Raw genomic sequence first — 57671 nt, 5'->3', positions numbered from 1 at the left:
AGAAGAACGGGATATCCTGTACTTCAGCCAGCACTTAATGCTACAGGTGATAATAATGGACAGATTCCGTTAAGATACGTGTATACAAGTACTGAATCCAATGCTAATCCGAATGTACCGGGTATCATCAGAACGAATACGAAAGTATGGTGGGGCAAATAAATTAAATTTAATCCATAAAAATAATTAGACATGAAAAAATTTAATATAAGTATATATGTACTTTTGATCACGATCGTAACTTTCGGGTTATCTTCATGTAAAAAAGATAATATTACACTAGAGAATAATCTTCCTGAAATTCCGGTTACAGTAGCAAATCAGTATGCACTTTTCACAGCTCCTACAGTTTCTACTTCGCTGAGTGGGGGAGGAAATGTTGTTGTTGAATTGGAAATTCCGGCATCAAGCGGTAGAACAATAAAAGAAATCACTAAAGTGGCCGTTGGAACAGCTTATTCAGCTATTCAGGCTACTACAGGATTGTATAGATCTACTCCGATTGCAGGGAATGGTACTAAGGTCACTTTCACGACTACACTTGCAGAATATGCTACTTTTACGAAGTTAACATTGCCTACAGCTGCTCAGGCAGGAACGACTTCTGCTGTTGCTCTTTTGGCGCGTAACTTTTATTTCTTAATCACTTTGGACAATGGACAAACAATTGTTCCTCAGTATGTAAGAGTATACGTAGATAAATAGTCACGATTTTTCCAAATTACTCAAAGGCTGTCCGAACGGACAGCCTTTTTTTGTAAATAAATTTTAAAAGCTGATAATGTATAAAGAATATTTGACCCAATGTTAACTAAAAAATAGTTTACAAAAGCTTAACATGAAAATATGAGTCGTCTTGTAATAAGTATTATATTTTTTGTTTAACTTACTTTGAAATTAAGTAAAGTTTGGATATGAAGGCATTAAAGTATTTTTCAGTTGCACTGTGCACTTTGTTTATATTAAACAGTTGTTCTACGACCTATTTAACAACCATTGACAGTCAATCTCTTTCTAAGGATGCGAAATCAGGAAAATTTGTGTTTGAGAATGACACTATTAAAATAGAATATGGATTTAATGGCAGTAATACCAGTGTACATACCCGTATTACTAATAAATTGGGTGTACCTATCGCTGTGGACCTTGGCAGTTCTGCCTTAGTGGTAAACGGTCAGGCGATTAGCTATTCAGGAAATGAAGTTAAACTCAATGCACGCGTTAACGCTGGTTCCTGGACAAGCGGCTATGATCTTGGTAATGGCAACAGCGTCGGTTATTCTTCATTAAGCGGTAATGTCAATGGAAGTGCCACATTACCTAAAAGTATGCTGTTTGTTCCTCCCCATTCCTATATTGAAAATAACTTCCTGTCTTTAAAGCGTCAGTTTGGATCACTCTATCACAAACCCTTGTCTCAAAAAGTCAATATTACCACTATAGACGGCAATCTGATGCCAGCACGTTTTGATTCCTTCTCAGTAGATGCTACACCAATGAATATGGAGAGTTACCTCACATTTGCGGTAGTTGATAAGGTAAATAATAAGGTGGAAACAAAAACTACAACTCAAAAATTCTATGTTTCCCGGTTAATGACAATCAAGGGCGTAAGTCAGTTGAATATTCCTGAAATATTCAGCCAGCGAAATGATGTTGCAACCAGTGGGGATAAGAGTGGACAAAATCAGTCTGTTTTGGGAGGGACTGCATCAAACGAGAAACAGTCTGCTACTCCGGCTGTAACCTCCTCATTTGAATAATATTCTGAAGATAGAATCAGGGATCTATTTTAATAGACTCATTTTCTTTTCGAAAGCGGTAATGTAAGCTATGTAGACCTGATTTTCAGTAATAAATTCCTGAGGCTTGGCGTCAAAGTGTGCGTATGCATAGAATTCAAACATTTTGATCAGAGAGGTGAAGTTAATAAAACGGGATTCCACATTTTTATTCTCATAATTATCGGAATCCATAAATACCTTTATCTGGCTGTGGTTGAAGCCCAGATAAGGAATGCTGTTGCTTTTGTCTGTTTTATAGTAGAAAAGAGGAGTGTCTACCTCATTTACAAATAAGCCAATACCTAACTTCGTTTCCGTAGAATAGAATGACCTGATAGAGACAGTATACTTGCCAATAGCTCTTTGATATACATCATATATGATATTGATTCTTTCCATAGAATTTTCAGCAACTAAAACAGGAGAGTCGGATGTATACTAAAGTTAACAAAATATTTTATTATCACCAAACCAGCCATATTAATAAAAGCACATGTGTCTGGTGATAATAAGATAGGTAAATATCGTTACGCATTAAGCGCGCTTAATGTCTGGCCAGTTCAATCGATAACTGCTGTGCAGTACGTCCTGCAATATCCAGGAAGGCCGTACTTACTGGGTCATCTTTATCCAGTAATATAGGAAATCCATTATCACCGGCATCCGAAATTCCCTTTACCAAAGGAATTTCTCCAAGAAAAGGAACATTATTTTCCTGCGCTAATCTCTTCCCTCCATCTTTTCCGAAGATATAGTATTTGTTATTCGGTAATTCAGCAGGCGTAAAGTAAGCCATGTTTTCTACTATTCCCAATATAGGAATATTAATCCCTTCCATCATAAACATCCCTATCCCTTTTATGGTATCAGCTAAGGCTACCTGCTGAGGAGTCGTTACGATGACAGCTCCGGATATAGGATAAGTCTGAGCAACAGTAATATGAATATCGCCTGTTCCGGGAGGCATATCTACCACGAGGTAATCCAGTTCTCCCCAGTCTGCGTCATTGAATAATTGTTTGATCGCTGATGTGGCCATAGGACCTCTCCAGGGAATAGGTTGATTTGGATCTGTGAAAAAACCGATGGATAATAACTTAAGATCAAATTTCTCAATCGGTAAAATTTTTGTTTTACCATCCGCCGTTTGGACAGATTGAGGTTTGGCTCCTTCCAGTCCAAACATAATCGGAACCGAAGGACCATAGATGTCTGCATCCAAAAGCCCCGTTTTTGCACCTTTTTCAGCAAGTGCAAGTGCGAGATTTGCAGCGACTGTAGATTTACCCACTCCACCTTTTCCGGATGCAACGAGAATAATATTTTTGATACCCGAAAGCTGATTGCCCTCCCGGCTCGTCACATTGGAGGTCATATTGATATCTACAGTTAGATTTTTGTCTATAAACAAGGCTATCGCATTTCGGCAGGCATGCTCGATATGCCCTTTAAGCGGGCAGGCCGGCGTAGTTAATACAACATCAAATTTTATCTTATCCGGAAATATTTCGATATGCTGAATCATATTAAGTGTTACGAGATCCTTTTTTAGATCCGGTTCTTCTACATGACTCAGGGCATTTAATATCTGTTCTTTTGTGATCATATCTATGGTATCAAACTACAAAACTAACTATTGCAAAACATAATCCTGTCATTTGGATGTTTTTAAAGTGCAATTTTGATCTTATCCCATTCTTTTGAGCTGTGATAATATAGATAAAGGTCGAACGGAGCAATATCTCGGAGCTCTGAAATACATTCCAAATCAAAGAAACTAGTTTATTTTCCTGCTCCAAGAATGCTGTAATTTGCCTATACTTGTATTGTATAACAGATAAGAAAACAGGCTTTTTTTCGTTCATTTATTATGCTCAAAAAGTTTTTTAATAAAATTACTCCTACACAGAAGCGGTGGATCATCGGGATACTGTCCGGCATTATATTGTTGATGATTGTCGGCGTTTCCTATGGGTTGAGTAAGCGGGATGCTATTTTGCAAAGAGCAATAGCTTCTGCCAAAGAGAAAATGGATAAAAAATATGGGGTTGATCTGAAAATTCAATATTACGGATTTAAGGGATTAGCAACAGTTGTTTTCAAAAATGTATACGTTACACCTAAAGGAAAAGATCAGCTTGCACATATAGATGATTTCGCAGTGTCGGTGCGTATATGGCCTTTGTTGTTCGGAGATGTAAAAATCGGACAGATCGAAATGAATAAGGCCAATTTTACACTGATCAAAAAGGATAGCATAAGCAATTATGATTTCCTGTTTAGAAAGAAAAATAAAGATTCTGTTGATACGCCCAAAGCCGAAAAAAATCTGGCAGCTTTAGCCGATGGAATTCTGAAACAGGTTTTCTTCAAAATTCCCAGAAATATGGATGTTCAGGATTTTGAAGTGTCTTTCAGAGATGACAGTACTTATCAGCGCTTACGGATACCCCGTGCCGAGATTAGCGGAGGTGATATAGATGCTGCCCTGTTTCTGAATGATAATGATGCACAATGGAATGTGGCAGGATATGTAAATCCTGACCGGCAGGAACTGAATCTCAAACTGTCATCTGAACAGAAAGATACAGAGTTTCCTTTTCTGAAGAGTAAATTCGGAGTGCGATTAAGCTTTGATGAAATCGAATTTGATTTAAATAAAGTAGACCGAAAGGGGAAAGAGATGTTAACCCTTGGCGGGGACTGGCATTTTAAAAACCTGAAGTTGCATCATTGGAGATTGTCTGATCAGGATATTAATCTGCCGGAAGCCACTTTAGAGGGAGGAGTAAATATTGGTGCGCAATCTATAGAGCTTCAAGAAGGGAGCAAAGTCAGGGTCAGAGATTTTGAATTCAGCCCGAAGGCAAAGTATATTCATAAACCTCAGCAGATCGTTGCGTTAGCTGTACATACCGGTAAATTTGAAGCACAGAAATTTTTTGATGCTATTCCAAACGGACTTTTTGAATCTGTAGAGGGCATACAGGTTTCAGGACAGATTCAGTATGATCTGGACTTTGAGGTCAATCTCAAAAAACCGGATCAGCTTAACTTTTCTTCCCGTATGGATGATAAGGAACTCAAGATTGTAAAATGGGGAAAAGCGGATATCAGTAAACTCAACTCTCCGTTTGTATATACGGCGTATGAAGATGAAAAAGTTATGCGCGAAATTCTGGTTGGTCCTCAAAACCCCAAATTTGCTCCGTATGAAAGTATTTCCAGGTATATGCGTACCACATTACTGAATACCGAGGATCCTTTCTTTTTTAAACATAACGGATTTCAGGAAGAGGCTTTCAAGCTTTCTATTGTTACCAACATAAAAGAAAGAAAATTTAAACGTGGAGCAAGTACCATCTCCATGCAGTTAGTGAAAAATGTTTTTCTGAACAGAAATAAGACACTGGTTCGTAAGCTGGAAGAGATTGTACTCGTCTGGCTGATGGAATCTTCCCATCAGGTGAGCAAAGAACGATTGTATGAGGTCTATCTGAATGTAATCGAATGGGGAAATAATGTGTACGGTATCACAGAGGCAGCAAATTATTATTTTGGTAAAAAGCCTTCTGAAATCACGCTGGGAGAAAGCTTATTTTTATCAAGCATTGTTCCCCGTCCCAAAAAAGGACTGTACGCCTTTGATTATACAGGACATCTGAAACCACAGATGTCGCGGTATTTTAATACCTATGGAAATATCATGGTCAAGACTGGTCAACTGGCCAGAGATACCACTGTGGCCAATTACGGATTCTATACTGTTGTTCTTCAACCGCACCTCAGACCGTCAAGACCTGCCGGACTGGTTGTAGATTCCTTGCAGAATATGGATGATGAACAGGAAGAAATGATCAAGGAACTGGAAAATGAAGAAAAGGAAAAAAGAAGCCTCTTTGATAAAATATTAGGAAGAAAAAAAACAGACGAAGAGGAGAATAAATAATATGAAATACCTTACAGTAGATAATCTGGAATTTGAGATTATGATTGATCATGATCAGATACAAAAACGTATACGTTTGATAGGGATTGATCTGAATATGCGCTTTGAAAATAAGCACCCTGTATTTATCGGTGTGTTAAACGGCTGTTTTATGTTTATGTCAGATCTGATGAAACAGGTTGTTATTCCTTCGGAGCTTTCCTTTGTTAAACTAGCCTCATACAAAGGAGTGGAGAAAGAAGATATTGCAGAACTGATAGGCGTAGGGATGGATCTCACAGGCAGGGATGTCATTATTGTCGAAGATATTATTGACTCCGGCCACTCATTGAAATATACAATGGATGCTTTGGAAAAATTAGGAGTAGCCAGTATTTCAGTTTGTGCATTGTTAATGAAACCGGCCAATCTTCAGGTGCAGTTTGATAACATCATGTATATAGGTTTTGAAATAGAGAAAGAGTTCGTTATCGGATACGGGCTCGATTATAACGGACAATGCCGTAATCTTCCGGATATCTATCAACACATTCCTTCGAGATCTTAACGATCTCTGAAGGAACATGTAACAATGTGATCATTCACCATACCTACCGCCTGCATGTAAGCATAGCAGATCGTTGTACCAAAAAATTTCACCCCTCTTTTCTTTAAATCTTTTGCAATCGCATCTGACTCTGGTGTGCTGACGGGTACATCGCTCATGGATTTTACTTCATTGATGATTGGGGAATTATCCGGCAGGAAGGAATACAGGTAATTGTAAAAACTGCCAAATTCCTGCTGTACCTTCATAAAGATCTTCGCATTCTCGATCGTACTCTTTATTTTCAATCGGTTACGGATAATACCCGCATCCTGCATTAATTCCTCCACATCCTTTTCTGTAAACTCAGCCACTTTCTTATATTCAAAGTCGGCAAAGAGACGGCGATAATTCTCTCTTTTTCTCAGGATGGTAATCCAGCTCAAACCCGCCTGTGCAGATTCCAGCACCAAAAACTCAAATAGTGTCTTTTCATCCTTTACCTGTTTACCCCATTCCTTGTCATGGTATTGACTGTATAGTTCGTCTGTTCCACACCAGGAACACCTTATAACTGATTTTGGCATATTGATTATGTTTAAGTGGTCTTCTGATTTTTTATTTTAACTTTACATCTTAAAAAAAAGAGCTATGTCTATGTCTGCGAAGCAATTCGTTATTTTATTTTTGATAGTCGGAATGGGCTTTTTGTTGCCACATCGTTCGGTAGCAAATATAAGTATACAAACTGACTCCTTGTACGTAGATAGTGCCTCTTCTCTTCAAAAGATGTACCCGCTTATTATGCCGGATCCTGATCGTGGAATTAGCATTCCACAGGAAATAAAGGATAAGGTAATTGTTACAAACGGAGATTTTATCAAATGGATGAAGTTCGCGGATACATTAAAGAAAGATCAGCCGGATGCATTCAGGTCCGGGGATGCGAGGGAAAATCGTCCGGTATGGATTGTAAGCATTATTATGATACTCGTATTCGCAGTAGCGTTGGTGCGCATGTTTTTCCCATTGGATTTCAATGTTATTATTGAAGCGTATTTTAAGGACCGGCTGTTACAACAGGTCAGTAAAGAAGATAACATGGCAACCTCCTGGTCTTACATCTTTCTTTATATTATCTTCAGTTTCACACTAGGCTTGTTTTTACTGATGTACGACGCCTATATGTCAGGTAACGGCTATTCGTTGACATTAAATAATTTTCTCAAAATTTCGCTTATCGTTGGAGTCCTGTTTATTCTCAAAATTCTGTTTATAAGATTTATTTCTTTTGTATTCGAATTGGATAAATTGGTACGGGAATACATTGCGGTTCTATATTTAGTTTATTTTAACAGTATGTTAATTCTGATGCCAACAGTCTTGGTTTTGAGTTTATTGCCGTCTGCTTATTTTACATTCGTAATATCATTTTCAATAATTTTAGTTTTTATTTTGTTTATTTACAGGTATTTACGCACTGCTTTTCATTTGTTTGGTAATCTTAGGTTCTCTCTTTTTTATTTAATTTTGTACCTTTGCTGCCTAGAAATCGCACCGATATTGATATTAGTGAGAACGTTGAGCAAATAAATGAACAATATGCAAACTTCTGATGTAGAAAGAGCCAAGAAAGTAAAGAGTATTCTAGTTACTATTCCAAAACCAGATAATGATAAGTCTCCTTATTTTAATTTAGCTGAAAAATATAACTTAAAGTTAGACTTCAGAGGCTTTATTCATGTGGAGGGAGTGCCTGCAAAAGATGTAAGAAAGGACAAAGTCAACCTTTCAGAGCATACTGCAGTAATCTTTACCAGTAAAAACGCTGTCGATCATTTTTTCCGTGTTTGCGAAGAGATGAGATTTGAGGTTTCGGCAGAAATGAAGTATTTCTGTATTACAGAAGCAATTGCACTTTACCTTCAAAAATACATTCAATATCGCAAGCGTAAGATTTTCTTCGGAAAGCAGACCGCAAAAGATCTGGAAGATGTTTTGAAGAAGCACAGTAAAGAGAAATTCCTGTTCCCATGTTCGGATGTAGCCAATGAAGAGACACAAAACTGGCTGCAGGTTAACGGATACAATTTTACACCGGCAGTTTTGTTCCGAACTGTCATCAGTGATCTTTCGGATCTGAAAGATGTATTTTACGATATCATTGTTTTCTTTAGTCCTTCCAGTGTGCAGTCACTTTATGAAAACTTCCCTGATTTCAAGCAAAACAACACCCGTATTGCTGCTTTTGGAACAACGACCCAACAAGCGTTATTGGATCACGGATTGATTCTGGATATTCCGGCACCTACTCCTGCGGCTCCGAGTATGACAATGGCTGTAGAACAATACATAAAGTTGGTAAATAAATAGAATAAAAAAAATCTTAATAGGAAAGAGCGTCTATAATGACGCCTTTTTTGTTTTCTGAGAAGAACAGAAAGTCAAATTCTATGTTAATTATGTAGGGGTATACTGACAATAAAAAAAAAATTAAAGAGGAAAACGCTGAATATTGATTAAACGTTGTATTTTTACACATTGACCGTCGATAAAATGTTGTTAAAGAGGGTCCTGAATTTTGATCTGCTTATTTGTTCAATTGCATAATTAACAATGAATTATAATTTATTTAAAGTTCTTACTCTTGCTGTTATGGGCTCGCTGCTTATCAGTAGCTGCAAAGGCCCGGGTAATAACGGAGAGTTACTGGGGGTGAGATTAGATAAACTGAAAGCCAATAAAACACCTTATGGAATGGTTCTTATTCCCGGAGGTACTTTTATTATGGGACAGTCCGATGAAGATATTACCTTTTCACAAGTATCTCAAAACAGACAGGTGACTATTGCGCCTTTCTATATGGATGATACGGAGATCTCTAACAGCGAGTACCGCCAATTTGTGAACTGGGTACGTGACTCTATCCTTATCACCAATTTTCTTGGTGATGATTCTTATTTTATTCAGAATCAAGGAACAGCTCCTACTTCCGGAGAACGCCACATTGACTGGAATAAAGTACAGAGCAAATCTCCATGGAAAACAAAAGATCAGACCCAACGTGAACGTGTCAACAGCATGTACTATCAGGGAGAGGATCGTATCTTCGGGAAAAATGAAATCGACGTAAGATTGCTTAAGTACCATTACGAGTGGTACGATCTCCGCAGAGCAATTGCAGCGAAAAATGATCCTTCCCGCAGCAGATCAGAATTTATAATGCGAGATACAATCCTGGTATATCCGGATACAACGGTTTGGGTAAGTGATTTTAGCTATGCACAGAACGAGCCTATGGTAGAAGGATATTTTTCCCATCCTTCATTTGATGAATATCCTGTCGTTGGTGTTACATGGAAACAGGCGCAGGCCTTCAATACCTGGAGAACCCGTCTGTTTAATAATGCAGCAGCTAAAAACAGAGAAGTAGAACGCATGCCTTATCAGCTTCCTTCCGAAGCGGAATGGGAATATGCTGCAAGAGCCGGAAAGAACGGTATGCAATACCCATGGGGAGGACCTTCAGCCAGAAATGCAAGAGGTTGTCTGATGGCGAATTTCAAACCAGGAAGAGGTAATTATATCGATGATGGCGCAGCGTATACTGCTCCGGTATATTCCTACTGGCCAAATGATTTCGGCTTATATAATATGGCTGGAAATGTTGCAGAATGGACACAATCGAGCTATGACGAATCGGCCTATTCTTTCGTTCATGATATGAATCCCACTTACGCTCACAGCGCTAAGGCGAGCGATCAAAATGCTATGAAACGTAAAGTTGTACGTGGAGGATCATGGAAAGATATTGGTTATTTCCTGCAAAACTCTACACGTCAGTATGAATATCAGGACACTGCAAAATCATATATCGGATTCAGATCTGTGACACGATATACAGGCGTGACCAAATAACAGCGAACTACTAATTTTAAGAAAGACATAAATTATTTTTAAGAAAATGGCAACAAAACGTAAGTTTAAATTTGGTATCAACACCTTGATCAACTGGGGTGCTACTGTCGTAATCATTGGATTAATGTTTAAAATTCTCCATTTTAAAGGTGGTGAGTGGATGATAGGTATTGGATTGGCTGTTGAAGCTCTTTTGTTCTTCATAATGGGTTTTTTAGCGAGCGAATCAGAAGTAGACTGGACAAGGGTATATCCTGAGTTGGACGAAGATTATAACGGTGAGTTGCCAAAAGCTGGTGCACGCCCTGCAGTTGCAGCAGTTCCTGCAGCAACAGGTAATACAGCAGCATTAGACAAATTATTGCAGGATGCTAAAATAGATGAAAACCTCATTGGTAATTTAGGAGACGGACTACGTACATTCAGTGACAAAGTCGCTTCTATATCTAAAGTCGCAGATACCGCTACTGCAACAAATCTGTTTGCAGATAAATTAAATGCGGCATCGGCAGGTGCAGCAAACCTGAGTTCTGCATTTGACCGTGCAGCTGCGGATTTGAAAACATTTAATGAATCCTCTACTGATATGCAACAATTTAAAGAGCAGGTGAGTACGTTCAATAAAAACTTAGCTTCTCTAAATGCGATCTATGGAAATATGCTTTCTGCTATGAATCCAAACAAATCATAAGTAATCTTTTAATAATCGAAGTTTATTAATTAAAAAATTACATTATGGCAGGTCGTAGAGAAACACCCAGACAGAAGATGATTGGGATCCTATATTTGGTCCTACTAGGATTAGTAGCCCTGAATGTTAGTGATTCCATTTTAGATGCGTTCAAAAATTTAGCAAACAGCTTAAGTACATCAACCCAGAATACGCAAGCAGGGATTGATAATATGTTTTTGTCTTTTCGGGAGACAAAAATGAAAGAAAACCCGGAGCGTGCCAAACCTATTCTTGAAAAGGCAGAGAAGGCACAGCAGTTGACAGCAAAATTGACAGCTTATGTTGATGAGTTGAAAACACTTTTGGCACAGGAAGGTGGCGGAGAGGATAGTGAAACAGGAGATCTGATCAAAAGAAACAATACAGATATCGCTTACCGCCTGATGATCACTGAAAAACGTGGAAAGCAATTGCGGGATATGATTAATTCAACAAAAGATGAATTAGAAAAACTGACCAATAAAGAAGTCAGTTTCAGTTTGTTTGCTCAGGATCCGGCACCACGTGCGGGTATTAAAAAGAGTTGGGAAGATTCTAACTTCGGTGATGGTATTCCATTGACTGCAGCGATCACCGCATTAGAAAAAATCAAAGCAGATGCTAAGAATACAGAATCAGCCGTTGTAAAACATATTTTCGGTAAAATGGATCAGGCTGTTGTGAATCTGGATAGATTCTCTGCTGTAGCAGTTGCCCCTACTTCATATTTAATCCAGGGACAGCCTTATACTGCTAAAGTATTTCTGACTGCTTATGATTCCAAATCCAATCCTAGTATTTCAGTAAACGGTGGTGCGCTGAATGTGAAGGATGGTCAGGGACTTTATTCGGTCAACACCTCTTCCGTAGGAGAGTTTAAATGGCAAGGTAAAATTCTTGTGAAACAGACAGACGGAACAATGAAAGAATATCTGACAGAGCCTATGACTTATCAGGTAGCAAAACCATCTGCAGTAGTATCTCCGGATGCTATGAACGTATTGTATATTGGAGTTTCAAATCCAATTTCGGTATCTGCTCCCGGTATTCCGATGAGTAGTATTCAGGTGGCAGGAAACGGAGTGACAATCTCCGGATCAGGCGGTAAATATGCTGCTAAAGTGACTACTCCTGGAAAGGCAACAGTAAGTGTTTCTGCTAAGATTGACGGTAAGGTACAGCAACTGGGAACAACAGAGTTTCGTGTAAAACGTATACCGAAACCTGCGGCAAGAGTTGCAGGAAAAACCGGTGGTGCTATTTCGGCAGCACAACTTAGAGGTCAGAATGTAGTTTCAGCAGCATTAGATAATTTTGAGTTTGATGCTAAATTCAGCATTACTAAATTTAATATGTATATCCTGAAACCAAGAGTTGATCCTATTGGTCCTTACCAATCTTCTGGTTCGAGCTTCTCGGCACAGATGAAAACAGGATTAGGAGCAATTACTCCTGGTACGTTAGTTGCGATTTACAATATTGTGGGTGTTGGTCCTGACGGAGTAGCACAAAATCTGGATCCTATTTCATTCCAGGTTACAAATTAAATACAGGGATAGGACACTATTAAGATTTTTTAAAATCCACAAGGAATCTCAAATCTGATAGTGTTTTAGCCGTTTAAAAATAAAAAATATACGGATGAAAAAGTTAGGTGTTTTATTGCTGTTGGCTTCTGCTTACACACCATTTGTGTTTGCACAACAGGAGAACCTCTCGAATAGTACAAAACCTATTCAGGTAGAAGAGCCTCCTGTTGATGGATATGCCGTGAAATCCGATATCGCAGAAAGAAAAGTAATCCCCTATGCGAATGTCAGACAGACTGATATTGCTTATAGCAAAAGGGTATGGAGAGAAATCGATCTGCGCGAGAAGATGAATAAAGCATTTGCATCTCCTAAGTCCAGATTGATCGATATTATCGTAGATGCTGTGATGAAAGGTGAGTTAACAGCATATGATCCTACTCCTACAGAAAATGATCCAAACGGTGACAGCTTCAAAAATGTACTTCCTGTGGATCAGGTAATGTCCCGCTTTGGGGGAGACAGTACTTTGGTAGAAGAGTACAATGAGAATAATGAGGTTGTCAAATCACATTATGAAGCAAGAAAATTCAGTGGTGAGAATGTTGTCAAATTCAGAATAAAAGAAGACTGGATATTTGATAAGCAACGTTCTGTATTTGAGCCCCGTATTGTGGGTATTGCACCATTGATCACTCCAAACATAGAGGGTCTGGCGACTACACCAGTTCTGCCCGGTAACTCAACTGCAGCAACAGGAGGAAATCCTTTTGATCCGTTTGCAGTACAACCGGAAACACCTGCAGCAGAGACACCTGCAGCAGCTTTGCCAACTCAGGAGAATACGTTCACCCCTCAGGTAGATGCTACTCCTGCTTTTTGGATCTATTTCCCGGAAGCAAGACATGTGTTTGTAAACAAAGAAGTGGTAAACAGACATAATGATGCTACAGGGCTTAGTTATGATGATGTATTTATCAAGAGAATGTTCTCCAGCTATATTGTAAAGCAGTCTAATCCGGAAGATCTGAGGATAAAAGATTATATGGCGGACGGTGTAGACAGACTATATGAGTCTGAGCGAATTAAGAAAACATTAATGGACTATGAGCAGGATTTGTGGTCATATTAAGATAAAAATGTGACCTCTGTCACCCTTATTTAGAAATATTCTTATTAACTTGTCTCCTCAGTTAGTGGTCTTAATAAAAGGAAATATTATATCACTACTCAGAGCACTTAATAGGAATATTTTTTTTTAAGTTTGTATTTAGAAGATAAATTATACAGTCAATCTTGTGAAATTAAAACCAGTCAATAGTATCTCAGGAATAGCTCCAAGTGATTTTATCAGAGATTACTTGAAAAAGGGTCAACCTGTCATTATAAAGGACTTCATAAGTCCTGAAAGTACATGTTGGAAGAAATGGAGCTATGACTATTTCAAGGAAATAGCCGGAGACGAAATGATTTCTGTATATGGAAAGGAAGAAGAGTCCAGGGATCGTGCGGCGAGCGCACCGGTAGGTAAAATGACCTTTGGTGATTATTTAAACCTGATTACAAAAGAGCCTACAGAATTACGTTTATTTCTGTTTGATTTGTTAAAACTCAGACCGGAACTGAAAAAAGATGTCATCTATAATGACGTAACCGGAGGCAAAGTATTACAGTGGCTGCCGTATATGTTCTTCGGAGGAGAGGGATCATCTACACGTAATCACTTTGATATAGATATGTCGCATGTCTTTATATCCCAGTTTCAGGGTGTGAAGAAAATATGGTTGTTTCCGAATAGCCAGTCCGATCTGATGTATAAGTTGCCTTACAATTTTCATAGTATTGCTAATCCGAAGTTCAGCAGTCTGGAAGAGTATCCGGCGCTTAGGTTATTAAACGGTTATGAAGCTGAAATCCATCCCGGAGATACACTATATATGCCGGCAGGTTGGTGGCATTATATTCAGTATGCTACGGAAGGTTATTCTATCTCAGTAAGAGCATTGCCTTCTTCATTTAGTGAGAAGCTTAAGGGTGCCCGAAATCTGTTTATTACGCGTTATTTTGATGATACAATGCGTAAAATATTTAAAGACAAGTGGTTTGATTACAAAATCCAGACAGCTAAAGTCCGGGCAAACCGCGCAATGAAAAAATATAAATAAGAAGCATTTGCATGCTTCTTATAGTAAAAGGCTTGATCATGTTATGTATATGATCAAGCTTTTCACTTTATACCCACTTTATGTCGTCATTAACGACTTATATGGGGAGAATATGTAATTTTCGCTGTGCTGACTTACTCTGAATGGCACCTGCGGATCAAACAATTCCTGAAGTTTATTAGCCAGCAAATTAGCGAAACGTTCTTTTTCTTCCGCCAGAAAATCTCCGGAGAGATCCTGATCTGCCTTTTTTATCTTATTTTTATCATCTGTAAATTCTACTTTCGTCTGAAATAGCGTTCCTCCATTCTTCATTTTCCTTACTACATAGAGATTCGGTTCTACATTTCGGATGTTTTTCGCTTTTTCAAATACATACGTGTAGAATAATGTCTGTACCAGAGCCTTATTCAACTTTTTGCCATCTGTGTTGAATGCCTCTTCCAGACTTTTATAATCCAGTTCGTCACTTCCGGTTTTATAATCTACTATACGGGTTACTCCGTCCTGTCCGATATCCACACGGTCGATAATTCCTTTCATGTGAATGACCTGTTGTCGCCCATTGATATCGTTAAATTCAAAAGGAACTATCATCTCCTCTTCCATCTGAAGAATAGTAAAAGGTGCAGAACGCTCATCATGATCCAGGATAATATGAATATACTCTTTTACAATAGCCATGATGACCCTTTGTATACCTGTAAAGTTTACCTTTTTGTTATGTTCGGGATAGAATTCTTTAATAAAATTTAGCTCAATCAGTTTAGTGAGTTCTTTTCGCTTTTGCGCTATACGTTCAGGACTGATAAAATTATTCTCGGCCTTCAGCTGATTATAAAAATCTTCCATTGTTCCATGTAATATGGTTCCGAGATTATTAGCTTCTACGACTTCATTGACTTCTTCAGGTTCACTGATTTCTGCAACATACTTGTAAAAGAAGTCAATAGGATTAGCAATATATGTAGTGAGTGCAGACGCAGATAATGTTCGTTTGCCGGATAAGTATAACCCTAATTTATCCATTATTGCTGCTGTCTTGGGAATCACCAATTCCTGCTGATCTTCTACTTTGATTTGTAAATGTTGATCCTGATAACGGAATTCAAAATTGCTTTCAAACTCTAACTGTTTCAAAAACCTGCTGGGCTCTCCTGTATTACTTTCGTCTGTCAGGCTGTTGTATACAAAACTTAATTTTTTCGCACGTTGTACCAGTCTGTAAAAGATATAGGCCGATATCGCATCCTGATTTTCGAGCACTGGCAAGCCGTAGGCACGCCTTAAGCTATCGGGTATAAAACTGTTTCCGACACTGTTTTGCGGGATTATACCATCATTAAGACCTAAGATTACCACATGATCAAAATTAAGATTACGTGTTTCCAGAAGTCCCATTACCTGCAGGCCGCTCAGGGGGTCGCCACTTAGCGGAACAGATATAGCTTCCAATGCTTTCCGGATCAATGCTGCTGCAAATTTGGGTGCAAATTTGTTTCCGGAGGTTTGTATGTGCTGGGCCAGCGTGTCGTGCATTCTGTTTAACTCCTGAATCGTTTTGACAAACAACTCTGCATCCAGCTGTCGTAAATTTTGCTGTTCCAAATGACGTTTGGCAAGATATTCCAGCAGAGATTTTAACTCTCTGGTCAGACTTAATGCATCTGGGACTTTTTGGAAAAAGAATTGGAATATGCCTTTTTGCTGAACTAACCGTTCTAGCGGAATGACCACCAATTGCTCTTTTACAAAGGCAGCCAGTACCTGGGTGCGTTTTTTCTCATCGACAGCAATAAGCGGATGTGTCAAAAACTTCTCTACAGTTCTGTATGGAACGTTCAGTTCTTCAGCAGAGCGGGTGTTCATCATATCAACCTGATGAGATAACCACAAATCTGCCAGTCCGAATAAGGAGGAAGAGGTATACCCCAGTCCCATGGTTACATTCAGATTGACCTGTATGCTTTGTTCATCAGAAGGGATAGTCTGCAGTGTCGGTAGTAATAAGCTTTCATCAGCCAGTACAATCACTGTCTGGCCATAAGAAGGATCTTGTTTTAATTGCTCGTAATCTTCAGCTAGAACCTGGTTGAGAATTTTAGCCTGTGTTGTCTGTCCCTGTACTTTATATACAGTTGTCGGTGTAGTCAGCTCAGTGATCAAACTCCGTTGATTGTTCAGCTCATTTTTTAAGCCGTACAGATCGATATTCTTCCTCAAAAATAAACCTGCTTCATGGAGCGGATCATTTAGATAGTAGCTGTCAGTATCAAAATAGAAGAGTGTTTTTCCCTGATCCTGCCATCTTTTGAAAACAATAGCTTCCGTCTGGCTTAGGGCATTGAACCCGACTAAAATGACTTTGCCCTGGTTAAAATTGTTGACAAACTGTGAGTTAGAGCATGTTTGATGAGCCAGTTGTCTGTAGATCTGCCCCATAGTGGTCAGACCTTTCGCTTTAAGTGCATCATGAAATAAGCGATATAAAAGAGGCATTCTGCGCCACATGCGAATGAAATTCTCTTGCTGTCTTTTGTGTTTACCTTCTGTATAAGAAGTCCAGAATCTGGAAAGAAACTGATGCTGCTCTTCGGTCAGGAAGTCAAATTGTTGATTAATAACCGCAATATCCTCCAGCTCCTTAAACAAACGGTCAGCCTCCACATTGTCCATATCAATCTGGCCAAAATCACTAAGAATTGTTTTGGCAACAGGAAAGAACTTGTCCATCTCGATCTGTTTCCCGGATTCTTTTATTAACAATTCATTATACAGATTGAAAAGAGTAAAGAATTGGGTGTAGAAATCGGCAACGTTCAGATGGGTAGATTGTGCAAAGAATTCCTGTATAGTGAATACGGAAGGACTCCAGAAGGGCCTTTGGTATATTTCTGATAAATATTGATTGAGATAGGTTGCAGGTCTTTTGTTATTAAAAATAATGACACAGTCCTGAAGGCGATCTCCAAATTTGGCTACTAAATCTTCTGCAACTTCTTTTAAAAATGGTTTCATACTGCGCAATTAAATAACAGGTTTAAGTGTATTAGTGGTAGCATAGAATAAATATCCTTCCACATCTTTATAGCCCATCTGACTTAAAAGATCCATATAGATACGAACCTGATCCAAATGTTCCGAATGCTCCTGAAATGTAAATTTATAATCGATGACGGCTACAAAATTGTCCTGAATCAGTATTTTGTCCGGACGATAGACATGTCCGTCCGCACTGACAATAGATCTTTCCGAAAAATGCTGCTCTGCTTTAGTCAATAACTCATTTAACTGTTCGTGTTGTAATACTCGTGTTGCTTCTTGCAGAAACAGGAGCTTTTCCTCTTCCATAATTGTTCCTTCTAACAGGAGACTATCCAGATAGGATGGGAGCTCGGCTAAAGATTTTATATCGGCAAGTATGGTATGAAGTATACTTCCCTGTCTTCCTGCCTGTCCAATATGAAGAACGTGAGCAGCATTTTTTTCCTCCCGGGGAATATATATATCAGATAATCTGTCGGAAGTAGGATAGGTATGCATGCCTATCGTTTGAGGAGCATCTTGTTTTCGATCTGTCTGAACCGGTTTTTCAATATTATACACGTCTTCAGATTCAAAATTCTCTGCTAAAACAAGTTGAAAAAGATCGCCTGTATTGCTTATCTTTTTCAAATCTTTCTTTTCCTTGATCCCTATATACAGATAATCTTTTGCCCGTGTGGTCGCCACATAGATCATGTTAAGCGCATCGATGTGGCTGTACAAGTTCTCTTCAAAGTAATAGTTTGCCACACTGGATTTCGCTAATTCATCCTTGTATTTCAAAGGTATACTTTTCAGGGCCTCATAGGGCGTATTAACTGCAGGGACCCAGAATATTCCATTTGTCTTTCCGCCCAGATCCAGGTTACAGAATGGAATAAATACGGCGCGGAAAGCCAGACCTTTGGATTTATGAATGGTCATGACCTGTACTGCATTAGCAGCATCAGGAGAAGGCAGTGTTTTTCGTACGCCGTCTTCTTCCCACCAGTTCAGAAAACTTAATATCCCTTTTTCTCCTTGTTTTGTTGCATTTGCGGTAATATCCCGGAATGAAAGGAGGTAGGCGAGATATTCCTGTTTCTGGTCCAGACCATATGCATGGATGATACGTTCCACCAGTTCCGGCAGAGGCAGTTGCATCCAGTTATTGGCTTCTTCGCATAAGGCAGGAGGGAGTATTCCTGAAAGTTGTGATAAGCTCTTTCCTTTGATCGTCAGGAATATATCAGGATCAATGGCAATGTCCCGGATCTTATGATAAAGAGAAATACAATTGGCCTTATACAAAGATGTATTTTCATCATATCCTACCAGAATATACAGGGTGTTGATGATCAGCTTTATAGCTGAGCTGTTTGCAATCATCAGCGCATCTCCGGACACAACAGGAATACCTGCAGCCATCAGTTCGTTTACAACGGACTCTGCCTCTCCATTGGTCCTCACCAGTACACACATCTCACTGTAGATATAATGGAAATCCTGCTGTATACGCCGGATTTCTTCAATGGTATCCTGCAGTGCGTATTCTCTAAATACGGAATCGCTGAATATTCGCTCCTCTTCTTCCTGTTTACTGAATTTGCTGATCTTGATAATTCCCCCTTCCGGAGTTCTTGGAGTTGTATTCTGCCGGGCATTTTCAAAAATAGAATTGATAATATCGTGATAGCCTTTGGCAACCCACCAGTCCAGAAGTTCTGTCTTTTCGGTTTCTGCTACTAATAAATTGAGTTTATCCTGCAGTAGACTGGGAAAGGAAGCGTATAAAAAGTTATTAAATTCAATAATAGCCGAACTGCTTCTGTGGTTATCTTCCAGATTGTCATCCACAATATGATGGCTACCCAAATCTGCTTTGGCTCCGCTTTCTAATATGCTCCAGTCGCCATTACGCCAGCGATATATAGACTGTTTTGTATCGCCTACGATAAGATGGTCAATAAATTCTTCGCTGGGCGCGGAGATTGCATTCTGCACTAAGGATCTGAAGCTTTTCCATTGGGAAACGGAAGTATCCTGAAACTCATCAAACAGAAAATTTCGATACCGGTTGCCTATTTTTTCCCATATAAAAGAAGGATTATCTCCTGCATCTTCAGTGATTCCGGTTAATAAATGCTGTGCATCGCTGATTAACAGATTTCCGCTCTCCTCACGGTATGCCCGCAGTAAGAGAGCAAGTTCCTGCATAAGACGGAGGTAATACACATTGTTCTGGAATTGAGTGGCCAGAATATAAGATGCTTCTTCATTCTGAAAATAAGTACACAGGTCTTTTAATAACGGATTGATGGAATAGAAAGGGCTGGTATCGGTATTCTTCTGAAACCACTCTTCCGGTGCGTCAATCAGTTTGTGCAGGGAGAAAATCTGGCCAAAGTCTTTCTCTGTGATCTTGGTCAGTTTCAACAGAGGATTACGCGATTTACCCTTGAGATCGTCTGTTGAGAGATTGCTGTCCCGGAATGCCTGTAACACAGACTGCGCTTTTGATACCAAAGATTCTTCTACAGACCTGATGTGCTGTTTGGTCAATTGTACATATTTCGAAAATTCCTTTTCTATATTCGAATAACCAACTTCATTAAGTCCCGTCTCAAAATCAGCAAAACGTTCTTTAAATATTTCGCGGGTAAGGCTCAGGAGTTCTCCTTTATAATTCCAGCTTTTATCATTATCGATACGTTCTTTTGCGAGATCGACAATCCATTCTACCAGCTCCGGTTTATCATCTAATTCCAGATCCAGTCTGTCGACCAACTGATCCTGTACTTTGTCGAGATTCATTTCAAGGCTATATGCGGCATCAAGCCCTAGTTCAAAAGCAAATCCCCGAATTACCTTTTGTACGAAGCCATCAATAGTGCTGACGGAAAAATGGCTGTAGTCATGCAGGATGCGACGGTATATTTTCTGTGCCCGTTCCTGTAATTCGATATTGGAATACTGCGGATAGGCTTTTAAAAGGAGTTGTCTGTAGTTGTCTGTTCCGGGAGATGGATCATTGTTTGCCAGTCCTTTTAATACATCCAGAATCCTGGTTTTCATCTCCTCCGTGGCTTTGTTTGTAAAAGTCACAGCTAATATTTCCCGATATTTATATTCGTGATGAAATAACAGCGTCAGATAATGCACTGCAAGGCTAAATGTTTTACCTGATCCTGCTGAAGCTTTAAGTATTTTTAGAGGTAAGATCCCTGACATAAATGAATACATATGTTTTACAAAGGATGAAGTTACATATTATTTGGCAAGAGCTCTTCTCCTAATCAAAAAGTTAGCCCGCAATTCGTTTATGAAGATTCTATAGGCTGAAGACAGATGAATTTAATCCCTTGATTAGATAAGAGTTGACAATCCGGAATAATCTTTTTATCTTTGCGTCCCCTCTTACATACAGTACGGGGGATATGTTGAATACATAAAAACAAAATTAAAACATGGCAACTAAAATCAGATTGCAAAGACATGGTAAAAAAGGAAAACCTTTTTACCACGTAGTAGTAGCAGATTCACGTGCACCACGTGATGGTAAATTTATCGAACGTCTTGGTTCTTACAACCCTAACACAAATCCTGCAACTATCGTTTTGGATTTCGAAAAAGCGTTAGATTGGATGAACAAAGGTGCTCAGCCTACTGATACTGCTCGCGCTATCCTTTCTTACAAAGGTGTATTGTACAAAAAACACTTAGAAGGTGGTGTGAAAAAAGGTGCTTTCGATGCAGCAAAAGCTGAAGAACTATTCGCAGAATGGTCTAAAGAAAAAACTGCTAAAATCGATGGTAAAAAAGATAGCCTGACTTCTTCTAAAGAAGAAGCTAAGAAAGCTGCATTAGCTGCTGAAGCTAAGAAAAAAGCTGACAAAGCAGCTGCTATCGCTGCAAAAAACACTCCTGCAGTAGAAGAATCTGCTGAAGAAGTAGAAGCACCAGAAGCTACTGAAGGCGCTGAAAACACTGAAGAAACTGAAGGATAATCACATATCACGAAGTAAAAAATTAAGCCGCCCCGAAAACCGGGACGGCTTTTTTGTAAAAGATGGAATCTGATAGTCCGTCTGAATCTTTATTTTTATATTTTACGTTACATCATGACCATAGATCAGAGTTTTTATATTGGATACATCAGCAAGACAAGAGGACTGAAGGGAGAACTGCAGCTGTTTTTTGAATTTGAAGATTATCAGGATCTGGATATTGATGTACTTTTTGTGGAGATCAATAAGAAGCTTGTACCTTACTTTGTAGAAAATATCAAGTTACAATCCAATAGTACGGCCTACCTCAATCTCGAAGATGTAGATCATATTGATAAAGCACAGCCATTGGTACACAAGAAAATGTACCTTCCTAATGATAAGATGCCGGAGCGTGATCCTGATGATTTCAGACTGACTGATCTCAAAGGCTTTCTGGTTATTGATGAAGTACATGGTGAATTGGGGGAAATCATAGAAGTTCAGGAGTTGCCTCAGCAATTTATCGCAAGGGTTGATTTTAAGGGAAAGGAGCTGATGTTTCCGTTGAATGATGATCTGATACTGGGTATTGATCCTGAAGAAGAGATTATTGAAGTAGACCTGCCGGAAGGTTTGGTAGAATTATATAGCGAATAACAAAAAGCTGCTCTTTTCTGAGTAGCTTTTTCTATTTATATTCGGAAACCAAAACTGAATTGTTGCAATCCTGTATTATGAAATATATTCTTTTATTCCTCTTGCCTTTCTTCATCGGATCGTGTACCGAAACAATCCAGCTTCAACCGGGGAATTATCAAATGACATGCGGATATAAAGAGTCTGTTTATAAGGCTATGAAAAAGACAGACAGGGGAAGTGTAGGCTGTAACGTTACCTGTGAACATGAGATTTATCACCGTTCTTTTCTAGCATTGAATAAGGATAATACTTTCGTACTGGCCATCGAGGATGTCCTAATGCACGGGAATTATGAATTGGTAAAGAATGAAGTTAAGTTGAAGGACAAGGATGGTTCTGAATTAATTTTGGAGATCAAGGAACAGCGACCGGATTGTATTCAGCTTTTGGGTGTTTTTGATGAGGTCAGCAGCCGTGCAATATCAGCAAATGAACGTCTGTATTTTAATTTTACTTTAGATAGTACCAAGTCTGTTGAGACGGATAGTAAATTTACATACGAAGTCAATACATGGAGAATTGCTCCGCTGGACAGCGAATCGGATGCCGAAATCAAGACAAGATTATTGAATAATCTGGATTACGTCTGTGCATATGTTCAGCATGTACTCCATTCAGGGGTCTATCACGGATACAAAATGGACGGAATTCCTACTCCGCTGCGATATCTTGAAAATGGTATCGTACTCCGGGAATGGGATGATGTACCGCAGAGCTGGAAAGATATCTTTTATGATGAGACCGACGCATACCGAGCGTATGAGATGTTGTACGAAACATTTAAGAATACAGATGCCATCCGATATAAAAGATCGGGTCTTCTGGTTGTTTTCTATTACCTGAAAGATCTCCGGCATGCCCTCAGTGACAAACAATAAATAGAGATAAGTGACAGGTTTTACTTTTTTAATTTTGACTTTTCACTTTGAATATCGATATTAGTTACGCTTATAGTGAAAGGCAGAGGGACTAGACCCGATGAAGCCTTGGCAACCTGTCTTGGAGACAAGGTGCTACATTCTACCCCAACTAAAAAAGGGAAAGATAAGCGGAAACACCGAATACCTGGTGTCTTTCTCTACGAGCCTTCATACATTATTTTATTATTGAAATTAAAAAGTGTCAACATGAATGAACATGTTGAAGTTTGGCCGGCTAAATGAAAATTATTGACCATATTCAAAACGCTAAAGGTAAAACCTTGTTTTCCTTTGAGTTATTGCCTCCAGCGAAAGGACAGAGCATACAGAGTATATATAAAACCATGGACGAAATGATGGAGTTCAAACCTCCGTTTATAGATGTTACGTATCATCGCGAAGATTACCTGTATAAAGAACATGCAAACGGACTTTTGGAAAGAATATCCTATCGTAAACGTCCGGGAACAGTAGCAATCTGCGCTGCAATAATGAACAAATATAAGGTAGATGCTGTTCCTCACCTTATTTGTGGTGGATTTACGAAAGAGGAAACTGAAAATGCATTGATTGATCTCAACTTCCTGGGCATTGATAATGTGCTGGTGCTAAGAGGAGATGCACGCAGAGGAGATGCAGACTTTATCCCGACAGAAGGAGGACATTCTTTCGCGACAGATCTGCTGCAACAGGTGTCAAATATGAATCAAGGCAGATATCTGCATGAGGATGTCGAAACTTCAGAAAAAACCAACTTCTGTATAGGTGTTGCCGGATATCCGGAGAAGCACTTTGAAAGCCCTAACTTTAATACGGATTTCAAATTTCTAAAGAAGAAGATAGAAATGGGAGCAGAGTTTATTGTAACTCAGATGTTTTTTAATGTTCAGAAATATAAAGACTTTGTAACCAAATGCCGGGAGCATGATATTAATGTACCTATTATTCCGGGATTGAAGCCAATTACTTCCAAAAAGCAATTGGTGACATTGCCTCGTGTCTTTCACCTGGATATTCCGGAAGAGCTTAGTGAGGCCATTGCTGATTGTCATAGTAATGCCGATGTAAGACAGGTAGGACATGAATGGCTGGTACAGCAGTGTAAGGAACTGATAGATTTTGGCGCTCCGGTGCTTCACTTCTATACCATGAGTAATCCGGGACCCACCAAAAAAATTGTGGAACAGTTGTTCTAAATTCGTTTTAAATCAACAAATCACAAGACCTGCATATTACCTATACAGGCCTTGCTTGTTAAATAGGGTGCTGGGGGTTAAAAGATATATTTGAGTCCGAATTTGACTCCGTTTTGAAATCCGGAATTTACACCGATATTAAAATCATTTGCTGTTTCTCCATCCTTAGGTTTCACTGCAGACCAGCCAACCAGTCCGAAAGATGCTTCTATTGAAAAATGACTGCTCAGGAAATAATCTATTCCCGGAGATAGCTGTACACCATATCCGGTGAATTTGCTGTCAGCTTTTACCCCATTTGCATCAATGGTATTTTTGCCAAAAGTCAAAGGAACTGCTGCCTGACCAAAAATCAAAAAGTTGTCCGTGATGCTCCAATATTTCCGGGCCAATGGCTGTACGATAAATGCTTCTTCTTTGCCGATAACATCAGGAACCGTTTTATCTTTCTGACCTAAATATCCTACGCCAATACCAACTGCGGTCGTTGGGGCAACGAATGTACCCACAACAGGAAGGACACTGTAATGCTGAATATTTCCGTCCGATTGAGTAGAATAACCTGCCTCACCCATGATAAACCATTTTCCTTTGAATCCCTGAGCCTGAACAGCTGCTGTACCGATAAGTAACATTGCAATAATTGAGAATAATAACTTTTTCATAGCATATAATATTTGTTTAACTACTTCAAATCTAAGTAGCATAGGAGCTTAAAAATATGATCGGAATCAGGAATTAAAATAAGTGCAGAGACAATTTTATATTTCAGAACAGGGAAGAAAAATAATGAAGACAGGTAGCATGAAAAAGTCCTGTTCTTCTTTCGCAGAACAGGACTTTTTTAATGGTGGAGATATGCTTATCCTTTTTTGACTTCTTTTGCCCAGGAGTCTTTAAGGGTGACAGTACGGTTAAATACCAGGTGATCCTTAGCGGAACGGGTATCTAATGTATAATATCCCAGTCGGATAAACTGATAGCCTCTGCCTAATTCTGCATTGGCCATATCAGGCTCTAAATAAGCTTTAGGAATAATTTTAAGACTGTCTGCATTGATGGTAGATTTGAAGTCTTCTTCTGCAGCAGGATTTTCTACGTTAAACAGACGGTCATAGAGTCTTACCTCAGCTTCTTGTGCATGTGGCACAGATACCCAATGAATCGTTCCTTTTACTTTAAGGCCACTTGTATCTTCTCCGGATTTTGAATTTGGAATATAGTTACAGTGAATTTCTGTGATATTACCATTTTCATCCTTCACAAAATCATGGCATTCTACGATATAAGCATGTTTAAGACGTACAGATAAACCAGGCCCTAAACGGAAGAATTTCTTTGGAGCATTCTCCATAAAGTCTTCACGTTCTATCCATACTTCCTTGCTGAACGGAATTTTACGTGAGCCTTCCCCGCCTTCTACTTCCGGATTATTTTCTCCTTCCAGTTCTTCTACCTGTCCATCCGGATAGTTGGTAATGATCATTTTGACAGGATCTAACACTGCCATTCTGCGCCATGCTGTCTTATTCAGATCTTCACGGATACAGAATTCCAGCAGACTTACATCGATAATATTTTCGCGTTTAGCAATACCAATACGCTCACAGAAGTCTACGATACTGGCAGGTGTATAGCCGCGACGACGCAAACCGCTGATCGTAGGCATACGCGGATCGTCCCATCCTTCAACATGTTTTTCATTTACCAGTTGCAGCAATTTACGCTTACTCATAACCGTATAATTCAGGTTCAGTCGCGCAAATTCATACTGTTTTGAAGGGTAAATCTCCAATTTATCTATGCACCAGTCATACAGCGGACGGTGAGGAATAAATTCCAGTGTACACAAGGAGTGAGTGATCTTTTCAATCGCATCACTTTGTCCGTGTGCAAAGTCATACATCGGATAGATAGGCCATGTATTGCCTGTACGGTGATGATCAGCAAATTTGATCCGATACAAAAGCGGATCACGCAGATGCATATTCGGATTAGCAAGATCAATCTTTGCACGTAAAACTTTTTCACCTTCTTTATATTTTCCGGCTCTCATCTCTTCAAAAAGTGTGATGTTTTCCTCTACCGTACGATCCCGGTAAGGTGTAGGTATTCCGGGCTCAGTAGGTGTGCCTTTTGCTGCAGCTATTTCTTCAGCAGTGCTGTCATCTACGTAAGCTAATCCTTTTCTGATGAGTTCGAGTGCGAAATCATAAAGTTGCTGGAAGTAATCGGATGTATATAATTCCTGGTTCCATTGAAAACCAAGCCATTGAATGTCTTTTTTAATGCTTTCTACATACTCTGTGTCCTCAGTCACAGGGTTAGTATCGTCAAAGCGAAGGTTTGTTTTTCCATTATACTTCTTTGCTAATCCGAAATTCAGACAGATGGATTTAGCATGTCCGATATGAAGGTAACCATTCGGCTCAGGAGGGAATCGGGTCAACACACGACCATCGTGCTTGCCTGTCCGAAGATCCTCCTCAACGATCTCTTCAATAAAATTTAATGATTTTACTTCATTTTCCATGTTACAAAGTTAGCTATTAAGCATGATATTTTTATATGCTAATCACCGTACATAAGACGCGTATTTCAAAGGTTTTCCTATCTTTAATTCCTTAATTGACAAGTATTCATTATGATCAGATTTACAGGCATTTTGCTCGCATTGTTTCTTCCCTTTTTATCTTTTGCTCAAAAAAACAAAAAACCGGCATTATTAGTTTATGGGAATGACATTGAAGCTTTTTCTGCAGCCTTGCAAAGTGCAAAGTCAGGAGTGGCTACTTTGTGGATCGTCGATCAGCAGACGTTAGTCCCTTCTCTCACAGAAAAAAGTATTACATTGTCTGGTCAGCACAATCTGGATGCCGGATTATGGAGATCGCTGCTGTTTGCTACAAATCCCGCTCTTCCGAAAAATGATTCATCAGCCCGGTTATTAAGAACCGATACGAATCCTCAGCTTTTTAAGAATGGCATGGAACGAATGGTTAGCGGCGAACCTAATCTCCGGATGATTAAAAATCAAAAAATTACCTCCTTAAAACGAACGGGTAAACGGTGGGATGTTGTATTAGCTGATAAAGCTAAATATGAAGTGTTGTCTGTTGTAGATCTTTCTGCAAGAAATGAGCTGGCGGCATTGGCCGGATTATCTCTCACGAATACGATAGAATTGCAGGAGCCGGATGCATATACTCTTCAGGATCAACGGACGATTCTGGCTAGCGGACGTCTGGCTGAAAAGACATTGTCTATTCCTTTAAACGTATTTTTGCAAAGTCAGAGGGATAATTACTTCCAAAATCCGTTAGGCAACAAACTTAAGTCTGCATCTGCAGATGATATCCCGTTCAGAAGTGCTGTCGGACAGACGTTGGGCGCCATGGCAGCATATTGTGCATTTTTCAAAACAGATGCTGACCAGATTGATATCCGTAAGTTTCAGGATGAATTACTACAGTATGATGCAAAGATTATCCCTTATGAGGATATTCCGGTAGACGATATGCATGCCACAGGTTTACAAAAATTCGGTCTTGCCGGAATGTTGAAAGGTGAATTCAGAGAAGGAAGATATCTGTTCAACGGGGAGGACAGCGTACGGTTTGATGAAATCAAACCCGTGTTTAATCAGTTGTATTCCCGAAGTCAGATCTGGTTTTTAGATAATGGAGGAGATATTATAAAGTGGAAAGACCTGTTGAGTTTGATTAAATATGTTAGTCAGCGGGGAGATGAGCTGGATAAACAGATCATGCAGGACTGGCATAAAAAATTAAAATTTGAAGGGGAATATGATAGTACTAAAACGGTAAGCAAATATCAGTTTGCTGTTATTGTCGATAAATACTGTAAACCTTTTGTGGTACGGACAGACCAGTCAGGTAAAATAATCAGGTAGTAAAAAAGGAGATCCGATTCGGATCTCCTTTGATTTAGTTAAGAGTAGGCAAACACTTTTCCTAAAGATTCATTATTTGTGAATGTGGTGTCAAGATCGATCAGCTCTCCGGATCCAATATTGATTACCATACCGTGTACGGCTAAGTCATCACGTTCTTTCCATGCATTCTGTACAATAGATGTCGTACAAAGATTGAATACCTGTTCTACAACATTTAATTCAACCAGACGATTTGTTTTTTGTTCAGGATCTTCGATTGCATCAATTTCAGCAGCATGTAAACGATATACATCCTTGATATGACATAACCAGTTATCTATTACACCAAATTGTTTACGGCTTAAAGATGCTGCAACACCACCACATCCATAGTGACCCGCAACGATTACATGTTTTACTTTAAGAACATTGACAGCATAGTCTAATACGCTCAGCATATTCATGTCAGAGTGTACACATACATTGGCAATGTTACGGTGTACGAATACCTCACCAGGCTTTGTGCCGGTAAGTTCATTTGCCGGAACACGGCTGTCTGCACAGCCTATCCATAAAATTTCCGGATTTTGTCCTTTTGCAAGTTGTTGAAAACGGCCGGAGGTGTCATTTTTAACAAAGTCCATCCATTCCTTGTTGCCATCTAAAATTTTGTCGAATCCTAACTTTAAATCTTTATTTTCCATTGTTAATATTTGAAATTACTTCGTGAAAATTTACCGCTTTGATATATACAAATCTCGGTAATTAAATGTTTTATTTTTTATAAACTATATCTGTTAATTGAATATCCCGCCCTTTACTAATCGCATTTTGCTGGAAGTCTTTAATGACCTCAATGACGTCTTTATCAATGAATTTACTTTGTGACCCATTAATTTCGATTTTATCAATGTTCTTGGGTAAGCTGTATAATTTTTGCTGAATCGGCACTTTATTCAGAAAAGTAACTTCTTCGGCAAGTGTAATTACAGCCTTCTCATTATCATCCTGTTTGATAATATCAAATTTGAATGCATTTTTCATATTTGCTTTAAGGATATAGAACGTTGCAACTACTATACCTACACCAACTCCTGTCAACAAATCTGTAAATACTACTACAGCGATTGTCATGAAGAAAGGAATAAACTGATCCCAACCCTTAACATACATCTCTTTGAAGAGAGCAGGCTTTGCTAACTTATAACCGGTATGCAATAGAATAGCGGCAAGACAAGATAGTGGAATCATATTTAATACAGTAGGTATCGCTAGCAAGGCTATAAATAACCATAAACCGTGTAACATCGCAGACTGACGTGTTCGTCCACCTGCATTTACATTGGCAGAAGAACGTACGATTACCGAAGTCATAGGAAGACCGCCCAGCATACCGCTGGCCATATTACCTACACCTTGCGCAATCAGCTCTCTGTTAGTTGGTGTATTACGTTTGAACGGATCTATTTTATCTACAGCCTCTATGCTAAGAAGTGTCTCCAGACTGGCAATGATAGCAATTGTAAAAGCTACTATCCATACTTCTTTATTTAAGATCTGAGAGAAATCCGGTAGCGTAAATAGGCCTGTAAATTCTGAAAACGATCCTACCACAGGTACAGTCACAAGTTGTGCCTGACTTAACTGAAAGGAAGTGCCCTGAAATGCCATAGCTAAACCAAGTCCCACTGCTACAACTAATAGAGGCGCCGGAATTTTGTTTACTTTCGGAAGTTTAGGCCAGTAGATCAGAATCGCTAATGAAAGCAAACAGATGATCAATGCACCATAACTAATTGAATCCAACAATGTATCTGCAAAAGCAGCAACACCTCCGCCGTTATCCATTTCAAAAGCATGTTTTTCCGTTAGTCCCATCGCTAATGGAATTTGCTTGAGGATAATAGTGATACCAATTGCAGCAAGCATACCGATAATGACAGAGGAAGGGAAATAATTTCCGATCATACCTGCCTTTACGATACCCAGAATCAATTGTATAATTCCGGCAATTACTACAGCTAATAAAAAGGTCTCATAAGCGCCCAGTTGCTGGATCGCACCAAGTACGATCACCGTCAGACCTGCGGCCGGACCACTGACACTAAGAGGTGATTTACTGATAGAGGCTACTACAATACCTCCGATTATTCCCGTCAAGATGCCTGCAAAAAGAGGTGCTCCCGATGCCATGGCAATACCAAGACATAATGGCAAAGCCACTAAAAATACGACAATACTTGAAGGGAAATCATATTTTAAGTCTCTTTTCGATAGTTTTAGAAAAGCAGACATACGTGTACCAAACATAAAAATGGTGTTTTACTGTTAAAAAATCTAATGATAATAGTCTGAGACCCGGATACAGGTGCTCAGCTCAACTAATGCGATAGTTGATTAACAGTTAGGCGGAGGGGTGGGTACAGACGGATGAAAGGCACAGATGTGTTTTTCATCCCACAAGTGGAATTCATTATTCTTGACGACTGTCTCCGGACAGGAGAATGTAGTAATGTCGGCAGTTCCACTGAAATACTTAGAACCACTATCCTGATGATCTTCAGCCTGAGATGGCGCTTTTGCGTTATTCTCAATCTCAATCTGTAGTACGACTTGCAGGATGTGATCCTTGTCTACAGAAGAAGAAAAGATAGGTGTAGCAGAAATCATCATCTTCGTGAAGAAGATGAAAAAGCAAATTAATGCTGATACTTTTCTGTGCTTTCTGCTAAACATTCTGGTTCGTGTTACTTTATACTAACAACACAAAAATAGGCGAAAAAAATAAAAAACAAAATTAAAGACTAAATAAATGACTTTTTATAACATAAATTTTGCAAAAGATGACTTTTCAGATACAAAATTCTATTCAAAGCTTTTTGCACGATCTTTGATATAGTCCGTAAACTATCTTATCTTCACATTATATCCGAAGATAGTATTATAGAACTTTATGGCAACAAAGGAACAGTTTATTGAAAAGATTACAGCCTCTTATCAACCTAAGGGTGCTTTTATTTTCTTGGGTGCAGGAATTTTCAATGGAGAGATCGTCGCAGAAGCAAAAGTAAACCTTGCACTGAAGATGATGAACAGACATGGTCTGATTGCCGGTGCTACTGGTACCGGTAAGACGAGGACTTTGCAACTTATTGCAGAACAACTTTCCAATGAGCAGGTTCCCGTATTTATGTTGGATGTGAAAGGTGATTTATCCGGCTTTGCGCAGGAAGGAAAATCGAATCCGGCACTGGAGGAAAGAGGGCAGGCTATTGCATACCCTTTTCAACCTCAGAATTTTCCTGTAGAGCTCTATTCGCTGAGTGGCAATAAGGGGATTCCAATGCGGATCACTATAGAGGACTTCGGGCCGGTACTTTTGTCCCGTATTCTGGATTTGAATGAAACACAGTCAGGTGTATTAGCGGCGATATTCAAATATGCCGGTGATAAGCAAATGCCTTTAGTAGACCTTGTTGATTTAAAGAAACTGCTTTCCTATCTTTCAGATGGGCCAGGAGCGGCAGAAATCAGTAATGATTACGGCCGCATCAGTTCAGCTACCTCCGGGACAATTCTGAGAAAAATAGTAGCCATCGAACAGCAGGGGCTGGCACATATTTTCGGAGAGAAAGAATTTGAAATTCAGGATCTGTTCCAGAAAATAGACGGTAAGGGTGTTATCAGCCTTTTAAATATTTCGGATGTACAGGACCAGCCTTTATTGTTTTCTACATTTTTATTAAGTCTGCTTGCACAGCTTTTCAAAAATCTTCCGGAAGTAGGTGATCTGGACAGACCAAAACTTGTGTTTTTCTTTGACGAGGCTCATTTGTTGTTTAACGGTGCTTCGAAAGCATTTCTCTCTCAGGTAGAGCAGATCATACGCTTGATCCGGTCAAAAGGAGTTGGAGTGTTCTTTTGTACGCAGGCTGCAACGGATGTACCCGAAACAGTTCTTGGCCAATTGGGCAACCGTGTTCAGCATGCGCTGCGGGCATTTACGCCCAACGATGCCGAAGCACTGAGGAAGACTGTAAAGACATATCCGCATTCTGAATTTTATGAGATAGATAAGATTCTTACTTCTTTAGGTACAGGGCAAGCCATGATCACCGTATTGAATGATAAAGGTATTCCTACCGAAGTAGTCGCTACACATATGATAGGGCCGCGCTCTGTAATGGGGCCTGTAGATCCGCAAACGTACACGGACATTATCAATAATTCGCCTTTACTGCAGAAATATAAAGAGTCTGTCAATAACCGGAGTGCAGAAGAAATTATTGAAGAAAAAATGGAAGAAGCACAACGGGCTAAGGCTCAGCAGGAGGCTGCCAAAGCGCAGTCAGCATCAGGCCGTCCCGCTTCCAGAAGACAAACACCAATGGAAGCTGCACAGAAAACAGCCACCACTACATTGGCCAGAGAAGGCGTGAAGTTACTAAGTAAGCTGGCTAACGGACTTTTAACAGCTTTTCTAAAGAAAAAATAATAGAAATTGTATCTTTGCAACTTTCAGTAACACTGTTATTTTCAACTTGTAAACTATAATAAAAAATATGGGTAAACCAACTTTATTGATATTAGCTGCGGGAATGGCTAGTCGCTATGGTTCTTTAAAACAAATTGATAGTTTTGGTCCTCACGGCGAGACTATTATTGACTATTCTATCTATGATGCGATTAATGCCGGGTTCGGAAAGGTCGTATTTATTATCCGAGAAGAATTTGTCGATAAAATGAGAGAAGTCTTTGACGCTAAGTTGAGCGGTAAGATTGAAGTTGATTATGCCTTTCAGGATTTCGATTTGAAAAAATTTGGAATAGACAGAGAGATAGAGCGTTCTAAACCATGGGGCACGGCACACGCTGTACTAAGTGCGAAAAATCAGATCAATGAGCCCTTTTGTGTAATAAATGCAGATGATTTTTACGGAACGGATTCTTTTGTGAAGATGGCGGAATTTCTGACAACAGAAGTGACAGATAAGCAAATGGCTCTCATGGGATTTCGTGTAGATAATACTTTGTCAGATCACGGATATGTATCCAGAGGTGTCTGCGAAGTCTCAGACTCTGGTCATATGAAAAGTGTGACTGAACGTACAAAGATCTATTATAAAGAGATCGATGGGGAGAAGAAAATCGTTTTTGAGGAAAACGGAGTAGAGACTGAGCTGGATCCGAATAGCCGTGTTTCTATGAACTTCTGGGGTTTTACACCATTGGTATTTGAACAGGCAGAAAAAATGTTCCACACATTTGTGGAAGAAAATGCGGATGATCCTAAATCTGAATTCTTTATTCCTTCTGTAGCGGACGCACTGGTTCAAACAGGACAGACAGACTTTAAAGTAATCCCGACTTCATCCAAATGGTTTGGAGTAACTTATAAAGAAGATAAAGAGATCGTTCAGGAGAGCATTTCCAAGCTTGTAGCGGACGGAGCTTATCCGGAAAAATTATTTTAAGCGATAGATACGATTAATAGAAATCCCGTGACAATATGTTACGGGATTTTTTTATGTTTGATAATAAGTTAACAATCTCTAACACGATAAGCCTGTGCTCAGAAAAATGTTTAAAATCCTGATGATAATTTTCGGTTCTATCATCGCCATTGTATTAGTTTACTGGTTAGCAGAACGTATTCTATCCCGGATACCCGCTCGTGTGACCACATCAGACGCTCCAAAGACCATCACGGTATACATTATGTCTAATGGCGTACATACAGATCTTGTACTTCCTGTAAAGCAGGACAATATGGACTGGACAACTGTCTTCCCTTACAGTAATAATATAAGTAAAGATACAGTCTATAATTATGTGAGTATAGGCTGGGGCGATAAGGGATTTTATCTGAATACACCGGAATGGAAAGATCTTAAAGCTTCTACAGCATTTGTGGCAGCAACAGGTCTGGGAGAAACAGCATTACATGTAACTTACTATAAGCGTATCGTGGAAGATGAATTGTGTTATAAATGGATGATCGATACAGCTCAATATCATGCGCTTATAGATCATGTTGAGGAAGCATTGGATTATGATAGTCAGGGAAATCCAATTGTGATACAGACAAACGCACAGTATACAAATTCGGACGCTTTCTATGAGGCTAAAGGTGCTTATAGTATGTTTTATTCCTGTAATACCTGGACCAATCAGGGATTGAAAAGAGCAAATATGCCTGCCGGTATGTGGGCAACACTCGATAAAGGAATATTAAGCCATTATAAAAAGTAAAGTTTATTTGTCATAATGTAAAGTTTGTTTTACATTTGTTTTATTAACAAATGTAAACCTATAAATCATTATGAAAAAAATCCCTTTATTACCCCGATATTTCCGTTGGATAGGCGTGGTTTTATTTACACTGACCCTTGTTCTTTATGTAATTGATAGCATAGAAAGAGGAGGAGAAGGCATCTACACTAAATCTTTTGTTCTTATCAATGATACTTTTATGAGTGAAAAAGGATTTCTGAAGTTTATGGAGGTGGAAATTACATTGACTTTGTTTCTTAGTTTAACTCTTTTTGGTCTGGCTGCTATAGCTTTTTCAAGGAATAAGGTTGAGGATGAGATGATTAATTCAGTCCGGTTGTTTTCGTGGTCCTGGGCTATTATCTACGCCTTGATTTTTTGTTTTATAGCTACTGTTTTTGTTTATGGTACTACGTTCGTGAGGATCATATCCTTATTTCCTCAGGAACTGCTGTTATTTTATATCATCATCTTTCATATTAGTATTTTCAGATTAAATAAGAAGAGTGTAGGTGAAGAATAATATTAGAATAAACAGGGTTATAAAGGGGTATTCTCAGGAGCAATTAGCCATTTTGGTAAATGTGAGCAGGCAAACCATTAATGCCTTAGAAGCAGGTAAGTATGTTCCTTCGACCGTACTTTCTTTAAAAATATCACAGGCTTTGGAAAAGTCTGTTGAAGAATTATTTGAGCTGGAAGAGGAAGATTAGAGCTTAAAAACAAAAGCCCGAAGGTATTACCTTCGGGCTTTGTTATGTAAAAAGGAGGTTGTTATTTTACCTCTTCGTAATCTACGTCAGTTACATCATCTGCTCCGCCCTGATTTCCACCTGGCTGGCCTTGTCCGGCATCACCCTGAGGTTGTGCACCATTGTTAGATGCTGCATACATTTCTTCAGAAGCAGCATTCCATGCAGCTTGTAATTCTGCTGAGGCAGTATCGATATCTGCAAAGTTTTTAGCAGCATAAGCAGTTTTTAATTTCTCTAAACCAGCTTCGATTGTTGCTTTTTTGTCCGCAGAGATCTTATCTCCGTATTCTTTTAGTTGTTTTTCAGTAGAAAATACTAAAGCATCTGCAGCATTGATTTTATCTGCTTCTTCTTTGATTTTCTTATCCGCATCCGCATTTGCTTCAGCTTCTTGTTTCATTTTTTGGATTTCTTCATCAGATAAACCTGAAGATGCTTCAATACGGATATTTTGCTCTTTTCCGGTTGCTTTATCTTTTGCCGAAACCTTGATGATACCGTTGGCATCAATATCAAATGTTACTTCGATCTGAGGCACTCCTCGAGGAGCTGAAGGAATATCATTCAGGTGGAAACGACCGATTGTACGGTTTTGAGCTGCCATTGGGCGCTCACCCTGAAGGATATGAATTTCTACAGAAGGCTGGTTGTCAGATGCTGTAGAGAATGTTTCAGATTTTTTCGTAGGAATAGTTGTATTCGCTTCGATCAATTTGGTCATTACACCACCCATTGTTTCGATACCCAATGAAAGAGGTGTAACATCTAATAACAATACATCTTTTACTTCACCTGTCAATACACCACCCTGAATTGCAGCACCTAATGCTACTACTTCATCCGGGTTAACACCTTTTGAAGGCTCTTTTCCAAAGAAGTTTTTAACAGCATCAACGATTGCAGGGATACGAGTTGAACCACCTACAAGGATAATTTCATCGATGTCAGATTTGCTGTATCCGGCATTTTTCAATGCAGATTCACAAGGTTTGATAGTACGTTGGATCAGATCTGCAGCAAGAGATTCGAATTTAGCACGTGATAATGTACGTACCAGGTGTTTCGGACCTGTAGCATCAGCTGTAATATATGGCAGATTGATTTCTGTAGAAGTTGTGCTTGACAATTCAATTTTTGCTTTTTCAGCAGCTTCTTTCAGACGTTGCAATGCCATAGGATCTTTTTTCAGATCAAATCCATTGTTTTCATTTTTGAATTCGTCGTTCAGCCAGTTGATGATTACATTATCAAAGTCGTCACCACCTAAGTGTGTATCACCGTCAGTAGATTTTACTTCAAATACACCATCACCTAATTCCAGAACTGAAACGTCATGTGTACCACCACCACAGTCAAAGACAACGATTTTCATGTCTTTATGCGCTTTATCCAGACCATATGCCAACGCAGCAGCAGTAGGTTCATTGATAATACGTTTTACTGTCAGACCTGCGATCTCTCCTGCTTCTTTTGTAGCCTGACGCTGTGCATCATTAAAGTATGCAGGTACAGTGATAACGGCTTCTGTAACTTCCTGACCTAAGAAATCTTCAGCAGTTTTCTTCATTTTCTGAAGAATCATAGCTGAAATCTCCTGAGGAGTATACTTGCGGTCGTCGATTTCTACACGAGGTGTATTATTGTCACCTTTTACGACATTATATGGTACATGTTCTGCTTCTTTAACAGATTCATCGTAAGATGTACCCATAAAACGTTTGATAGAATAAACCGTTTTGTGGGGATTTGTAATTGCTTGACGTTTTGCAGGATCACCTACCTTGCGCTCTCCTCCATCAACAAATGCAACGATAGAAGGTGTAGTACGTTTACCTTCGTTGTTGGCTATAACTACTGGCTCGTTACCTTCCATTACAGCAACGCATGAGTTCGTAGTACCTAAGTCAATTCCTATAATTTTAGACATATCTTGTATTTTATTTATTTTTAATGTTTCGCAATACTATTATCAACCCTTATGCCAATTGGCAGCTTTGGCTCAAAATCGCACAAATAAGGTTTTAAACTACATTTTGAGTGACAAACTGTCATATCATTGTTTTAATGCTCTGTCTTTATTGCTTTGGTATATTTATTTTGTCACATTTGCACTCTCAAAAAACATTATTAGAAGGCAGATCATGAAATTTGAAGCATACTTAGCGTATTTCGAAGATATTCTTAATAATCCTGCGGCACACGAGGCGTATCAGGATGAAGAATATTTTCACTATACCAAAATGAACTGGAGCAGGATGAGCCGTTGGTTAAAAAAGTTTGAACCTTCAGCAGAAGCAAAAGCTTTTTTCGCAACTATCACAACAAAACAACATTGGATTCTGATTACCGAACCCTGGTGCGGAGATGCTGCACATTCGGTTCCGATGATTTATAAGATGGTTAAAGACAATCCGAATATTGAATTGGATATCCAGTTGAGGGATACAGCTCCTTTTTTAATTGAGCAATATCTGACCAACGGTGGAAAGTCTATTCCTAAATTGATTATTCGGGATGAAGAAGGGAAAGATCTGGCCGTATGGGGTCCAAGACCTGATGGATGCACAGCTGTTTTTGTGGAGATGAAAGCAAAAGGAGCTGAGTTTGAAGAAATAAAAGAAGAAATCCAAAAATGGTATAATCAGGATAAAGGTGAAGAAATTCAGCGTGAACTGATCAGTTTGTTAAGCTGATATCTTTAATAATACTTATTATAAAAACATAAACGTCCGGCAATTTTGCCGGACGTTTATGTTTTTCAATGAGGTAGGGATGATTTTTTTTGAGTTTATCGCTTGCCTGCATTCTCCAGAACCTGAGCAATAGCGGTATATCCTCTGGCTTTTGCATGTTCCAGAGCTGTTATATTATCCTTGTCCGGAATGTTGATGTCACAGCCTGCTTTTACCAATGTATTCACGATTTCGACATAAACTTCACTGCCATTTCCGAGGACTACGGCTTCCATTAAAGCTGTCCATCCAAGTCTGTTAATATGATTAATAGGGAATTTCGGAGTTCCGGACAGTAATTTTACAACATCCAGATGTCCTCTTTCGCATGCAGGAATCAAAGCCGTGCCATGGTAACGGTTGTAAACATCGAAGCGGGCTCCGTGTTCAAGAAAGAGCTTTACTAATTCCGTGTGTCCTGCTGCTCCGGCATACAGAAACGGACTGTCGAAAATATCATCCTGCAGATTGACATCGGCTCCGTTGTTGATCAACAATTTCGCCATCTCGATGTATCGTGACTGGGTCGCAATTAACAACAATGATTTTGCATTTTTATCTTTTGAATTGACATTGGCTCCGTTTTTAAGAAGGGATTCTACTTCTGCCAGTTTATTTGATTTAACAGCTTCTACTATAGAAGTCTGAAGTTGTGACGACATTTCGGTTTTCATATCTGACTCGCAGGCATTGAGAAAAATGATGGAAAAGAACAAGAAAAATTGATTCATCATAAGATTAATAAATAATGTTACCCTGATGAATTAATGATTTGACAGGTGATATCCGTGCTACAGCTTCTGCGGAGCAGCTTGCATCTACGAGAATAACATCTGCCTGATCGTTGATCTGAGGCCACTGTCTGTTGCCTTGGTCATCGAGCGGAAGAATATTGTAAGTCGCAATCTTTAAACATCTGGATAGCTCAAATTCTGTTGAATATCCATATAACTGAGCCATCAGGTTGGACTTCTGAAGAATGCTTCCGGATCCGAATGTATTCCAATGATCGATGATACTGTCATTACCTGTACGTACATCTACTCCATATTTATAAAGAGTAGGGATAGGCATGATAATGCCTCCAAACGGAACAGTAGATATGATGCCTACATGAGCATTTGATAGTTTTTCGGCAGTCTCCTGAAGTTTCTGATTTTCTATTTTCGCCAGAACAAAACAATGACTCAAAAATGTTTTATGCTGTAAAGCGGGATTTTCCATTACCTTTTGAATAAGGTATTCTACCGTTTTGAGTCCGGATTCCCCTCCTTCATGAAGATGTATATCTATTCCTTTATTATTGTCCAAGGCCAGTTGGACGATGAAGTCAATACTTTTCTCAATGCTTCCATCTATGGAGAAAGGATCTAGTCCGCCGATAAAATCTATATCCATGGTGGCGACATCTTTCATTAGTTGCTCTGAGTGAGAGTAGAATATTCCATGCTGCGGAAAGGCTACCAATTCTGTACCAAACGAATCTTTTTTGTTCTCAATGGCAACCTGTAGATTTTTTAACGAATCAAGTTTAGAGGCAGGCTCTATATTGACATGACTTCTCGCGAAATTCACCCCATGAGACTGTAAGAGCTCGATCAGCTTTTCTGCACGATAAGTTGATGACGGCAAGAGTTGAGGCATTAGCTTCTGTTCAAAGACTATCATATCTTTGACCGATCTGTTTTTCTTAGACCGGGCTTTCCAGGGGCCACCATAATAGGTTTTGTCCAGGTGGATATGCATATCCTTCATTGCAGGAAGCATTAAGAAGCCTTTGGCATCCACGGCTTCTGCATCAGGCTTGTTAGGAAGTATTGCTTTTATTTTTCCGTTTTCGAATTCCAGCGTAAACAAGTCTGTTTTGGTTCCAATGATTTCCTCATTTTCGTATTCAAAACCTGTTTCCAATCGGACATTCTTGAGGACTAATGCTGAATTATTGTATGTGTTGGTTGGTTCCATCTGAATAGCTTGTTTCACAGGGGAGGCTTCTCCTTTTAATACACTGCCACCTGCCAGTAGCAGAGACGAACTCTTTATAAAATCTTTTCTTGATATGGAATGCATAGGACGACTTGAGATGTTTTAACAAAAATAAGAACCTTTAAAGCCGAATTGATGCGGGATTTATTCCAGAACTTGTAAAAATTATAACTGCTCCCGAAATTGACGGGGAGAAACACCTGTCTGCCCTTTGAAAAAATTGGAAAAGTAGGGGATATCATTAAATCCCAGTTCAAATGTAATCTCCTTAATAGTTTTCTGTGAACTGTGAAGTAACCTTTTAGCTTCAAGTGTTGTGCGAGTCTGTATCAGATACAGGGCCGTTACTTTAAGATTATTTTTACAGAGAATGTTAAGATAATTGGCCGATATGTTTAATTGATTCGCATAGAATGCAACTGTTTTCTCTTGCTTGTAATGATTATCAATCAAAGAGTGATATCGCATCAGCGTAGGGTTTGTCTGGTATACAGTAATATCATCAAATTTACTTTGAATTTCCCGGTTCACTAATTGAGTAATCAGTTTACTTCTGGAATACACAATATCCCAATAAACAGGATGTAAGGCAAGCTCTCTCTTCAGATTTTCAAATTCAAATAATAGATCGTGAAAAAGAGGCTGCGAAAGAGGAATGACCGGGTGCCCCTGATATAACAAAAAAGAAAACTGCATGGAAGTCGAGAATGTTTCAAATACCCGCTTACTGATCATCAATTGATATCCTGAAGTTTCTTCTCCCAGATCCCATTTGTGAACCTGATCCGGAAATAAAATATGGATCTGAAAATCAGCGACTGAATAATCTATAAAATCTATGCTGTGTATACCGCTGCCTTTTTCGATTAAAAATAAGAGATAGAAATCGTGTTTGTGTGCTTTCTCAATTTTATTTCTTCCATGTGAGCCATGGTACAGCAAACTGTAATCTGATCTGGGATCAAATTGAAACTCTTTGAGTTCTAATGTTGCAAAGGTTTCCTTGGTTACCATATCTGGAAATTACAAAATATTCCGTTAAATCTGGTAAAAAAATGACCGGTGGAAAATAGGGATACCGGCCATTTCTATGAGAGCTATTATTTACTTGGCTTAGCGTGAGTTGTCGGTGTGTGTATGATGTCATAATACACCGTACGATCAGTACTGTTTGGATATAGGCGGTAAGTGAATTCTTTCGGTGTCAATACTAAAATATCGACAATTCTTTCAAACAGAACGGCTTGGGTTTCGGGATTTTTGGCAATCAGTTTTCGGGTTTTACCATCTGCCGAGACTGACCAGTCACCCTGAATTCTGAATACATCTTTCAGATCATAAATAATAAAAGTGCCTTTAATGTCATAATAGGCAAAGCCTACTGCCCCTGCAACATTTGCATCTGTCAGAGCGACATTTTCTCCTTTATTATTTTTTGCTCCTGTCGTTTCCCAGGCTGTACTGGCTAGAATTTCGCTTGGCGTAAGTGCAGGAGTGACTTCTTTGTCATCATCACTACAGCTGAATAATAAAGCCGTGCTTACAAGAGTCAGCACAATTAGTCCTAAGTTTTTTAAATGTCTCATAATTATTAGTATTAGTGTGATACAAAATTATCGTTCCCCACGCTAACGTTTTTGTGAAAAGCGAAGATAAACTTGTAAATTTTATTCCTCACAGATGAATATAGAGCCAGAATGTTCTTCAATAAATCATGCTTGAAATTACTGATGTAATCTGTCTCCTGGCTATAATCATATTCAGGCTATAAGTTTCAGATATAATAGTTAATTTTAGCATTCAATTTATACAGGTAATGAATATCGAACAACTACGGGAATATTGTATTTGTAAAAAAGGAACCACGGAAGAGTTGCCTTTTGGTCCGGATACCTTAGTTTTCAAAGTGGCAGGTAAAGTTTTTCTGCTGGTTGGGCTGGATCAGATTGATCAGTTGTCATTTAATGTCAAATGTGATCCTGAATATGCTGTAGAATTGCGTGAAAAGTACGAATCTACGGTTTTACCTGGCTACCACATGAATAAAAAGCATTGGAATACAGTCTATGCCAATCAAGCCCTTTCGGATAAAGAATTATTTGCCCTGATAGATCATAGCTATGACCTCATTGTAAAAGCACTTCCTCTGAAGATCAGAGAGACACTCTCTTTTTAAGAATAGAAAGTCTGTTTAATTTATGGTAAACGGGTAGGTTCTATAAAAAAGGTTACTGCTTATTATCATCAATTATTGGGCTTAAAATTTAAAAGCTCTTATTATCTAATGAATTTTTAGTTGCTGATTTTGATCTTGTTTAAATGCCGTTATTTGTTATGTAATTTATTAAAAATTGCTGTTGTATGTTTTGTAATATGTTTGATGAAAAATAAAAAATGATGTATAAGAGAATTTTAATTGTAAGTATAGCTTTTGTAGTATTTCTACTTAGTGGCTGTATAAAAGATGAGCCATTAAATATGGAAGCGGATATAACCGCTGTTTATCTAGAGAATGGGAGTCTGATTACAGAGCCCCTTATTACAAATAACTCGGTAACCATATATGTCAAACCGAAAGAGGCGGGTAGTCCCGATTATAAATTAAAGTTTGATCTGACGCCAGGAGCGACTATAGCAACTGAGGTGGATTCCGTTAAGAATTTTGTTAAGCCTGTAACGTACACAGTTACCTCTCAGGACAAACAGTTTACAAAATCATATTTAGTATCCGTCGTCGAGATAACAGAAGGTTTTGTGCCTTCAGAATTTGATTTTGAAAATGTTAAGATTGACCCTGATGGAAAATATCATGTATTTTACGATATTATGAATGGCCAGTCTTTTGATAACTGGTCTTCGGGAAACTTAGGATTCTCTATCTCACTTTCTGTTACGCCGGGAAGTGTAAAAGCTCCTGAATCTTATCCTACTTATGCAACGACGTCAAGTAAGAACGGGAAATATGCTGTACATATGGAGACAAAGCTTACCGGAGCTTTCGGGGCGGCATTTAATAAACCAATTGCTGCTGGTAATCTTTTTATTGGCTCATTTGATACGGATGATATGTTTGCGAATCCTTTGCAGGCTACACATTTTGGATTGCCATTTGGCAAGATTCCGGTTACCCTGGAAGGTTATTACAAATACACTCCCGGAAAACAAGTGACTGACCTTCATCTCAAGCCGGTAAATACACAGGATTCCTGTGATATTTATGCCGTATTCTATAACAGAGAAGCATTATTTGAGGAAACAGGTAAGAGCTATCTTGATGGAGGAAATGTATTAACAAGTAAAAGTGTCGTCGCTAAAGCTCAATTGAAAAATGGAGGAGCGACTACTGCTGATGGGTTTACTAAGTTTAGTATTCCGTTTAATTATATAAGACAATACAATGAAAATGATGTCTCTCAACTTAAATACGGCATTGCGCTGGTGATGTCCTCCAGCAAATATGGCGATAGTTTCCAGGGAGCGGTCGGAAGTGTGCTGATTGTTGATGATTTACAAATAACTACGAAATAATGAAACCTATATATTACATATTAACAATCTTTTTGGTTATTGTTTCAATAACAGCAAAGGCCGAAGAACATTTTCCTGCGGATACAGTATTCGGGAAAATAAGATTTACTGCAGCGATCGGAACGAAAGTCGGTGGCTCTGCACCTTTATCTCTTCCAGCAGAGATTCGCAAAATCAGAAGTTATGCTCCTGCTCATCCCTTTTTCGTTGGAGTAAAGGCTTTGTATGACATCGATAAAAAATGGGGCGTAAGTCTCGGTTTGACATTTGAAGGTAAGGGTATGAATACGGAGGCTACTGTAAAAGGGTATAAAACTACCTTTAACGCAAATGATGATCCTTCAGAAAACATGAGAGGATATTATACCGGTGATATTTCGACTAATGTGCAGAATCTCTATCTCTCCATTCCCATTCAGGCTACTTATAATATATCTGACAAGTGGGATTTGCAGGCTGGTCCATATATTGCATTTGCCGTTAAGAAGCGATTTTTTGGGACTGCTACAAACGGATATATGAGAAATATAGATCCTACAGGAGAAAAGATTAATATAGATGTTGCAGAATATGATTTTGAAAAGAGTGTACGTACGGTTGATGTCGGAATGAGTCTTGGCTCTCACTATAATTTTTCCAGACGCTATTTTGCACTGGCACAGTTCGATTACGGATTTAATAATATTATGAAGACAGGATTCGAGAGTATAAGCTTTGGTCTGCATAATATTTTCCTGAATGTAGGAGTAGGAATCAAACTGTAAAGAACGGACATAAAATTAGTAACCCGACTCCCTTCAGATTTTCTTCTGAAGGGAGTCGGGTTTTATATTATTTCTTTTTCAAAGTTTTACCCTTCACGCTGTTTTTATGCAGTGCTTCATTATTTAAAGCTTCTTTTACTCGATTTTCAAAAGTTGAAAGATCAGTAAGTGGAGACTGGGTAGCCAAAGGTACTTCATTTGCTGTTTTGACTGTAGGGGTATATCCTCCGCTGGACATATAGAAATACTTCGGATTACGTGGGGAAACTCCCTGTTCATAATCAATTCTTTGCCCTTCTTTACCGTCTGTATTACTGAAACGGACTTTATTAAAATTGATCCATTTACCTGATTCATCCTCCTTGCCCCATGCGTTGAAGTAATCTGCTTCACGGCGAAGCTGACCATTTGGATAGCCATAATTTTCTAAAAAGGAATGAAATCCATTGAAATATTTGTTCTCTTTTGGAGCCCGCCAGGAAGCTATGTAATTCCATTGCTCTTGAGAAGCAAGCTTATACCACGCCGATAGGATCACAGAATTGTTGTCCTGAGGCAATACATTCATTAAAAAAGCTACCGTTTCACCTGTTTTCCAGTTTGCAGATTTGACGTAGGATTGTCCTCCTGTCCCTTCTCCGCCAAATGAATTGACTGTTGTGGCTTCTGACCGGTCTACCAGAGATACATAATCATGTTGGGTCGTACTTGCGTCATGTTCCGCATCTTTGCTGTCCCATACTGAGAATAAAACTCTTCTTTCCGTTTTACTATTTGTCTGTATACCCAGATAACCTCTATAGAAACCAATAGCCATATAGAAGGTATGCAGCGGATCTCCACCCTGTGGTACATTTATTTCTTCATAAAGCCAGTTGTATGATTTTGTTGTAGCTGCTGATGAGCTAAAGTTGATGTGAACAGAAGGTGTAGACTGATAATCGGTCTGATTGACGTGTGCATTGTCCGTTGCACTTTTGAATATCAGGTTATGAATCACAATCGCATTGGAGGGTTCGGATTGAGGAGAAAGCTCATACTTATAATAACCGGTCTGATTTATCCGGATAGTTCCGGCTGATGTCAGGCTTTGTTTACCTTCTCCTTTAAAGACAATCTGTGTTTGAGAAGGTGAGATTTGCAATGGAACATAGCATGGGTTCATTGCCAGGTTAAAAGTCAGGTTTTTGCCTTTTGTAGTAGTATTGTCGAAATCCAGCGTGTAAGTTCCGGCAGTCTGATAGAGATACCAGACAACACTGCGGTTCTTGTTAGTCCAGTTCGAAACACTGCCTTTGTCCTCCGGATAGCCTACCGGAATAGATACTCCCACTTCCTTTTCATCAGGAGTGTAAGGGACCGCATAGGCTTTGTTTGCGGGAATGGTAAATGTTTTTTCCTGTGCATTTAATGTCTGACAGAGGAATATGAACAGCAATAGCAGGCTGATTCTGAAAAATTTTAATATCATGTTAAGTGATTGGTTATGATGTCAGGATCAAAGTTATTTCTTTTGCTGTATAATAATAAGATTATGAGAAGGTTGTGCAATCGATTGATTGCTGGAACACAAATAAAAAAGGAGGAAATCTTATCATTTCCTCCTTCAAAAGTTACTTTTATTGGCTGGGATTACATCTTTAAGCCAATTTCTCTTAATCGTTCATCTAAATATTCGCCAGCAGTATAATCCGGATATGCTTTAGGATGTTTCTCATCAATACAAGACGAAAGACAAGCCAGACTCATGGAAGATTTAGGGTGTAAAAAAAACGGAATTGAAAATCTTGAAGTTCCCATTTTTTCTACAGGAGGATTGACAACCCTGTGTGTAGTAGATTTTAGTTTGTTATTTGTCAATCTTTGCAACATATCACCGACATTGATCACAATATCTTCTCCTTTAGCTTTAATCGGGTACCATTCTCCGTCTTTAGTCAATACTTCCAGACCGTCTGCGCTGGCTCCAATCAAAAGTGTGATAAGGTTGATATCTTCATGTGCTCCTGCACGTACAGCATCCGGTGCGAGTTCTTCAGGATGTAATATAGGGAAATAGTGAATTGCTCTCAGAATGGAATTTCCATTGATAACGTACTGCTCGAAATAATTTTCTTCCAGATCAAGATAAGTTGCGATAGCTTTTAATAGCTCCCGGCCTGTATCTTCCAGTTTTTTATATACTTCTGCAGTAATCGTATTGAAACGAGGTAACTCGTTGACCTCAGGATTATCCGGGAAATCTGTTTTTGAATATTCTTCCCCTACAATCGTTTGGCCGCGCTGCCAGAATTCTTTCAGATCCGGAGTTTTGGAGTCTTTAGCTTTTTCACGTCCTTTTGTAGTGTAGCCACGTTGTCCTGCCAATTCAGGAAACTCATATTGATATTTGATGTCATCAGGAAGAGCAAAAAATGCGGGAACCACCTGATACAATTCATCAATCAACTCTTTGGAAAGACCATGATTGGCGATTGTCACAAAGCCGGTTTCATTAAAAGCTTTACCAATATCCTGAATAAATTGTTCGCGTTGTTCCTTAGAACCTGAAGTGTAATTCAGTAAATCTAATCTGGGTATGTTAACTAATGCCATACTGTTTCTGTTTTTGTACAAACAAAGGTAATTGAATTAATTTTGAATTTTCTAACGCCTGTGTGAATAAGTGCAGGCGTTTTGATATTAACCGTCTGATTTGTAAAGTGAAAAAGTTTTCCACATTTTAATATGTCTGCTTATTGTCCGGGATTATTCTGCGTATTTGTTTGAATGTCTTCCTGAGGTAGTTCCTCTAATTCTGTAAGGTAATAGTGCAGATCCACCAGCATATCCTGATGCGGTTTGGCGAATTTTTTAAAACTATAAATATGTATGAAATAGAAAATCAGTCCCAGAAATACGAATCTGAAAATTACATCACCTGAAAACAGGGATGGTAAATCGAAGGACTGTATGTTTTTTAAGGATACGGCTACTACTAATATTACAAAAATACTTCCTCGTGCTATTTTGTTGAATTTCAGGTATTTTTGAATCAATTCCTGTATTTGAATAAACCGATCCGATAACGGAAGGTCGGTTTCAAAGCTTTCATGAATTTTTTTACGCAGTTTATAGGCGATATAGGTCATTCCGGCTTCTACCAATGATCCCAGAATAAAATACCAACCCCAGAACGTGTTTTCATAATTATACAACAGAATGCCGATAGCTACGAGAATAAATAGTGACCGGTATTTGATATTTTTCTTCAAATTTTCATCTATTGTATCGAGCAGATTAGTAGATTTTTGTGTTGTTAATTTTTCAATTGCTTCCTCCGGAAGAAACTGTAGGGCAGAGGAAGTTGTTGGGCTATTCTGTCTGCTGTTGTTATATTTAAGATCTTCTAATTTCATAATGATAGTTGTTTTTTACTGAGTTCCTTTAATTTTTCTTTGATCCGGGATATTTTAACAGCCACATGATTGGCTGTCATACCCATTGTATCTCCGATTTCTTTATAACTGTAGTCTTCCAGATAAAGAGCAACGAGTGCCTTCTCGATTTTTGAAAGCTGCCCAATCGCCCGATACATAGCCAGAATCTCTTCATTCTCCTGATAGATGATTTCGCAATAGCTTTCCTGTGTAAACTGCAGCTCCGCATGCATATGTTTGCGATCCCGCTTTATGTACGTGATTGCCGTATTCAGCCCAACGCGATATAGCCAGGTCTGGAACCTTGAGTCGCCTCTGAAGCTTTTGAAAGACTTCCAGCTTTGCAGTACTATTTCCTGGAACAGATCCTCTCTGTCCGTTCTGTTGTCCACATACATGCAGCATATGCGATGGATAATGGCCTGATTGGAAGTTATTAATCCGATAAATTCTTTTTCGATGTCCATATTGTAGTAGGATGCCTCTCTCTAAATTACTTTATCTGTTAGTCTTGAAAAAGATAAAAACATTACAATTAAATAGTAAAAATGCATAAAATCTTTTCTGAGCACTTTTATTGTATTTTTAAAGTATTAAAATCAGTCAAAGATTTATCGAAAAATTAACAGAACTGATTTGGAATGTCCAAATAAATAAATTAAATTTGTTATGCTTGCATAGCAAAATAGCTAAAAATAAATTATGAGTCAGGATAATACAATTGATTATTTCATGAAAACCGGTTGGCAGACTGTGGCCAATAAATACAATACGATCGCATCGCAATACGGTTTTACGCAGGCTGCCGGGTATATCTTGATCAATATACATAAGGAAGGCACTCCTGTTTCGCAGATTGCAAATTTGACAGGTGTCAAAACAACCAGCTTATCCAGAGTGTTAAATAATCTGGAGACCTTAGGTTTTATTTACAGGGAAGCCAGTGATGTGGATAAGCGGTCTGTCAAGGTTTATCTGACAGAGCTGGGTAAAGAGAAGCGAAAAATTGCTAAGGATGTGGTCCGTAGTTTTAATCAATATCTGGAAGCAAATATCAGTGCCAGAGAACGGGCTCAACTGATTAAGACGCTGATCAAAATAAATGAACTGGCAAAGGATTATCAGGGAGAACTACAATCAAACGCTGCGGATAATATTGCCGCAACATAAAATATAAAAGGATGAATAACAGAAGTATTAAAAAAGTAGCCGTTTTAGGTTCTGGAGTGATGGGGTCAAGAATTGCCTGTCATTTTGCCAATATCGGACTGGAAGTTTTGCTTTTGGATATTGCGCCAAAGGAATTGCTGCCGGCAGAAGAGGCGAAAGGGCTTACTCTGGACAGCAAGCCGGTACGCAACCGCATCGTCAACTTATCGTTGGAGACCGCAATTAAATCCAATCCGTCACCTATTTACAGTAAGTCATTTGTCAAAAGGATCAAAACAGGAAATTTTGATGATGATATGAAAGATATCGCCCATGCAGACTGGGTGATAGAAGTTGTTGTTGAACGTCTGGATATTAAAAAATCCGTATTTGAAAAAGTAGAGCAATTCCGTAAAAAAGGAACGTTAATCACTTCCAATACATCCGGTATTCCTATTCATTTGATGACGGAAGGAAGAAGTGAGGATTTCAAGGATCATTTCTGCGGAACACACTTTTTTAATCCGCCACGTTATCTGCAGTTGTTAGAAATTATTCCTACACCTCATACCAAAAAAGAGGTTGTAGACTTCCTGATGGAATATGGTGATAAATTTTTAGGTAAAACTGTGGTTTTATGTAAAGATACACCAGCCTTTATCGGAAATAGAATAGGCGTATATTCCATGTTGGCACTGACGCATCTGGTCGAACCTCTGGGGCTGACTGTTGAGGAAGTTGATAAATACACAGGTCCTGCAATGGGACACCCCAAATCAGCTACTTTCCGTACAGCAGATGTGGTAGGACTGGATACATTGGTAAATGTTGCCAATGGTTTAGCGCAGAATGCACCGGAAGATGAAGCAAAAGGAGTCTTTCAATTACCCGGTTTCATCACGAAAATGGTTGAAAACAAGTGGTTGGGAGAGAAAACCAAAAAGGGTTTTTATGAAAAAGTAAAAGATGCAAAAGGCAATTCGGAAATACTTTCTCTAAATCTGAAAACACTTGAATTCGGATCTCAGGAAAAAGTGAAATCACAGACGCTGGAGGCGACGAAGCAGGTAGAAGATATCCGCAAACGGATGAAAGTCTATGAGCAGGGTAAAGATAAAGCTGCGGAGTTGTTCAGAGCGATGCACTATCCATTGTTTGAATATGTGTCTAACAGAGTTCCTGAGATTACAGATGACTTTTTCCGTATCGATGACGCCATGCGTGCAGGCTTTGGATGGGAAATAGGACCTTTTGAAGTATGGGATGCATTAGGCGTAAGAGAGACCATTGAGAAAATCAAAGCAGAAGACAAGCGTCTTCCCGGACAGACCGGTGAAGTTGCAGCCTGGGTACATGATATGCTGAATGCCGGACACGAGTCCTTTTATAAGGTGGAGAATGGGGTAAGACATTATTATGATATTGCATCCAAGTCTTATAAAGCAATACCGGGTGCCGAAGATCTGATTGTGTTGGATCATATCCGCGAAACAAAAACAATCTGGAAAAATTCAGGAGTTTCGATTATAGATCTTGGCGATGGTATCATTAATTGTGAATTCCATACGAAGATGAATACTATCGGTGGAGATGTTATTCAGGGACTCAATAAAGCCATTGATCTGGCCGAAAAAGAGTATCGTGGATTAGTAATCTCTAATGACGGAAAGAACTTTTCAGCAGGTGCCAATATCGGGATGATCTTTATGATGGCTGTGGAGCAGGATTATGATGAACTGAATATGGCTGTGCGTGCTTTTCAGAATACTTCTATGCGTATCCGTTATTCTTCAATTCCGGTGGTAGCGGCTCCGTTTCAGCTTGCTCTCGGTGGAGGATGTGAATTTTCTATGCATGCGGATTTCGTTCAGCTCCATGCGGAGACTTACATGGGACTGGTCGAATTTGGTGTCGGTGTGATTCCGGGAGGAGGAGGTTCCAAAGAATTTGCATTGCGGGCTTCTGATGAATATAAAGATGATCAGATCGTTCAGAATACATTGAAAGATCGTTTCCTTACAGTGGGTCAGGCAAAAGTTTCTACTTCTGCCGTCGAAGCATTTGAACTTGGGTATCTGGAGGAAGGCAAATATTCCATTACGATGAACCGGGCACGTTTGCTGGCAGATGCAAAAGCCAAAGCATTAGAACTGGCAGATGCCGGATATATACAGCCTGCTCCGCGTAATGATATTAAAGTTCTCGGTAAACAGGGCTTAGGTATCGTATATGTTGGTGCAAGCTCCATGCGTGCCGGTAATTATATCTCTGATCATGACAAGAAAATTTCAGAAAAATTAGGCTGGGTAATGTGTGGAGGAGATTTGTCAGCACCTACGGAAGTTTCAGAGCAATATCTGCTTGATCTGGAAAGGAAAGCATTTTTAGAGCTGTGTGCTGAGCGTAAAACACTGGAAAGGATTCAGTTTATGCTGACTAAGGGTAAGGCATTAAGAAATTAATACCGGGATTCTGGAAAACGTATGGAAGAAATACAAAATGTATTCTAAACTTCGATGCTTTTCTAAAGAGAAAATAACTAAATAAAAGGATTGGTGAGGATAAGTCTCGCAATATGCGATGCGAATCACTCATTACTAACTACTATAAGAATATGGAAGCTTACATTGTAGCAGGATATCGTACCGCAGTCGGGAAAGCTCCGAGAGGAGGATTTCGATTTACACGGGCGGATGATTTAGCGGCAGATGTTATCAGGCATTTGGTTGCCTCAGTGCCCAATCTCAATAAAGAAGAAATAGACGATGTAATTGTCGGTAATGCAATGCCGGAAGCGGAACAGGGCCTGAATGTAGCCCGCCTAATCTCGTTGATGGGCCTGCAGACAGATAAAGTTCCGGGTGTAACCGTCAACCGTTATTGTGCATCCGGATTGGAAACGATTGCAACAGCTGTAGCAAAGATCAAATCCGGAATGGCAGATTGTATTATTGCCGGAGGAGTGGAAGTGATGTCCGGTATGCCATTCGGAGGCTGGAAGATTGTGCCCAATCCGGAAGTTGCGAAAGAAAACCCGGACTGGTATTGGGGTATGGGGCTAACAGCAGAAGCTGTTGCTAAAGAATATAATGTGAACCGTGAAGATCAGGATAAATTTTCTTTACGATCGCATCAGCGTGCTGTCGAAGCGATCAAAAATGGTCATCTGAAAGACGGGGTCGTTCCTATTACTGTCAAAGAGAACTATTTGGAAGACGGTAAAATAGCGACACGGGAATATATTGTAGATACAGACGAGGGACCTCGTGCGGATTCGACACTGGAAGTTTTATCCAAATTAAAACCCGTATTCGCAGCAGACGGCTGTGTGACTGCCGGTAATTCTTCACAGACATCCGACGGCGCAGCTTTCGTACTGGTTGTTTCGGAGCAAAAGATGAAGGAATTAAACCTGCAACCTATCGCACGTTTAGTGAGTTATGCTGTCGCCGGAGTGCCTCCCCGTATTATGGGAATAGGTCCGATTTATGCCATTCCAAAAGCGTTGAAGCAGGCAGGATTAAATCTGCAGGATATTGATCTGATTGAGCTGAATGAAGCATTTGCTTCACAATCTTTGGCGATTATACGTGAATTGGGACTGGATGAAGAAAAAGTAAATGTAAATGGAGGAGCTATTGCATTAGGACATCCGTTGGGATGTACCGGTGCTAAGCTAACCGTACAGGTACTGAATGAACTGAAGCGTCGTAACAAAAAATATGGTATGGTCACCATGTGTGTGGGTACAGGACAGGGAGCAGCAGGAATATTTGAGTTATTATAGTATAAAATAAGAATTATAAAAGTTGTAGGATGTATGTACGGACGGAGGAAACGATCGCAATATACACTACTAAAATCTGAATATTATGAGCAAAGCAATCAAAGGCGGTGAATTTGTGATTAGAGAAACACCGTATACAGATATTTTTATTCCGGAGGAATTCGATGAAGAAGCAAGAATGATACGTCAGACTTGTCTGGATTTTCTGGATACTGAAGTTCTCAATAAACTGGAGCGTATAGATGCACAGGAAGAAGGCTTAATGCCAAGTCTGATGGATAAGGCTGGCGAACTTGGCTTGTTGGGCGTGTCGATACCTGAAGAATATGGTGGTTTCGGTAAGAATTTTAATACATCCATGTTAGTTGCAGATGCCGTTGGTTCAGGTTATTCATTCGCAGTGGCTTTATCTGCCCATACCGGAATTGGTACTTTACCGATTCTTTATTATGGAAATGCAGAGCAGAAAGCAAAATATATTCCTAAACTGGCTTCCGGAGAATGGAAGGCTTCATACTGCCTGACGGAGCCTAACTCCGGATCGGATGCAAATTCAGGGCGTACATCAGCGAAACTGAATGTAGAAGGTACTCATTATATTATCAACGGTCAGAAGATGTGGATCACCAACGGGGGATTTGCAGATATCTTTATCGTTTTTGCTAAGATTGATGATGATAAAAATCTGACAGCATTTATTGTGGAGAAAGATTTTGGTGGTATTACGATGAATCCTGAAGAACATAAGTTAGGTATCAAAGGTTCGTCTACGCGTCAGATCTTTTTTAATGACTGCGCTGTTCCTGTAGAAAATATGCTTTCAGACCGTGAAAACGGATTCAAAATTGCCGTTAATATCCTGAATATCGGACGTATCAAACTGGGGGCAGCCACTATTGGATCATCAAGAGGTGTGTTGACACAAGCCATCAAGTATGCAAATGAACGCGTTCAGTTTAACCTTCCTATTTCAAAGTTTGGGGCTATCCGCTATAAAATTGCAGAAGCGGCTATTCGTCTGTTTGCGGTAGAATCAGCTACATACCGTGCCGGACAAAATATTGACGATGCCTACGATGCTTTGGTTGCAGGAGGAATGGATGAGGCAAAAGCTAAACTAAAATCTGTGGAGCAGTTTGCTATCGAATGTGCTATTATCAAAGTCTGGGGATCTGAGATGCTGGATTATGTTGTAGATGAAGGCGTACAGATATATGGAGGTATGGGCTACTCAGCAGATGCTCCTATGGAAAGAGCTTATCGTGACTCTCGTATCAACCGTATTTTTGAAGGAACAAATGAAGTAAACCGTCTTTTGGTGGTGGATATGTTATTGAAGCGTGCGATGAAAGGGGAGTTGGATCTGATGGGACCGGCAACAGCTGTTGCAGGCGAACTGATGTCTATTCCTGATTTCGGAGATGAAGATGAAACACCATTTGCAGCAGAGAAAAAAATATTGGCAAATCTTAAAAAAGCAGGGTTGCTGATTGCAGGTGCAGCTGTTCAGAAACTGATGATGTCTCTATCTAAAGAACAGGAAATCCTGATGAATATTGCAGATATAATCGGTTACGTATATGTATCCGAATCTGTCCTGCTACGTGCAGAGAAAATCTTCCATACACAGGGAGCAGATGCAGCAGCTTATGCTACCGATATTGCTAAAGTGTATCTGTATACTGCGATTGATAAAATAAATGCTGCGGGTAAAGAAGCACTTTATTCATTTGGAGAAGGAGATGAATTAAAAATGATGCTGGTAGGTCTGCGCAGATTTACAAAGGCAGAACCATTTAATATTAAAGATGCTCGTCAGCGTATTGCCAAAAAGCTGATTGAGGAGAATAAATATTGTTTTTAATCTTTTATTGTTTTAGGTTGTTAAGCCAGCGTGTATAAACACGCTGGCTTTTTTATGATTCAGTATAAACCGGACATTACCATCGGTAACCTAAGGCAAATTCCAGGCATTCTGCGGTATTTCTCTGAATTCCAGATGTACCTTTCAGATAAGCAAAATTAAACTTAAACTTCTTAACGTTCAGATTCATTCCTGTTGTTATGTTCTGATTGCTGTGGTAGAGTGCAAACAGCTGAAAGTTTGGATTGAAAGCAACGGCTCCACCCAGATCAAGAACATCATTGTCATTTAATAATTTCCGGTAAGATACCTGAGGAGAAAACCGAAGATGACTTGCTGTTTCTATTGCGTAGCTGACACTACTAAAGATTCTGCTTTTATTAACCAGAAAATAAGTGGTCTTCTTTGCCAGAATGTTATTGACAGAGAGCTGTATATCAAAATCTGAAACGCTATACGCAACACCGAGATCCAGATCCAGTTTATTGGTTCTTCTGTTAAAATCCAATAGTGTGGGGTCGTTGGTCTCCCCCTCAATCTTTTTGAGATCGATATTTTCACTTGTATAACTTAGTGAAGTCCCCAGACTCAGCATATACCCCGGATTATCAAATAGTAAATGATGAGCATAAGAAGCCTGTAAACTGGTATGTTTGAATGATCCGGAATTTATATTATGAATTCCTGCACCAAAACCATGTGTATTACGGTTCAGGTTTAAATTTATTAATTGCTCATTTTGGTTTGCATGGTTGTTTGCAACATTATTGCGGATTCCCAAGAGCAACGAGTTTTCAGCAGAAATACCATACTTAGCTGAGTTTTGCAGGTATTTATCTGTAAAAAATCCCGAAGCTAAAGGTACTTGTTGTGCAAATGCTACAGATGAAGATAAGAGTATGATGAAGGTTAAATAACAGGAAATGATAGGCCTGTTGATTTGATATGTGTTCATAATAAAGGTTATTGAGGGTTTACGATATCTAAATAGCCAGTATATTCTTTTTTATTGAAAATGACCTTATACATGTAGGTACCGTTCGGAAGAGTGCTCGAATTGGATATTCCTAACCAGTCATTTTTATAATCCCGGGCAGAAAACACTAACCTTCCATTTTGATTATATACATATACTTCATTTTCAGGATCAGCTTCGATATTCTTGATCAGCCAGTAATCATTGATCCCATCATTATTCGGTGTTATAATATTATTAACCTTCAGCTGATAGGTCGCTTCGATCAGTTCTAATTGTAATGATGCTGTGGAAATACAACCACCCGAAGATTTACCGGTTACTTTGTAGCGGACTCCTCTGCCGGCATTTATGGTTATACTGTTTCCTGAACCTACAGAGCTCTCATTTGCAAACCATTCATAACTGTAATCAGCAGATGGATTTACTACATGGAGCGTTACAGGTTTATCCTCAAGCAGAGGTCTGTTATTATCGTATGCAATTGCTAACTCAGGAGGAGAAGTAGCTGTAATGTTGAAACTTTGTGTGTAAGAGTCTGTGCCGCCATTGTCTGTTCCTCCGTTATCTTTGACGGTGACATTGATGCGGGTTGTACCTGCATATGTCTCTTTCAGTATAATTCTGATAGTTCCTGTAGAAGAAGCCGTTTGAAGTATCTGCAACTCATCAAAGAGATCTGCCTGATCTGCCTGAATGGATAGTGTTGTCTGCTGACTGGCTTCTTTTCCCGGAGAAATTCCGTTAATCAGTACCTCGTGTTCTTGTCCGCTGTTGCAATACGTCAGGTCAGCGATATTTTGAAATGTAGGGGCCTGATTGACAAAATTGATACCTATGGCAAATTCAGTTTCTTTACTGGTCTTGCGATCATTGTCTACTGTTGCGGTAAATTTAATACTCTGGGTGAGGTTGTAGCTAAAATCTGCAGAATCCAGAATACGTACTTCACCTGAGCCTGCATCCAGTTCTATAGCCGGAATACCATTATGATTGGGATCATCTGTTTTAAGCAGTTTCCAGTTTTTTAAAGGACCATTCAACGGATTCGTAGCCTGCAATCTGGTAAGGAGCTTCCCTTTTGGACTTCCTTCATTTACAGCTACCGGAACGACCTGTACAATGGGGAGAGGTAACTCTTCAGTAGTAAAATTGCCAATAGTGCTGGAAGCTTTTTCTGTATCCCGGAATGCTTCTACCTTCCAGTAATAAGTCTGAATGTATTCCAGTTCTTCAGGAAGTGCAAATGTATCTGGTCTGATTTGATCTGCAATTTTGACCCATTCATCCGTTGATTTACCAAGGGAAACGCTGTATGTTTCTTCGTCACTTAACCATTTAAAGACAGGATTAAGCGCACTCTGGGATGTCGCATCTTGCGCAGGACTAACCAATACCGGCGGAGCTACAGGAATACCGGTCGCATACAGCTGAGAAATATCTTCGTCAGACAAAGCATAGTTATAGAGTTTTACTTCATCCAGTTGATCTCTGTATATTTTATTTTCGGCAGAATTGCCGATAAGGAGGTCTACATTATCCTGTCCTATATTTTGTGCCAGCGCAGAAGCAGTCTTGATAAATTTGCCGTCAATGTAAAGGGATATTTTAGCATTTTCCACATCACGTACAGCAACAATATGATGCCATTGATTATTAAATAAATTGTTGGCTGCTATTCCGGTGGTCACTTCGTTTTTACCACGTCCGCTGACACTGGAATCGTCATCAATGGCAAAAACAAGATTGCCATTATTGTTTAATTGAATACCATACCATCTTCCTACTCCTGAAAATGTACCTTTTTGTATCAGGTAAGCATTGGTTGCTGATGTGGTATAGGTATTGCTGCTGCCTTTCATCCAAAGGGATATGCTGAAGGAGTTGTAGTCAAATTTGTTTTGGTCTCTTGGAGGTATAACGATTGCTTTAGTTGCAGTTGTCCCGTTGGCTGTTTTAAATTCAACAGCACCATTACTTTTCCCCGCCGCCAGAAATGGAGAGGCACTGAAGGATCGAGCTGTACCGTGATTAGCATATTTGCTGTAATCGTATCCGACGGCCTGTTGATCATCAAAAGAATAATAACCTACTAATTCACGCTTATTCGGATTAGCTGTAAAACTCCAGAC

51 protein-coding genes and 1 riboswitch (2 of these 52 running past the window's edge) are annotated in these 57671 nt (G+C 39.2%); of the genes, 30 read left to right on the top strand and 21 right to left on the bottom strand.

Annotation, left to right across the window (positions count from 1 at the left end):
* The 3 genes from I6J02_RS05660 to I6J02_RS05650 form a co-directional block, all read left to right on the top strand.
* Positions 1-162, top strand: the 3' portion of a protein-coding gene (locus I6J02_RS05660) for a SusD/RagB family nutrient-binding outer membrane lipoprotein (protein WP_201680823.1). 1290 nt of this gene lie to the left of the window's left edge; only the last 162 of its 1452 coding nucleotides appear in the window; its start codon lies off the left edge, out of view; it ends in the stop codon at positions 160-162.
* A 30-nt stretch (positions 163-192) separates the two neighbouring features.
* Positions 193-705, top strand: a complete 513-nt coding sequence (locus I6J02_RS05655; RefSeq protein WP_201680822.1) for a hypothetical protein — start codon at positions 193-195, stop codon at positions 703-705.
* A gap of 209 nt (positions 706-914) precedes the next feature.
* Positions 915-1763, top strand: coding sequence for a hypothetical protein (locus tag I6J02_RS05650; RefSeq protein WP_201680821.1), 849 nt, complete (start codon positions 915-917; stop codon positions 1761-1763).
* Between the two features lie 24 nt (positions 1764-1787).
* Here I6J02_RS05650 and I6J02_RS05645 read toward each other — a convergent pair whose 3' ends face one another.
* Both I6J02_RS05645 and I6J02_RS05640 read right to left on the bottom strand, forming a co-directional pair.
* Positions 1788-2183 (bottom strand): hypothetical protein, encoded by a 396-nt coding sequence (locus I6J02_RS05645; RefSeq protein WP_201680820.1) that lies wholly within the window; start codon positions 2181-2183, stop codon positions 1788-1790.
* A 145-nt stretch (positions 2184-2328) separates the two neighbouring features.
* Positions 2329-3390 carry an Mrp/NBP35 family ATP-binding protein gene (locus I6J02_RS05640; protein WP_201680819.1) on the bottom strand — a complete coding sequence of 354 codons (1062 nt, stop codon included), beginning with the start codon at positions 3388-3390 and terminating at the stop codon, positions 2329-2331.
* Positions 3391-3654: 264 nt separating this feature from the next.
* On the opposite strand from I6J02_RS05640, the gene I6J02_RS05635 reads away from it, so the two are divergent.
* Both I6J02_RS05635 and I6J02_RS05630 read left to right on the top strand, forming a co-directional pair.
* Positions 3655-5733: a transglycosylase domain-containing protein gene (locus tag I6J02_RS05635; RefSeq protein ID WP_201680818.1), complete on the top strand. Its 2079-nt coding sequence runs from the start codon at positions 3655-3657 to the stop codon at positions 5731-5733.
* Position 5734: 1 nt separating this feature from the next.
* The gene (locus I6J02_RS05630; RefSeq protein WP_201680817.1) at positions 5735-6280 is read left to right on the top strand and encodes a phosphoribosyltransferase; all 546 of its coding nucleotides are present in this window, start codon (positions 5735-5737) and stop codon (positions 6278-6280) included.
* Here I6J02_RS05630 and I6J02_RS05625 read toward each other — a convergent pair.
* Entirely contained in the window at positions 6277-6846 is a 570-nt protein-coding gene (locus I6J02_RS05625; protein WP_201680816.1) for a DNA-3-methyladenine glycosylase I, read from the bottom strand. The genes I6J02_RS05630 and I6J02_RS05625 overlap by 4 nt on opposite strands.
* A gap of 70 nt (positions 6847-6916) precedes the next feature.
* On the opposite strand from I6J02_RS05625, the gene I6J02_RS05620 reads away from it, so the two are divergent.
* The 7 genes from I6J02_RS05620 (at position 6917) to I6J02_RS05590 (ending at position 14583) form a co-directional block, all read left to right on the top strand.
* Positions 6917-7852, top strand: coding sequence for a DUF4271 domain-containing protein (locus I6J02_RS05620; protein WP_201680815.1), 936 nt, complete (start codon positions 6917-6919; stop codon positions 7850-7852).
* Entirely contained in the window at positions 7853-8632 is a 780-nt protein-coding gene (locus I6J02_RS05615) for a uroporphyrinogen-III synthase (RefSeq protein ID WP_201680814.1), read from the top strand.
* Positions 8633-8875: 243 nt separating this feature from the next.
* Positions 8876-10177, top strand: coding sequence for an SUMF1/EgtB/PvdO family nonheme iron enzyme (locus I6J02_RS05610; RefSeq protein ID WP_201680813.1), 1302 nt, complete (start codon positions 8876-8878; stop codon positions 10175-10177).
* A 46-nt stretch (positions 10178-10223) separates the two neighbouring features.
* On the top strand, positions 10224-10868 hold the full coding sequence (gene gldL, locus I6J02_RS05605) for a gliding motility protein GldL (protein WP_201680812.1): 645 nt from the start codon (positions 10224-10226) through the stop codon (positions 10866-10868).
* Between the two features lie 44 nt (positions 10869-10912).
* On the top strand, positions 10913-12436 hold the full coding sequence (gldM, locus tag I6J02_RS05600; RefSeq protein WP_201680811.1) for a gliding motility protein GldM: 1524 nt from the start codon (positions 10913-10915) through the stop codon (positions 12434-12436).
* A 94-nt stretch (positions 12437-12530) separates the two neighbouring features.
* Positions 12531-13550: a gliding motility protein GldN gene (locus tag I6J02_RS05595; RefSeq protein WP_201680810.1), complete on the top strand. Its 1020-nt coding sequence runs from the start codon at positions 12531-12533 to the stop codon at positions 13548-13550.
* 166 nt (positions 13551-13716) lie between these two features.
* Positions 13717-14583, top strand: coding sequence for a cupin-like domain-containing protein (locus I6J02_RS05590; RefSeq protein ID WP_201680809.1), 867 nt, complete (start codon positions 13717-13719; stop codon positions 14581-14583).
* Between the two features lie 78 nt (positions 14584-14661).
* On the opposite strand, the gene I6J02_RS05585 is transcribed toward I6J02_RS05590, so the two are convergent.
* Positions 14662-17601 (bottom strand): PD-(D/E)XK nuclease family protein, encoded by a 2940-nt coding sequence (locus tag I6J02_RS05585; RefSeq protein WP_201680808.1) that lies wholly within the window; start codon positions 17599-17601, stop codon positions 14662-14664.
* 9 nt (positions 17602-17610) lie between these two features.
* Complete coding sequence (locus I6J02_RS05580; RefSeq protein ID WP_236582312.1) at positions 17611-20850, bottom strand: UvrD-helicase domain-containing protein; 3240 nt, start codon at positions 20848-20850, stop codon at positions 17611-17613.
* 224 nt (positions 20851-21074) lie between these two features.
* Between I6J02_RS05580 and I6J02_RS05575 the strand changes: the two genes are divergently transcribed.
* The 4 genes from I6J02_RS05575 to I6J02_RS05560 all read left to right on the top strand — a co-directional run bounded on the left by I6J02_RS05575 (position 21075) and on the right by I6J02_RS05560 (position 24411).
* Positions 21075-21614 carry a 30S ribosomal protein S16 gene (locus I6J02_RS05575; RefSeq protein ID WP_002999808.1) on the top strand — a complete coding sequence of 180 codons (540 nt, stop codon included), beginning with the start codon at positions 21075-21077 and terminating at the stop codon, positions 21612-21614.
* A 114-nt stretch (positions 21615-21728) separates the two neighbouring features.
* Complete coding sequence (gene rimM, locus I6J02_RS05570; RefSeq protein WP_201680806.1) at positions 21729-22253, top strand: ribosome maturation factor RimM; 525 nt, start codon at positions 21729-21731, stop codon at positions 22251-22253.
* Between the two features lie 197 nt (positions 22254-22450).
* Positions 22451-23173: a hypothetical protein gene (locus tag I6J02_RS05565; RefSeq protein ID WP_236582311.1), complete on the top strand. Its 723-nt coding sequence runs from the start codon at positions 22451-22453 to the stop codon at positions 23171-23173.
* A gap of 67 nt (positions 23174-23240) precedes the next feature.
* A riboswitch (SAM riboswitch) is annotated at positions 23241-23346 on the top strand.
* Positions 23347-23454: 108 nt separating this feature from the next.
* The gene (locus I6J02_RS05560) at positions 23455-24411 is read left to right on the top strand and encodes a methylenetetrahydrofolate reductase (RefSeq protein ID WP_201680804.1); all 957 of its coding nucleotides are present in this window, start codon (positions 23455-23457) and stop codon (positions 24409-24411) included.
* A gap of 77 nt (positions 24412-24488) precedes the next feature.
* Here I6J02_RS05560 and I6J02_RS05555 read toward each other — a convergent pair whose 3' ends face one another.
* Both I6J02_RS05555 and I6J02_RS05550 read right to left on the bottom strand, forming a co-directional pair.
* Complete coding sequence (locus I6J02_RS05555; protein ID WP_236582310.1) at positions 24489-25076, bottom strand: outer membrane beta-barrel protein; 588 nt, start codon at positions 25074-25076, stop codon at positions 24489-24491.
* A gap of 197 nt (positions 25077-25273) precedes the next feature.
* On the bottom strand, positions 25274-26944 hold the full coding sequence (locus I6J02_RS05550; RefSeq protein WP_201680802.1) for a glutamine--tRNA ligase/YqeY domain fusion protein: 1671 nt from the start codon (positions 26942-26944) through the stop codon (positions 25274-25276).
* A gap of 111 nt (positions 26945-27055) precedes the next feature.
* Between I6J02_RS05550 and I6J02_RS05545 the strand changes: the two genes are divergently transcribed.
* Positions 27056-28324: an FAD-dependent oxidoreductase gene (locus I6J02_RS05545; protein WP_201680801.1), complete on the top strand. Its 1269-nt coding sequence runs from the start codon at positions 27056-27058 to the stop codon at positions 28322-28324.
* A 38-nt stretch (positions 28325-28362) separates the two neighbouring features.
* Here the strand turns inward: I6J02_RS05545 and I6J02_RS05540 are convergent, their stop codons facing one another.
* The 3 genes from I6J02_RS05540 to I6J02_RS05530 form a co-directional block, all read right to left on the bottom strand.
* Positions 28363-29010: a carbonic anhydrase gene (locus I6J02_RS05540; RefSeq protein WP_115168940.1), complete on the bottom strand. Its 648-nt coding sequence runs from the start codon at positions 29008-29010 to the stop codon at positions 28363-28365.
* Between the two features lie 70 nt (positions 29011-29080).
* Positions 29081-30616 carry a SulP family inorganic anion transporter gene (locus tag I6J02_RS05535; protein ID WP_201680800.1) on the bottom strand — a complete coding sequence of 512 codons (1536 nt, stop codon included), beginning with the start codon at positions 30614-30616 and terminating at the stop codon, positions 29081-29083.
* Between the two features lie 87 nt (positions 30617-30703).
* The gene (locus I6J02_RS05530; RefSeq protein ID WP_236582309.1) at positions 30704-31042 is read right to left on the bottom strand and encodes a hypothetical protein; all 339 of its coding nucleotides are present in this window, start codon (positions 31040-31042) and stop codon (positions 30704-30706) included.
* Between the two features lie 217 nt (positions 31043-31259).
* Between I6J02_RS05530 and I6J02_RS05525 the strand changes: the two genes are divergently transcribed.
* From I6J02_RS05525 to I6J02_RS05505, 5 genes are all read left to right on the top strand, one after another.
* On the top strand, positions 31260-32801 hold the full coding sequence (locus I6J02_RS05525) for a helicase HerA-like domain-containing protein (protein WP_201680799.1): 1542 nt from the start codon (positions 31260-31262) through the stop codon (positions 32799-32801).
* Positions 32802-32868: 67 nt separating this feature from the next.
* A complete protein-coding gene (locus tag I6J02_RS05520) occupies positions 32869-33780 on the top strand; it encodes an NDP-sugar synthase (RefSeq protein ID WP_003012066.1) in 912 nt (303 codons plus the stop codon).
* Positions 33781-33886: 106 nt separating this feature from the next.
* Positions 33887-34558 carry a TIGR02117 family protein gene (locus I6J02_RS05515; protein WP_201680798.1) on the top strand — a complete coding sequence of 224 codons (672 nt, stop codon included), beginning with the start codon at positions 33887-33889 and terminating at the stop codon, positions 34556-34558.
* A gap of 70 nt (positions 34559-34628) precedes the next feature.
* Positions 34629-35102 (top strand): hypothetical protein, encoded by a 474-nt coding sequence (locus tag I6J02_RS05510; protein ID WP_201680797.1) that lies wholly within the window; start codon positions 34629-34631, stop codon positions 35100-35102.
* Positions 35092-35292 carry a helix-turn-helix transcriptional regulator gene (locus I6J02_RS05505; protein ID WP_201680796.1) on the top strand — a complete coding sequence of 67 codons (201 nt, stop codon included), beginning with the start codon at positions 35092-35094 and terminating at the stop codon, positions 35290-35292. Before I6J02_RS05510 ends, I6J02_RS05505 begins: the two co-directional genes overlap by 11 nt.
* A gap of 61 nt (positions 35293-35353) precedes the next feature.
* Here the strand turns inward: I6J02_RS05505 and dnaK are convergent, their stop codons facing one another.
* Positions 35354-37261 (bottom strand): molecular chaperone DnaK, encoded by a 1908-nt coding sequence (gene dnaK, locus I6J02_RS05500; RefSeq protein ID WP_201680795.1) that lies wholly within the window; start codon positions 37259-37261, stop codon positions 35354-35356.
* Between the two features lie 214 nt (positions 37262-37475).
* Here dnaK and I6J02_RS05495 point away from each other — a divergent pair, with 214 nt between their 5' ends.
* Positions 37476-38027, top strand: coding sequence for a thioredoxin family protein (locus I6J02_RS05495; RefSeq protein ID WP_201680794.1), 552 nt, complete (start codon positions 37476-37478; stop codon positions 38025-38027).
* A gap of 95 nt (positions 38028-38122) precedes the next feature.
* On the opposite strand, the gene I6J02_RS05490 is transcribed toward I6J02_RS05495, so the two are convergent.
* From I6J02_RS05490 to I6J02_RS05475, 4 genes are all read right to left on the bottom strand, one after another.
* Positions 38123-38800: an ankyrin repeat domain-containing protein gene (locus I6J02_RS05490; RefSeq protein WP_236582308.1), complete on the bottom strand. Its 678-nt coding sequence runs from the start codon at positions 38798-38800 to the stop codon at positions 38123-38125.
* A 4-nt stretch (positions 38801-38804) separates the two neighbouring features.
* The gene (locus tag I6J02_RS05485; RefSeq protein ID WP_201680793.1) at positions 38805-40136 is read right to left on the bottom strand and encodes an amidohydrolase; all 1332 of its coding nucleotides are present in this window, start codon (positions 40134-40136) and stop codon (positions 38805-38807) included.
* Positions 40137-40217: 81 nt separating this feature from the next.
* Positions 40218-41066 (bottom strand): helix-turn-helix domain-containing protein, encoded by an 849-nt coding sequence (locus I6J02_RS05480; RefSeq protein ID WP_201680792.1) that lies wholly within the window; start codon positions 41064-41066, stop codon positions 40218-40220.
* 86 nt (positions 41067-41152) lie between these two features.
* Positions 41153-41638 (bottom strand): DUF4822 domain-containing protein, encoded by a 486-nt coding sequence (locus tag I6J02_RS05475; protein ID WP_236582307.1) that lies wholly within the window; start codon positions 41636-41638, stop codon positions 41153-41155.
* Between the two features lie 230 nt (positions 41639-41868).
* Between I6J02_RS05475 and I6J02_RS05470 the strand changes: the two genes are divergently transcribed.
* The 3 genes from I6J02_RS05470 (at position 41869) to I6J02_RS05460 (ending at position 44344) form a co-directional block, all read left to right on the top strand.
* Positions 41869-42228, top strand: coding sequence for an MmcQ/YjbR family DNA-binding protein (locus tag I6J02_RS05470; protein WP_201680791.1), 360 nt, complete (start codon positions 41869-41871; stop codon positions 42226-42228).
* A 218-nt stretch (positions 42229-42446) separates the two neighbouring features.
* Positions 42447-43580, top strand: a complete 1134-nt coding sequence (locus tag I6J02_RS05465; RefSeq protein WP_236582306.1) for a PCMD domain-containing protein — start codon at positions 42447-42449, stop codon at positions 43578-43580.
* Entirely contained in the window at positions 43580-44344 is a 765-nt protein-coding gene (locus I6J02_RS05460; RefSeq protein ID WP_201680790.1) for a porin family protein, read from the top strand. The genes I6J02_RS05465 and I6J02_RS05460 overlap by 1 nt, the downstream gene beginning before the upstream one ends.
* A 67-nt stretch (positions 44345-44411) precedes the next feature.
* On the opposite strand, the gene I6J02_RS05455 is transcribed toward I6J02_RS05460, so the two are convergent.
* The 4 genes from I6J02_RS05455 to I6J02_RS05440 all read right to left on the bottom strand — a co-directional run bounded on the left by I6J02_RS05455 (position 44412) and on the right by I6J02_RS05440 (position 48230).
* Positions 44412-45815: a DUF3472 domain-containing protein gene (locus I6J02_RS05455; RefSeq protein WP_201680789.1), complete on the bottom strand. Its 1404-nt coding sequence runs from the start codon at positions 45813-45815 to the stop codon at positions 44412-44414.
* Between the two features lie 161 nt (positions 45816-45976).
* Positions 45977-46939 (bottom strand): isopenicillin N synthase family dioxygenase, encoded by a 963-nt coding sequence (locus tag I6J02_RS05450; protein ID WP_201680788.1) that lies wholly within the window; start codon positions 46937-46939, stop codon positions 45977-45979.
* Between the two features lie 140 nt (positions 46940-47079).
* Entirely contained in the window at positions 47080-47742 is a 663-nt protein-coding gene (locus tag I6J02_RS05445; RefSeq protein ID WP_201680787.1) for a hypothetical protein, read from the bottom strand.
* The gene (locus tag I6J02_RS05440; RefSeq protein WP_201680786.1) at positions 47739-48230 is read right to left on the bottom strand and encodes an RNA polymerase sigma factor; all 492 of its coding nucleotides are present in this window, start codon (positions 48228-48230) and stop codon (positions 47739-47741) included. Before I6J02_RS05440 ends, I6J02_RS05445 begins: the two co-directional genes overlap by 4 nt.
* Before the next feature lie 235 nt (positions 48231-48465).
* Between I6J02_RS05440 and I6J02_RS05435 the strand changes: the two genes are divergently transcribed.
* The 4 genes from I6J02_RS05435 to I6J02_RS05420 all read left to right on the top strand — a co-directional run bounded on the left by I6J02_RS05435 (position 48466) and on the right by I6J02_RS05420 (position 54563).
* Positions 48466-48933: a MarR family winged helix-turn-helix transcriptional regulator gene (locus tag I6J02_RS05435; protein WP_003012112.1), complete on the top strand. Its 468-nt coding sequence runs from the start codon at positions 48466-48468 to the stop codon at positions 48931-48933.
* Between the two features lie 11 nt (positions 48934-48944).
* Entirely contained in the window at positions 48945-51374 is a 2430-nt protein-coding gene (locus tag I6J02_RS05430) for a 3-hydroxyacyl-CoA dehydrogenase/enoyl-CoA hydratase family protein (protein ID WP_201680785.1), read from the top strand.
* 152 nt (positions 51375-51526) lie between these two features.
* A complete protein-coding gene (locus tag I6J02_RS05425; protein ID WP_201680784.1) occupies positions 51527-52699 on the top strand; it encodes an acetyl-CoA C-acyltransferase in 1173 nt (390 codons plus the stop codon).
* A gap of 85 nt (positions 52700-52784) precedes the next feature.
* Positions 52785-54563, top strand: coding sequence for an acyl-CoA dehydrogenase family protein (locus tag I6J02_RS05420; RefSeq protein WP_201680783.1), 1779 nt, complete (start codon positions 52785-52787; stop codon positions 54561-54563).
* Positions 54564-54639: 76 nt separating this feature from the next.
* Here I6J02_RS05420 and I6J02_RS05415 read toward each other — a convergent pair whose 3' ends face one another.
* Positions 54640-55518 carry a PorP/SprF family type IX secretion system membrane protein gene (locus tag I6J02_RS05415; protein ID WP_201680782.1) on the bottom strand — a complete coding sequence of 293 codons (879 nt, stop codon included), beginning with the start codon at positions 55516-55518 and terminating at the stop codon, positions 54640-54642.
* 8 nt (positions 55519-55526) lie between these two features.
* Positions 55527-57671, bottom strand: partial view of a LamG-like jellyroll fold domain-containing protein gene (locus I6J02_RS05410; RefSeq protein ID WP_201680781.1) — the 3' end only. The gene runs 2991 nt beyond the window's last position; 2145 of the gene's 5136 nt are visible here — the last part of the coding sequence; the start codon falls outside the window, past its right edge; the stop codon is at positions 55527-55529.

It is taken from the genome of Sphingobacterium spiritivorum, from assembly GCF_016725325.1.
Classification (GTDB): Bacteria; Bacteroidota; Bacteroidia; order Sphingobacteriales; family Sphingobacteriaceae; genus Sphingobacterium.
The sequence above is the reverse complement of the archived record's forward strand: the minus strand, read 5'-3'. Positions and strand labels throughout refer to the sequence as shown.

What these genes read in the sequence shown, in the direction of transcription:
- I6J02_RS05440 (WP_201680786.1), bottom strand. Translation starts at nt 48,230, where the DNA reads ATGGACATCGAAAAAGAATTTATCGGATTAATAACTTCCAATCAGGCC.
- I6J02_RS05430 (WP_201680785.1), top strand. Translation starts at nt 48,945, where the DNA reads ATGAATAACAGAAGTATTAAAAAAGTAGCCGTTTTAGGTTCTGGAGTG.
- I6J02_RS05530 (WP_236582309.1), bottom strand. Translation starts at nt 31,042, where the DNA reads ATGTTTAGCAGAAAGCACAGAAAAGTATCAGCATTAATTTGCTTTTTC.
- I6J02_RS05555 (WP_236582310.1), bottom strand. Translation starts at nt 25,076, where the DNA reads ATGAAAAAGTTATTATTCTCAATTATTGCAATGTTACTTATCGGTACA.
- I6J02_RS05415 (WP_201680782.1), bottom strand. Translation starts at nt 55,518, where the DNA reads ATGAACACATATCAAATCAACAGGCCTATCATTTCCTGTTATTTAACC.
- gldM (WP_201680811.1), top strand. Translation starts at nt 10,913, where the DNA reads ATGGCAGGTCGTAGAGAAACACCCAGACAGAAGATGATTGGGATCCTA.
- I6J02_RS05490 (WP_236582308.1), bottom strand. Translation starts at nt 38,800, where the DNA reads ATGATGAATCAATTTTTCTTGTTCTTTTCCATCATTTTTCTCAATGCC.
- I6J02_RS05445 (WP_201680787.1), bottom strand. Translation starts at nt 47,742, where the DNA reads ATGAAATTAGAAGATCTTAAATATAACAACAGCAGACAGAATAGCCCA.
- I6J02_RS05475 (WP_236582307.1), bottom strand. Translation starts at nt 41,638, where the DNA reads ATGAGACATTTAAAAAACTTAGGACTAATTGTGCTGACTCTTGTAAGC.
- I6J02_RS05520 (WP_003012066.1), top strand. Translation starts at nt 32,869, where the DNA reads ATGGGTAAACCAACTTTATTGATATTAGCTGCGGGAATGGCTAGTCGC.
- I6J02_RS05630 (WP_201680817.1), top strand. Translation starts at nt 5,735, where the DNA reads ATGAAATACCTTACAGTAGATAATCTGGAATTTGAGATTATGATTGAT.
- I6J02_RS05560 (WP_201680804.1), top strand. Translation starts at nt 23,455, where the DNA reads ATGAAAATTATTGACCATATTCAAAACGCTAAAGGTAAAACCTTGTTT.
- I6J02_RS05420 (WP_201680783.1), top strand. Translation starts at nt 52,785, where the DNA reads ATGAGCAAAGCAATCAAAGGCGGTGAATTTGTGATTAGAGAAACACCG.
- I6J02_RS05450 (WP_201680788.1), bottom strand. Translation starts at nt 46,939, where the DNA reads ATGGCATTAGTTAACATACCCAGATTAGATTTACTGAATTACACTTCA.
- I6J02_RS05625 (WP_201680816.1), bottom strand. Translation starts at nt 6,846, where the DNA reads ATGCCAAAATCAGTTATAAGGTGTTCCTGGTGTGGAACAGACGAACTA.
- I6J02_RS05525 (WP_201680799.1), top strand. Translation starts at nt 31,260, where the DNA reads ATGGCAACAAAGGAACAGTTTATTGAAAAGATTACAGCCTCTTATCAA.
- dnaK (WP_201680795.1), bottom strand. Translation starts at nt 37,261, where the DNA reads ATGTCTAAAATTATAGGAATTGACTTAGGTACTACGAACTCATGCGTT.
- I6J02_RS05615 (WP_201680814.1), top strand. Translation starts at nt 7,853, where the DNA reads ATGAACAATATGCAAACTTCTGATGTAGAAAGAGCCAAGAAAGTAAAG.
- I6J02_RS05575 (WP_002999808.1), top strand. Translation starts at nt 21,075, where the DNA reads ATGGCAACTAAAATCAGATTGCAAAGACATGGTAAAAAAGGAAAACCT.
- I6J02_RS05595 (WP_201680810.1), top strand. Translation starts at nt 12,531, where the DNA reads ATGAAAAAGTTAGGTGTTTTATTGCTGTTGGCTTCTGCTTACACACCA.
- I6J02_RS05470 (WP_201680791.1), top strand. Translation starts at nt 41,869, where the DNA reads ATGAATATCGAACAACTACGGGAATATTGTATTTGTAAAAAAGGAACC.
- gldL (WP_201680812.1), top strand. Translation starts at nt 10,224, where the DNA reads ATGGCAACAAAACGTAAGTTTAAATTTGGTATCAACACCTTGATCAAC.
- I6J02_RS05485 (WP_201680793.1), bottom strand. Translation starts at nt 40,136, where the DNA reads ATGCATTCCATATCAAGAAAAGATTTTATAAAGAGTTCGTCTCTGCTA.
- I6J02_RS05425 (WP_201680784.1), top strand. Translation starts at nt 51,527, where the DNA reads ATGGAAGCTTACATTGTAGCAGGATATCGTACCGCAGTCGGGAAAGCT.
- I6J02_RS05645 (WP_201680820.1), bottom strand. Translation starts at nt 2,183, where the DNA reads ATGGAAAGAATCAATATCATATATGATGTATATCAAAGAGCTATTGGC.
- I6J02_RS05510 (WP_201680797.1), top strand. Translation starts at nt 34,629, where the DNA reads ATGAAAAAAATCCCTTTATTACCCCGATATTTCCGTTGGATAGGCGTG.
- I6J02_RS05650 (WP_201680821.1), top strand. Translation starts at nt 915, where the DNA reads ATGAAGGCATTAAAGTATTTTTCAGTTGCACTGTGCACTTTGTTTATA.
- I6J02_RS05580 (WP_236582312.1), bottom strand. Translation starts at nt 20,850, where the DNA reads ATGTATTCATTTATGTCAGGGATCTTACCTCTAAAAATACTTAAAGCT.
- I6J02_RS05435 (WP_003012112.1), top strand. Translation starts at nt 48,466, where the DNA reads ATGAGTCAGGATAATACAATTGATTATTTCATGAAAACCGGTTGGCAG.
- rimM (WP_201680806.1), top strand. Translation starts at nt 21,729, where the DNA reads ATGACCATAGATCAGAGTTTTTATATTGGATACATCAGCAAGACAAGA.
- I6J02_RS05465 (WP_236582306.1), top strand. Translation starts at nt 42,447, where the DNA reads ATGATGTATAAGAGAATTTTAATTGTAAGTATAGCTTTTGTAGTATTT.
- I6J02_RS05565 (WP_236582311.1), top strand. Translation starts at nt 22,451, where the DNA reads ATGAAAAAGACAGACAGGGGAAGTGTAGGCTGTAACGTTACCTGTGAA.
- I6J02_RS05480 (WP_201680792.1), bottom strand. Translation starts at nt 41,066, where the DNA reads ATGGTAACCAAGGAAACCTTTGCAACATTAGAACTCAAAGAGTTTCAA.
- I6J02_RS05620 (WP_201680815.1), top strand. Translation starts at nt 6,917, where the DNA reads ATGTCTGCGAAGCAATTCGTTATTTTATTTTTGATAGTCGGAATGGGC.
- I6J02_RS05640 (WP_201680819.1), bottom strand. Translation starts at nt 3,390, where the DNA reads ATGATCACAAAAGAACAGATATTAAATGCCCTGAGTCATGTAGAAGAA.
- I6J02_RS05585 (WP_201680808.1), bottom strand. Translation starts at nt 17,601, where the DNA reads ATGAAACCATTTTTAAAAGAAGTTGCAGAAGATTTAGTAGCCAAATTT.
- I6J02_RS05635 (WP_201680818.1), top strand. Translation starts at nt 3,655, where the DNA reads ATGCTCAAAAAGTTTTTTAATAAAATTACTCCTACACAGAAGCGGTGG.
- I6J02_RS05515 (WP_201680798.1), top strand. Translation starts at nt 33,887, where the DNA reads ATGTTTAAAATCCTGATGATAATTTTCGGTTCTATCATCGCCATTGTA.
- I6J02_RS05540 (WP_115168940.1), bottom strand. Translation starts at nt 29,010, where the DNA reads ATGGAAAATAAAGATTTAAAGTTAGGATTCGACAAAATTTTAGATGGC.
- I6J02_RS05460 (WP_201680790.1), top strand. Translation starts at nt 43,580, where the DNA reads ATGAAACCTATATATTACATATTAACAATCTTTTTGGTTATTGTTTCA.
- I6J02_RS05545 (WP_201680801.1), top strand. Translation starts at nt 27,056, where the DNA reads ATGATCAGATTTACAGGCATTTTGCTCGCATTGTTTCTTCCCTTTTTA.
- I6J02_RS05610 (WP_201680813.1), top strand. Translation starts at nt 8,876, where the DNA reads ATGAATTATAATTTATTTAAAGTTCTTACTCTTGCTGTTATGGGCTCG.
- I6J02_RS05495 (WP_201680794.1), top strand. Translation starts at nt 37,476, where the DNA reads ATGAAATTTGAAGCATACTTAGCGTATTTCGAAGATATTCTTAATAAT.
- I6J02_RS05455 (WP_201680789.1), bottom strand. Translation starts at nt 45,815, where the DNA reads ATGATATTAAAATTTTTCAGAATCAGCCTGCTATTGCTGTTCATATTC.
- I6J02_RS05655 (WP_201680822.1), top strand. Translation starts at nt 193, where the DNA reads ATGAAAAAATTTAATATAAGTATATATGTACTTTTGATCACGATCGTA.
- I6J02_RS05550 (WP_201680802.1), bottom strand. Translation starts at nt 26,944, where the DNA reads ATGGAAAATGAAGTAAAATCATTAAATTTTATTGAAGAGATCGTTGAG.
- I6J02_RS05535 (WP_201680800.1), bottom strand. Translation starts at nt 30,616, where the DNA reads ATGTTTGGTACACGTATGTCTGCTTTTCTAAAACTATCGAAAAGAGAC.